Origin of the sequence: Pseudomonas sp. 5C2 (assembly GCF_034314155.1) — a bacterium.
GTDB lineage: Bacteria > Pseudomonadota > Gammaproteobacteria > Pseudomonadales > Pseudomonadaceae > Aquipseudomonas.
The window spans coordinates 2,128,290-2,185,960 of sequence record NZ_JAVIWH010000002.1 but is presented as its reverse complement, the minus strand read 5'-3'; the positions used below and the strand labels follow the sequence as shown (position 1 = coordinate 2,185,960).

Sequence of the window (57,671 nt, the reverse complement as noted above, 5' to 3'; positions counted from 1 at the left end):
GTCATACCGTGGACGCGGGATAGAGGCGCGCAACAGAATGAAGAGCATGATGAAGAACGCGGTCTTCAGGGCGAACCAGAAGAACGACAGCGAAGGCAGGATGTCGAACGGGCCATGCCAGCCGCCGAAGAACAAGGTCACCAGCAGCGCCGAGATCAGCACGATACCGATGTACTCGCCGACGAAGAACATGCCCCACTTCATGCCGGCATATTCGATGTGGTAACCATCGGCCAACTCTTGTTCTGCTTCCGGTTGGTCGAATGGGTGACGGTGAGTCACCGCAACGCCTGCGATAAAGAACGTACAAAAGCCGAAGAACTGCGGAATGATGAACCACAGATTCTGTGCCTGGTACTCGACGATATCGCGCATGTTGAACGAGCCAACCTGCACCACGATGCCCATCAGCGCCAGGCCCATGAACACTTCATAGGACACGGTCTGAGCTGAAGCCCGCAGACTGCCGAGCAGGGCGAACTTGTTGTTGCTCGACCAGCCGGCGAACAGCACCGCATAGACCGACAAGCCGGCCATGGCGAAGAAGAACAGCAAGCCGATGTTCAGATCCGCCACGCCCCAGGTCGGGGTGATCGGGATGATTGCGAACGCAATCAGCAAGGCGCTCATGGCCACGACCGGTGCCAGGGTGAAAATCACCTTGTCGGCGAACGGTGGTGTCCAGTCTTCCTTGAAGAACATCTTGATCATGTCGGCAGCGATCTGGAAAGCACCGAAAGGGCCAACCCGGTTCGGACCATAACGGTCCTGCCAAAGGGCGAGCAAACGACGCTCGACCCAGCTCAGCAGCGCGCCGCAGACCACGACGGCCAGCAGAATCACAATGGCTTTGACGACCGAGATGATCGAGTCGATCACTTCAGGGGTAAACCAGGTCATAGCGCTGCCTCCTGCAGACCATCAACGGTTTTGCCGAACACCGCAGGCGGGATTCCAGTCAGACCGGCAGGCAGGGCCACGAGACCGGCGCCCAACTCTTCATTGATCCGCAGCGGCAGACGCAGGGTATGACCGGCAACACTCAGATTGAGCATGGCGCCATCATTGACACCCAGACGATCCGCTTCGGATTTGGCCAGCGCCACGTAGGCTTCTGGAATGCGTTCCTGAACCGGTGCGGCTTTGGACGATGTTTCGTCGCTGCCGAACAGGTGATAGAACGGCACTACTTGCCATGTACCGCGAGCCGGGGAAAATGCGCCCGGTATGCTGGCGAACCAGGACAGACCATCACCCTTGCTTTCGATCAAGCGAGTTCCCGGATCACCTGCACGCAGGTGACCGCCGACTTCGTCTTGGAACTTGTTCCAGGCTTGTGGCGAGTTCCAGCCCGGCGACCAGGCGAAAGGCACCTGCTGACGAGGTTCTGCCGAACCCGAATAACCTTCCATGGAGAAGGAGAACGCGGTGTCGTTGTCTTGTGAAGTACGCGGTTCATGCACGCTGATGTTGGCGCGCATGGCCGTGCGGCCGCTGTAACGCAATGGTTCACGCGCCAGTTTCAAACCTTTGATCCGGAACGCCGCAGACGGTGCCGCGTTGACGATCCCGGCCAATTGCGCGGTGCTGGCTGCGCAGGCTTCGGTGACGTGATCGAGCAACGTCCAGTCCACTGCCTTGTTCAGCAGGGTGCTGCGCAGGGCGTGCAACCAGCGCCAGCCTTCGTGGACCAGAATGCTGGCGTCCAGATAAGTCGGGTCATACACCTGGAAGAAGCGCTGGGCGCGACCTTCCTGACTGACCAGGGTACCGTCGCCTTCAGCAAAGCTGGCGGCCGGCAGTACCAGATCAGCGCGATCGCTGGTCGGGGTTTTCTGATGGTCAGCGACGATCACGACTTTCGCAGCGTTGAACGCAGCATCGACCGTGGCAGCGTCGACGCGGTGGTACAGATCGTTTTCCAACACCACGATGGCGTCAGCTTTGCCGGAAATCACAGCCTGCAACGCGTCGTCGAGGGAATCACCGCCGAACATTGCCAGGCCCATGCTGTTGGCTTCCGGGACGATCAGGCTGATTGAGCCTTGCTTGTCGCGCAGCTTCAATGCCTTGGCGATGTTGGCTGCGGCCTCGATCAGTGCGGTCGAGCCCAGGGAGCTGCCAGAGATGATCAGCGGACGTTTGGCTGCGAGCAGGGCAGCGGCGATGCGCTGGGCCAGTTCGAGGGCTTGGGTGTCCAGGCCTTCGACTGCGGGCGCGCTGGCGTCCAGGGCGTGGGCGACGGCAAAGCCGATTCGCGCCAGGTCGTCGGGGGCTGCGTGAACGCACTCTTCGGCGATGTCATCGAGACGGGTCTCGGCGAGGCTCGCGATGAACAGCGGGTTCAATTCATGCTGACCGATGTTCTTCACTGCGGCATCGAGCCACGGCTGGACTTTCATCGCCGCAGCCATGTCTTCGGCCTTGCCCTTGACGGCTTGACGCAGGCCCAGGGCCATACGTGCTGCAGTTTGGGTCAGGTCTTCGCCGAGGACGAAAATCGCATCGTGATCTTCAATGTCACGCATTGTCGGGGTCGGCAGCGGGCTCTCATTGAGCACCTTGACGATCAGACGCAGGCGTTCCAGCTCACCGGCTTCGATACCCGAGTAGAAGTGCTCGGCACCGACTAGTTCGCGCAGGGCGAAGTTGCTTTCCAGGCTGGCGCGGGGTGAGCCGATACCGACGATGTTACGGCCGCGGAGCAAATCTGCAGCCTTGTCCAACGCAGTGTCGAGGCTCAGTTTGACGTGGCCATCAGCCAACAGTGGCTGGCGTGGACGGTCTTCACGGTTGACGTAGCCATAACCGAAACGACCACGGTCACACAGGAAGTACTGGTTGACCGAACCGTTGTAGCGGTTTTCGATACGACGGATCTCACCGTAGCGCTCGCCAGGGCTGATGTTGCAGCCGCTGGAGCAACCATGGCAGATGCTTGGCGAAAACTGCATGTCCCACTTGCGGTTGTAGCGCTCGGAGTGAGTCTTGTCGGTGAACACACCGGTCGGGCAGACTTCGGTGAGGTTACCGGAGAACTCGCTTTCCAGTGCGCCATCTTCGACCCGGCCGAAGTACACGTTGTCGTGGGCGCCGAATACACCCAGGTCAGTGCCGCCAGCGTAGTCTTTATAGAAGCGCACGCAACGGTAGCAGGCGATGCAGCGGTTCATCTCGTGAGCGATGAACGGGCCGAGTTCCTGGTTCTGGTGAGTCCGTTTGGTGAAGCGATAACGACGCTCGTTGTGACCGGTCATTACGGTCATGTCTTGCAGGTGGCAATGACCGCCTTCTTCGCAGACCGGGCAGTCGTGCGGGTGGTTGGTCATCAGCCATTCGACGACGCTGGCGCGGAAGACCTTGGCCTCCTCGTCGTCGATGGAAATCCAGCTGCCGTCAGTGGCGGGGGTCATGCAGGACATGACGATACGACCACGTTTGTCGTTCTCGTCACTGTACTGCTTGACTGCGCATTGGCGACAAGCGCCAACACTGCCAAGGGCGGGGTGCCAGCAGAAATAAGGAATATCGAGGCCCAGCGACAGACATGCCTGTAACAGGTTGTCTGCGCCATCGACCTCGAGCGCTTTGCCGTCTACGTGGATAGTGGCCATGGTTCAAAGTTCTTCGTTGGCCCGTTGTCAGCGGGCGTGGCTAATGGAATCTCGGTGCTACCCGTATCAAACAGCCTGTAAGGCGTCATCGGGTATGAGGTCGGCGGCTTTATGGGCTACCGACCTTTTCTGTCTTGTTATGCGCCAACCACAATCGGGCGTTGGGCCAGGGTCGCGTTGGCATCACGCTGTGGCGCGATACCCGCCTCGAATTCCGGCCGGAAGTATTTGATTGCGCTGCCCAGAGGTTCCACTGCGCCCGGTGCGTGGGCACAGAAGGTCTTGCCAGGGCCCAGGAAGTTGACCAACCCCAACAGCGTTTCGATATCGCCCGGTTGGCCTTCGCCGTGTTCGATAGCGCGCAGGATCTTCACGCTCCACGGCAGGCCGTCGCGGCAGGGGGTGCAGAATCCACAGGACTCCTGGGCGAAGAATTCTTCCATGTTGCGCAGCAGGGAAACCATGTTGACGCTGTCGTCGACGGCCATGGCCAGACCCGTACCCATCCGCGTGCCGACCTTGGCAATGCCACCGGCGTACATTTGGGCGTCGAGGTGCTCAGGGAGCAGGAAGCCAGTACCGGCGCCACCTGGCTGCCAGCACTTGAGCTTGAAGCCATCGCGCATGCCGCCTGCGTAGTCTTCGAACAACTCGCGTGCGGGCAGGCCGAAAGGCAGTTCCCACAGGCCAGGGTTCTTAACCTTGCCGGAGAAGCCCATCAGCTTGGTGCCTTGGTCTTCGCTGCCCGCACGGGCCAGGGATTTGTACCAGTCGTTGCCGTTGCCGACGATGGCTGGCACGTTGCACAAAGTCTCGACGTTATTGACACACGTCGGCTTGCCCCAGACGCCGACAGCGGCCGGGAAGGGCGGTTTGGAGCGTGGGTTGGCGCGGCGGCCTTCCAGGGAATTGATCAGTGCGGTTTCTTCGCCGCAGATATAACGCCCGGCGCCGGTGTGGACGATCAGTTCGAAATCAAAACCGGTGCCCAGAATGTTCTTGCCCAACAAACCGGCCGCTTCTGCTTCTTTCACGGCGCGTCTGAGGTTCTTGGCCGCAGTGGTGTACTCGCCGCGCAGGAAGATGTAGCCACGATAGGCTTTCAACGCCCGGGCGCTGATCAGCATGCCCTCGACCAGCAAATGGGGCAGTTGCTCCATCAGCATCCGGTCTTTCCAGGTGTTGGGCTCCATTTCATCCGCGTTGCACAGCAGGTAGCGGATGTTCATGGACTCATCTTTGGGCATCAGGCCCCACTTCACCCCCGTGGGAAAGCCTGCGCCGCCCCGACCCTTGAGGCCGGAGTCCTTGACTGCCTGAACGATTTCGTCAGGCGACTGCTCGGCGAAAGCCTTGCGTGCGGCGGCGTAACCGTTTTTGGTTTGATATTCATCAAGCCAGACCGGTTCGCCGTCATCGCGCAAGCGCCAGGTCAGCGGGTGAGTTTCTGCCGTACGCGCGATGCGGTTGGCGGGGCCGAAAGACGTGATGGTCATAGGTAACCCTCCAGCATTTTGGCTACGCCAGCAGGCTGCACGTCGCCGAAAGTATCGTCATCGATCATCACGGCCGGAGCCTTGTCACAGTTGCCCAAACAGCAGACGGGCAGCAAGGTGAAGCGGTTGTCAGCGGTGGTCTGACCCAAGCCGATACCCAGTGAAGTCTGGATTTCGCTGAGCACTGACTCGTGGCCACCGATGAAGCAAACCATGCTGTTGCAGACGCGAATGATGTGACGGCCGACAGGCTGACGGAAGATCTGGCTATAGAACGTCGCCACCCCTTCAACGTCGCTGGCCGGAATGCCAAGGATTTCGCCAATAGCATAAACAGCGCCATCAGGCACCCAGCCGCGTTCCTTCTGGACGATCTTCAGTGCTTCGATAGACGCCGCGCGCGGGTCTTCGTAGTGATGCATCTCGTGCTCGATGGCCGAGCGCTCTGTTTCGCTCAATGCGAAACGGTCTGTCTGGATAAGCGTGCTGTTCATGCTTAGCGGTCCACGTCGGCCATAACGAAATCGATACTACCCAGGTACGCAATCAAGTCCGCGACCATGCTGCCTTTGATCACCGAAGGGATCTGTTGCAGATGCGGGAAGCTTGGGGTGCGAATCCGGGTACGGTAGCTCATGGTGCCGCCGTCGCTCGTCAGGTAATAGCTGTTGATACCCTTGGTCGCTTCGATCATCTGGAAGGATTCGTTGGCCGGCATGACCGGGCCCCACGAAACTTGCAGGAAGTGCGTGATCAGGGTTTCGATGTGCTGCAAGGTGCGTTCTTTCGGCGGCGGCGTGGTCAGCGGGTGATCCGCCTTGTACGGCCCTTCCGGCATGTTGCGCATGCACTGGTCGATGATCCGGATACTCTGGCGCATCTCTTCGACACGCACGATGCAGCGGTCATAGGCATCGCCATTGACGGCCAGCGGTATTTCGAACTCGAAGTTTTCGTAGCCCGAGTAAGGGCGTGCCTTGCGCAGGTCGAAGTCCAGACCGGTGGAACGCAAGCCGGCGCCAGTGACGCCCCATTCCAGCGCTTCCTTGGTGTTGTATGCCGCAACGCCGATGGTCCGGCCGCGCAGGATGCTGTTGTCCAAAGCGGCTTTCTGGTATTCGTCCAGGCGCTTGGGCAGCCATTCAACGAAGTCTTTGACCAGTTTTTCCCAGCCGCGTGGCAGGTCGTGAGCGACACCACCAATGCGGTACCAGGCCGGGTGCAGACGGAAGCCGGTGATGGCTTCGATCACGGTATAAGCGCGCTGGCGGTCGGTGAAGGTGAAGAACACCGGGGTCATTGCGCCCACATCCTGAATGTATGTCCCCAGGAATAGCAGGTGGCTGGTGATACGGAAGAACTCGGCCATCATGATGCGGATGGTGTCGACTTTTTCCGGCACCTTGATACCGGCCAGCTTCTCGACCGCAAGGACATACGGCAGGTTGTTCATCACGCCGCCGAGGTAGTCGATACGGTCGGTGTACGGAATGAAACTGTGCCATGACTGACGCTCGGCCATCTTCTCGGCGCCACGGTGGTGGTAACCGACGTCCGGAACGCAGTCGACGATCTCTTCACCGTCGAGTTGCAGGATGATGCGGAATGCGCCGTGAGCCGAAGGGTGGTTCGGGCCGAGGTTGAGGAACATATAGTCCTCATTCGCGCCCGAACGCTTCATGCCCCAGTCTTCAGGGCGGAAACGTGCGGCTTCCTCTTCGAGCTGTTGTTTGGCCAGAGTCAGGCTGAACGGATCGAATTCGGTAGCGCGAGCCGGGAAGTCCTTGCGCAGCGGATGACCTTCCCAAGTCGGCGGCATCATGATCCGGGTCAGGTGCGGGTGGCCGGCAAAGTCGATGCCGAACATGTCCCACACTTCACGCTCGTACCAGTTGGCGTTAGGCCAGATGCCGGTGATGGTCGGCAAGCTGAGGTCGCCCTCAGACAAGGCCACCTTGATCATTACGTCACTATTACGCTCGATCGACAGCAGGTGGTAGAACACGCTGAAGTCGGCACCCGGCAAGCCGTGGCGATGAGTGCGCAGGCGTTCGTCGACACCGTGCAGGTCATACAGCATGACGTAGGGTTTTGGCAGCTGGCGCAGAAAGGTCAGCACTTCGACCAGTTTGGCACGCGCAACCCATAGCACCGGCATGCCGGTACGGGTTGACTGGACGGTGAACGTCTCAGGGCCAAAACGGGTATTCAATTCAACGACGACGTCTTGGTCGTCAGCCTTGTAAGGCGGGATGTACAGAGCGGTGCCTGCAGTCATGGTCTCGATCGCTTTCGGTCAACGTAAAGAATGAACCCAGAGTCTTGTCTCTTTTGTAAAAAGAAAGAGTGGGATCAGACTTCGTCGGGGCTGCGCAGGTTAGTAACCTGGATACGCTGTTCGCGGCGCTGTTCCTTTTGCGACGGCATCTCGGCGCGATAGACGCCTTGATCACCGACGACCCAGGAAAGGGGGCGACGCTCCTGGCCGATAGACTCCTGCAACAGCATCAATCCTTGCAGGAAAGCCTCGGGGCGTGGCGGGCAGCCAGGCACGTAGACATCCACGGGAAGGAACTTGTCGACCCCCTGGACCACTGAATAGATGTCGTACATGCCACCGGAGTTAGCACACGAACCCATGGAGATGACCCACTTGGGCTCGAGCATTTGCTCGTAGAGGCGCTGGATGATCGGCGCCATCTTGATGAAGCAGGTCCCGGCAATAACCATGAAATCCGCCTGGCGCGGTGATGCCCGGATAACCTCGGCACCGAAGCGGGCGATGTCATGGGGCGCCGTGAAGGCGGTGGTCATTTCCACATAGCAGCACGACAAGCCGAAGTTGTACGGCCACAGGGAGTTTTTACGCCCCCAGTTGACCGCACCGTTCAGCACGTCTTCAAGCTTGCCCATGTAGATGTTTTTGTGGACTTGATCTTCTAACGGATCGGAAACGGTTTCCCGTTCACCGATTGGATACTCCTCATTAGGCGCATCCGGGTCGATCCTGGTGAGAGTGTATTGCATCGACAAAGCCTCATTGTTTTAGCTTCGCTTGCCGCTTACGACGACCTTCAGGAGCCCAATCGAGCGCCCCAACCCGCCATAGGTAGACAAGACCTGCCAACAGAATTGCTATGAAAACGAGTGCTTCGACGAATCCGGTCCAGCCGCTTTCGCGGACGGACACAGACCAGGCAAAGAGAAAGAGGGCTTCAATGTCGAAGATCACGAAAAGCATCGCGACCAGATAGAATTTTGCCGAAAGCCGCAGACGGGCGCCGCCCGTGGGCAGCATGCCGGATTCAAACGGTTCGTTTTTGCTGCGCCCCCAGGCTTTGCTGCCCAGGAGGCTGGATACGCCGAGCATGAAGGCGCAGAGGCCGACAACACCCAAAAGGAAAATGGCGAAGCCCCAGTTATGGGCGATCAGACCTGTCGATTCGGGCATTCTGGTAATCCTTGGCAGAGAGCAAAGGTCTCTGAGCTTGATAAAGAAATAAAGCAGTGACGATATGTCGCATCGAAATCTATCGCGATGATTTTATGGGTAAACAGGTAGCAAGTAAATTTTCTATAGCGAAATTATTCTAATACTTTAGGACATTGAGACCTTAAAAACAGGCGCAGGCCATACGCTGCGGGCATTAGCCGGAGTTTTGTTGAATGTGTTTTGTCAGGGGTGTAATGAAGGTCGACACGCACAAATGATAATTGATGTCATCTGCGGGGGTTTTTAAACTGTTGCTCATGGTTAAAGCGGAGAAGTTGTCTTTATATGCCGTGTATCGCAGTTGCGAGATTCGCTGTTTTACTCTTTTTTAGGCGTTAAATACCGCTCTGGATCAATGTTTAAGGACTCACGTGATGCCTCGTGCGAGTGCTGCACCTCCTGGGGAGGTCAGGACCTGCTTCAACGATTGGGCCGGTATCACGCTCGGCTGAGGCTGCCACAAAAGCTTCAGCAAAAAAAAACGCCCCGAACCAGTCGGGGCGTTAGTCATGTGGCATTCCAGTTGCTCTTTAAACGGTCTGGAATGGCCGCTTGCTTAGGTGGCTAAGCGGTATCAGTGGAACTGTTCTTCTTCAGTCGAGCCGGTCAGCGCGGTCACGGAGGACGCGCCACCCTGAATCACGGTGGTGACGTCGTCAAAGTAGCCAGTGCCGACTTCTTGCTGGTGAGCCACGAAGGTGTAACCCTTGGCGGCGTCAGCGAACTCTTGCTCTTGCAGTTTCACGTAGGCAGTCATGTCGTTGCGGGCGTAGTCGTGCGCCAGGTTGAACATGCTGTGCCACATGTTGTGGATGCCAGCCAGAGTAATGAACTGGTGCTTGTAGCCCATGGCCGACAGTTCGCGCTGGAACTTGGCGATGGTCGCGTCGTCCAGGTTTTTCTTCCAGTTGAAGGAAGGCGAGCAGTTGTAGGACAGCAGTTGGTCCGGGTATTCCTTTTTGATCGCTTCGGCAAAGCGACGTGCTTCGGCCAAATCCGGCTTGGCGGTTTCGCACCAGATCAGGTCGGCGTACGGTGCGTAAGCCAGGCCGCGGGAGATAGCCTGGTCCAGACCGGCGCGAACCTTGTAGAAGCCTTCTGGAGTACGTTCGCCAAGCACGAATTCCTTATCGTAAGGGTCGCAATCGGAGGTCAGCAGGTCAGCAGCGTTAGCGTCGGTACGGGCCAGGATGATGGTCGGTACGCCAGCAACGTCCGCAGCCAGACGGGCAGCGGTCAGCTTCTGTACGGCTTCCTGGGTTGGCACAAGAACCTTGCCGCCCATGTGGCCGCATTTCTTCACGGATGCCAGTTGGTCTTCGAAGTGAACGCCAGCAGCGCCAGCTTCGATCATGCTTTTCATCAGCTCGTAAGCGTTCAGTACGCCGCCGAAACCGGCTTCAGCGTCTGCAACGATTGGTGCGAAGTAGTCGATGTAGCCTTCGTCACCTGGGTTCTTGCCGGCTTTCCACTGGATCTGGTCAGCACGACGGAACGAATTGTTGATGCGCTTGACCACGGTTGGAACCGAATCCACTGGGTACAGCGATTGGTCAGGGTACATCGATTCGGCGGAGTTGTTGTCCGCAGCTACTTGCCAGCCAGACAGGTAGATCGCCTGGATGCCAGCCTTGACTTGTTGCACTGCTTGGCCGCCAGTCAGGGCGCCCATGCAGTTGACGAAATCTTTGTCGGGACGGAAGGAAGGCTTGGCACCTTGGGTGACCAGATTCCATAGCTTTTCAGCGCCCAGCTTGGCGAGCGTGTGTTCAGGCTGAACCGAGCCACGCAGGCGGACAACGTCAGCGGCCGAGTAATTGCGGGTCACGTGTTTCCAGCGTGGATTTTCAGCCCAGTCTTTTTCAAGAGCTGCAATTTGCTGTTCGCGTGTCAGTGCCATGGAGATAAACCTCGTCGCATAGGTTTTGGGTGGAAAATTCTTGCTCCGCCAAAACGCCCTGGTTTTCAGAGGGCGCGTTGCTGGCTGCTCGCTTGTCAGAAACTTAAGCGGTCGAGCTGGGGTTTGGCAGGGCGCGACAGAAGGTCGAGAAGCTCGAGAGGGGAAGAGTGTGAGGCTGAGGGCATGTCTGATGTTCGCAGTTTGGCTCGTGGATGCCTTGATGCGATCATGCAGAGGTATTGCCGATCTACCGTATTACGCTTCCGTCCCTCGGGACAACTTCGATCCAGTCGCAACCTCGTCAAACTGCCTTGTGGGCGGTCCAGACACGAATCGGCTCAGGTGTGTAAGTTAGAGCGGCGATTCGAAAGCTCTTTGCAGAGCCTCTGATAAGCGGGAGCGGGGCAATCATGCCTCGTGAATTTTGACCCGTCAAATGTTTTGTAGTGCTTTTTGTAGAGCACTACATCTTTGGTCTAATACGACCAGGCAGTCAGTTTGGGGTGCTTTGGTCTCGGTGTTCAGTCTAGAGTATCAGTCCAGTGTCTCGACTTTCACGCGCAACGTCATATCGCTCCGGCCTTGTGTGATATAGCGCTGCACCTGTCCCTGTTGATCTGCCCGGGATTGCTCGCTGACGCTGGCAAGGGTAATCCACTCGCCCAACCGACCGCTGACCTGGGTGTCGGTGCTTTGCACGTTAACGACATCAGGCTGTTCCTGGTTCATGCGATCGTGGTTGGTGCTAATGCTCAGGTGCACAGTCTCGCCCGTCAGACTGGCAGTGACGTAGAAGCCTTGGGTGACATTGCGGTATTGGGTTTGGCTTTGCGTGTACCCATAGGCGTCGGTCTGGGTCGTCGTCAGGGGGACGGACTGGCCTACCTGAATAAGCGCAGGCGTGCCTTCGCTGGCTTGAACCTGTTGCACGCCGCCGTCACGGCTGTCAGTGCCGCTATGGATGATACGGGTCTGGCTGCGGACGCTGACATCGCCGTTTTGCGTCTGCACGGTGCCATTGGTGGCGTAGCCCTGGTCGTTTTGGGCGTTGCTGTCGCTGGTGTCGACGCTGATCAGCAGCCGTCTGGGCGCCTTGTCCAATTGCGAGAGCAGGCTGCGCAACGCCTGAATTTTTTCTGGCTCGGCATTAACGATCAGTTGGTTGTTGTAAGCGTTGACCGTGCCTTCATTGCCCAGAAAAGACCTGACCACCGGCAGCAGGTCGTCACTGGTGCGATAGTTCAGGGGGACGACTTCCGTCGCGGCAATGGCGTTAAAGCTGCAGGCCAGCAGCAGTGACGTGAACAGGGTGCGTAGGAACATGTCCGTTATCTCCGCAATTGAGCGCGTAAAGGCGTGAGTTTGACAGTTATCGGCCCGGGTTGGGCCAGGTTGAATCGCAGGCAAAAAAACGCCCCGACATCTTCGACCTCAGCATAGTTAGCCTAGGGTGAAGCGGGCGGGGCGTCAGGGATGCATCTTCGCTAAGTCTAGCGATTACGCTGCGCCGCGCACCATGTCGACGTGAGGGATCCCGGCTTCGAGAAACTCTCCGCTGACAATGACAAAGCCCAGGCGCTCATAGAAGCGTGTGGCCTGGACCTGTGCGCTGAGCATCTGTTGCTTCAGGCCGCGGCGCTCGGCTTCGCCAATCACTGCTTCCATCAGTGCATCACCGACTTTCAGGCCGCGCCAGTCTTTGAGCACCGATAGGCGCCCGATTTCACCGTCAGGCAGCAAGCGGGCAGTGCCAATGGGAAAGTCACCCTCAAATGCCAGAAAGTGCACTGCACTGGCGTCTTCGGCATCCCATTCCAGTTCAGGTGGTACGCATTGTTCTGCGATAAAAACGGCTTCCCGGATACGCCGAATGTCGGCGTTATCTTTCTGCCAATCGGCGACACGTACGGAGATCTTATTCATCGGCAAACCCCAGACTTCCTTGTTTGACCAGCTCGCAGAGCAGGTTGCGTCCATATTCATCGGCCAGCCATGGGTCGAGGTTTTCGCTGTGCAATGCGTCGGCAGCGCAGATCAGTTTGAGCAGTTCGCGCAGATTACCCGGCAACAGCCGACTCTGACCGCTGGCAAATAACAGAAGGTCGTCATCGACTTCAGACCAGGCGAGGCGCGCGCTCGGGTTACGGATCAGTATCGCCCCTTGCTCCAGGCTGAGGAACAGGTCTTCTTCTTCCAGTTCGGGGCCGACGACCAGCTCGGGATAGCGTGGCTCGGTCATGAATTGGCCAAACCAGGTCAACAGCAACCGCTCGTCGCTCATGTGCTCGGCCAACAAGCTTTTCAGACGGTCGAGGGCGTCACGCTGGATCTGGTGCGGATCGCTGACCGGCTGTACGTCAGCGTCGGTGTAGCGTTCTTCGTCCGGCAGGAACTGGCTGAGGAAGTCGGTGAAGTGCGTTAGCACCTCAGCTGCGCTTGGCGCGCGGAAACCGACCGAATAGGTCATGCAGTCATCCACGGCGACGCCACAATGGGCCAGGCGCGGCGGCAAATACAGCATGTCGCCCGGTTCCAGGGTCCACTCATCAGTGACTTCGAAGCCCGAGAGGATGCGCAGGTCTGCGTGTTTCAGCAGTGGGGTCTCGGAATCGCACATTTGGCCTATCTGCCAGTGGCGTTTGCCCTGGCCCTGCAGCAGAAACACATCGTAGTTATCAAAGTGCGGGCCAACGCTTCCGCCTGGCACGGCGAAGCTGATCATGACGTCGTCAATGCGCCAGCTGGGCAGGAATCGGAAGTTCTCCAGCAGCTCACTGACTTCGGGTACGAACTGATCAACCGCTTGCACCAGCAGGGTCCAGTCGCGTTCTGGCAGCTTGCTGAACTCGTCTTCGGTAAACGGACCGCGACGCAGTTCCCAAGGGCGCTCGCCATTCTCGAGAACTATACGGGACTCAACCTCTTCTTCCAGGGCGAGGCCGGCCAGTTCGTCGGCGTCGATCGGGCTCTGGAAGTCCGGCAGCGCCTGACGGATCAGGAGCGGTTTTTTCTGCCAGTAGTCACGCAGGAATTCACGCGCGCTGATGCCGCCCAGAAGTTGAAGAGGAATATCAGGATTCATTTGTAAGCCCTTGAAATGAAAACGCCCGGCACAGCCGGGCGTGTGCAAAAGTTGTTGCGGGTCAAATGCGCTTGGCTTGAGCCACGGCATTGCCGATGTAATTGGCCGGGGTGAGCTTTTTCAGCTCAGCCTTGGCTTGCGCAGGCATTTCCAGGTCGTCGATGAAAGTTTGCAGTGCTTCAGCGCTGATGCCCTTGCCCCGCGTCAGCTCTTTCAGCTTTTCGTACGGGTTCTCGATGTTGTAGCGACGCATGACCGTTTGAATCGGTTCGGCCAGCACTTCCCAGCACGCATCCAGTTCGGCGGCGATTTTTTGCGCGTTGAGTTCCAGTTTGCTGATGCCTTTAAGGCTGGCTTCATACGCGATGATGCTATGGGCGAAGCCCACGCCCAGGTTACGCAAAACGGTGGAGTCGGTCAGGTCGCGCTGCCAGCGGGAAATCGGCAACTTGCTGGCCAGGTGCTGAAACAGAGCGTTGGCGATACCCAGATTGCCTTCGGAGTTTTCGAAGTCGATAGGGTTGACCTTGTGCGGCATGGTCGATGAGCCGATTTCGCCAGCGATGGTGCGCTGCTTGAAATACCCCAGGGAGATATAGCCCCATATGTCGCGGTCGAAGTCGATCAGGATGGTATTGAAACGAGCGATCGCGTCAAACAGCTCGGCGATGTAGTCGTGCGGTTCGATCTGCGTGGTGTAGGGGTTGAAGCCCAGACCCAGCTCGTCTTCGATGAACGCGCGTGCGTTCTCTTCCCAGTCGATGTCCGGGTAAGCCGAGATGTGCGCGTTGTAGTTGCCGACTGCGCCGTTGATCTTGCCCAGCAGCGGAACAGCAGCCACCTGAGCGATCTGGCGCTCCAGGCGATAGACCACGTTTGCCAGCTCTTTGCCCAGAGTGGTCGGAGATGCTGGTTGGCCGTGGGTGCGCGACAACATCGGTACGTCAGCGAAGCGTACGGCCAGCTCGCGAATGGATTCGGCGATCTGGCGCATCAGTGGCAGCAACACACCGTCGCGACCTTCGCGCAGCATCAGCGCGTGGGACAGGTTGTTGATGTCTTCACTGGTACAGGCAAAGTGGATGAACTCACTGACATTGGCCAGCTCAGGCAGCTTGGCGGCCTGTTCCTTGAGCAGGTACTCAATGGCCTTGACGTCGTGATTGGTGGTGCGCTCGATCTCTTTGACGCGTTCGGCGTGGACGGTGGAGAAGTCCTCGGCCAGCGTATTGAGGATCGCGTTGGCTTCAGCCGAAAAGGCCGGAACTTCAGTGATTTGCGGGTGAGCAGCCAGGCGCTGAAGCCAGCGTACTTCAACCATGACGCGAAAACGGATCAAGCCGTATTCACTGAAAATCGGGCGCAGGGCCTGGGTTCTGCCGGCGTAGCGGCCGTCAACAGGGGAAACCGCAGTGAGCGAAGAAAGCTGCATGGGGTGCTCTCGGACAGTCGGACAACGAAAAGGGGCGCATATCATACATGAAATGCTGGTCAGTTCTGTTCGGACTGACCAGCGTAGAGCGCGCAATAATTAATAGAGTCGGTGTTCAAGGGGTAGCCGTACAGCGTTGCGAATCAGCCGCGCAACATTGGGTAAAGCTCTTTAAGTAGCTTGCGGCGGCTGATGACCAATTGCCAGCGATGACCGCCCAGCTGTCGCCATAATCGCGCGGAGCGAATACCGGCCAGCAGCAGGGCGCGAATTTTCGACGCATTGTTGGGTTGTTGCAGATTGCGCATGTCGCCATGAACCTGAATTCGTTGGCGCAATGTGCTCAGTGTGTCCTGATAAAGCGCGCCGCTCGCGGCAATTACGTTGTCGTGAACCAGGCCGAAATGCTCGACCTGGGACTTGATCTGCGGCAAGCGTTTGCCGATTACTTCTAGCAGGTCGTCACGCTTGGCCAATTGCCGCTCCAGGCCCAGCATCGACAGGGCATAACGCAGTGGTTCGCGTTGCAGGCTGGTCGGGTCCCTTTCCAGTGCGCTGACCAACGAACGATAACCCTCGCGCAGGTTCAGGTCGTCACCGCCGTAGACTTCCAGTGTGTCTTTGGGGTCCATGACCAGCAGGCTACCCAGCATGCAGCCGAGCGCCGCTTCACTGACCTGGCCAGTCTTGGCAATCTTGTCGACCAGCACGGCCGCCTGGAATACACCGCCCAAGGCGACCAGTTGCTCTTGCATCGGAGTCATCAGCGCTTGTCCTTGCTGTGCCAAGGCTCGGCCACTTCGATGACGCCGCCTCCCAGGCAGATTTCGCCCTCGTAAAACACCACGGACTGGCCTGGTGTGACTGCGCGCTGGGGTTCTTCGAACGTGACGCGGTAGCCGGTGGCTGTCTGTTCAAGCGTGCATTTCTGGTCGCTTTGGCGATAACGCACTTTAGCGGTCAGTTGACGTGGGGTGCTCAGATCGATCGGGTTGACCCAATAAATTTCCGACGCCGTCAGTGCCTGGGAGAACAGCCACGGATGATCATTGCCCTGACCGACGATCAGCTCGTTGTTTTCTAGGTCCTTGGCCAGTACGTACCACGGGTCGTCGCTCGCGTCTTTCAAACCGCCGATGCCGAGCCCTTGGCGCTGGCCGATGGTGTGATACATCAGTCCATGATGGTGGCCGATGACTTCGCCTTCGGTCGTCTTGATCTCGCCGGGCTGGGCGGGCAGGTACTGCTTGAGAAAGTCGCTGAAGCGACGCTCACCGATGAAGCAGATGCCGGTGGAGTCTTTTTTCTTTGCTGTGGCCAGTTCGTGTTTTTCCGCGATGGCGCGCACGGCAGGTTTTTCCAGCTCGCCGACCGGGAACAGGGTCTTGGCGATCTGCTCGCCGCCCACAGCATGCAGGAAGTAACTCTGGTCCTTGTTCGGGTCCAGGCCTTTGAGCAGTTCGGTGCGGCCGTCGATGTCGCGACGACGGACGTAATGGCCTGTAGCGATCAGGTCTGCGCCGAGCATCATGGCGTAATCGAGAAATGCCTTGAACTTGATCTCGCGGTTGCAAAGGATGTCCGGGTTGGGCGTACGTCCGGCTTTGTATTCAGCCAGGAAATGCTCGAACACGTTGTCCCAGTACTCGGCGGCAAAGTTGGCGGTGTGCAGTTTGATGCCGATTTTGTCGCACACGGCCTGCGCATCGGCCAGGTCTTCGCGGGCGGTGCAATAGTCGGTTCCGTCGTCTTCCTCCCAGTTCTTCATGAACAGGCCTTCCACCTGATAGCCCTGCTCAATCAGCAGGAGGGCAGAGACGGAAGAGTCCACGCCGCCGGACATACCGACAATGACGCGGGTCCTTTCTGGATCATGAGGAGCTGGATCGTGGGGGGCTGGATCACGCATAGGAATTCAATGGGTGGCTTCAAAAAGGACGCAATTCTAACAGGCCGTGATCAAGCAGTCTCACGCAGTAAGCCTAAACCGAAGCGTTCGCCGGTCAAATAATCGTCGATGCAGCGCATCACCAGTTCGCTGCGCCAGCGGTCGCGCTGCTCCATAAGCGCTTCTCGAGTGAGCCAGCGTGGTCCAATGATGCCCTCGTCGAGCGTGTAATCGGGTCGTTGGTGCAATGGCTTGCCGGCGAAGCAGACGCGTTGGTAAGTCACGCCGTTGCTGGGGGCGGTGTACAGGTAGATGCCGATCACGCCGGTCAGCTCCACATCCCAGCCGGTTTCTTCCAGTGTTTCGCGTAGAGCGGCCTGGATCAGACTTTCGTCGGCTTCCAAATGCCCGGCAGGCTGATTAAATACGGCTCGGCCCTCAGCGACTTCCTCGACCATCAGGAAACGGCCCTCGTCTTCGATGACGGTTGCCACGGTCACGTGCGGAATAAAACGCATGAAAGGTGGATCTCCTTTAATTAAGCGGCGTCGCTTGGCCGCGAGAGGAGCCATAATAGCTGTTCGCCCTGTTTTTCAGCGAACCGACGTTTGGTTCTGGAGTGATGTCAGCTCATCCAAAGCAGCGATGTAGTCGCTTTGTAGTGTGGCTACATGCCCTGCATTCAGGGGGTTGTAGCAGGTGAGGGTGACATCGGACGATGGAAAAGTGCGTGACTTTCTGTAGAAAAGCTACAAGAATGATGCGCCTTTTCGCGACCCAAATATCCATCCGTTGCGCTATCCGCGCAGCAGATGTCAGACCACGAAAGAAACGGAGTCCAGCATGGGATACCAGAAGATTCAGGTTCCAGCAGTCGGCGACAAAATCACCGTCAACGCAGACCATTCTCTTAATGTGCCGAACAACCCGATCATCCCTTTCATTGAAGGTGATGGTATCGGCGTCGACATCAGCCCGGTCATGATGAAAGTTGTTGATGCTGCAGTTAAAAAGGCTTACGGCGGCGAGCGCAAAATCTCCTGGATGGAAGTCTACGCTGGCGAGAAGGCCACTCAAGTCTACGATCAGGATACCTGGCTGCCTCAGGAAACCCTGGACGCTGTTAAAGACTACGTCGTTTCTATCAAGGGCCCGCTGACCACTCCAGTCGGCGGCGGCATTCGTTCCCTGAACGTTGCCATGCGTCAGCAGTTGGACCTGTACGTCTGCCTGCGCCCAGTGCGTTGGTTCGAAGGCGTGCCTAGCCCGGTCAAGAAGCCAGGCGACGTCGACATGACTATCTTCCGTGAAAACTCCGAAGATATTTATGCTGGCATCGAGTGGAAAGCCGGTTCGCCGGAAGCGATCAAGATCATCAAGTTCCTCAAAGAGGAAATGGGTGTTACCAAGATCCGCTTTGATCAAAACTGCGGTATCGGCATCAAGCCGGTTTCTCTGGAAGGCACCAAGCGTCTGGTACGCAAGGCTCTGCAGTACATCGTCGACAACGACCGTGACTCGCTGACCATTGTGCACAAAGGCAACATCATGAAGTTCACCGAAGGTGCCTTCAAAGAATGGGCCTACGAAGTGGCTGCTGAAGAATTCGGCGCTACCTTGCTTGACGGCGGTCCTTGGATGCAGTTCAAGAACCCTAAAACCGGCAAGAACGTTATCGTTAAAGACGCCATCGCCGACGCCATGCTTCAGCAGATCCTGCTGCGCCCGGCCGAATACGACGTGATCGCGACCCTGAACCTCAACGGTGACTACCTGTCCGACGCACTGGCTGCTGAAGTTGGCGGTATCGGCATCGCTCCGGGCGCTAACCTGTCCGACACCATTGCGATGTTCGAAGCGACCCACGGTACTGCACCGAAGTACGCTGGCAAAGATCAGGTGAACCCAGGTTCGTTGATCCTGTCTGCTGAAATGATGCTGCGCCACATGGGTTGGGTCGAAGCTGCTGACCTGATCATCAAAGGCACCAACGGCGCAATCTCGGCCAAGACAGTGACCTATGACTTCGAACGTCTGATGGATGGCGCTAAACTGCTGTCTTCTTCTGCGTTCGGCGATGCCCTGATCTCTCACATGTGAGCTGATCGGCGCTAAGCAAAACCGGCCAGTTCAATTAACTTGAACTGGCCGGTTTTTTTTCGGCTGGTTTTTGGTTTAGCGGCCTGATTGCTGACGAATCAGGCAGTTACATCCAGCGGTTGATGGGTCAGATTTGGAACGTCGACAGGGGAGGAGGTTTGGGTCTCGCTCGCAGCTGCAATCTCTACAGCGTGCAAACCTTTGGGCCCCTGAATGATGTCAAAATTAACGGCCTGACCTGCTTTCAAGGTCTTGTAGCCGTCCATCTTTATCGCCGAGTAATGGGCGAACAAATCCTCGCTCTGGCCGTCTTCAATAATGAATCCGTAGCCTTTTGCGTTGTTGAACCACTTAACCTTGCCGCGCTTGGGGTTACTGCTTGCCATGCTCACATCCCTCTGCAAAGGACTCCGTCTGGAGTATGATCCACCTCATCCGCCGGACCGAAAAAAATTTGGTTGACTGCACGGACCCTTTTTACCCAATGTGGGTTCTATTCTTTGTAACACCGTTTTGCCGATAGTCAAGGTCATGCGGCGGTCCACTTGAAAACCGGTCAGACTGCGACTAATTACTGAACCCGCCCACCTACGAACCTTTCTTTCCATGCATGCATTCAGCCAGATTCGACTAACATTCAATCAGGACCGTCCGACACACGAGGATGGTGCTGCTGGAGTGGTGCTACAGGAGGCCAAGCCAGCACTGCAGGCGCCACCGATGTACAAGGTGGTTATATTTAATGATGATTACACACCGATGGATTTCGTCGTCGAAGTGCTCGAGGTGTTTTTTAACCTGAATCGCGAGCTGGCGACCAAGGTCATGCTGGCCGTCCATACAGAGGGACGGGCAGTATGTGGATTGTTTACCCGCGATATCGCCGAGACCAAGGCAATGCAGGTCAACCAATACGCCAGGGAAAGCCAGCATCCGCTACTCTGTGAGATCGAGAAGGACGGTTAACGCCGACCACTTGGGTATGAGGTGAAGCTATGTTGAACCGTGAGCTCGAAGTCACCCTCAATCTTGCCTTCAAGGAGGCACGTTCCAAGCGTCATGAATTCATGACGGTTGAACATCTCTTGCTGGCTCTTTTGGATAATGAGGCTGCCGCGACCGTCTTGCGCGCTTGTGGCGCAAACCTCGACAAACTCAAGCATGATCTGCAGGAGTTCATCGACTCCACGACACCGTTGATTCCTGTCCATGACGAGGATCGCGAAACCCAGCCGACCCTGGGCTTTCAGCGGGTACTGCAACGTGCTGTCTTTCACGTCCAAAGCTCGGGCAAGCGTGAAGTCACTGGCGCTAACGTTCTGGTTGCCATTTTCAGCGAGCAGGAAAGCCAGGCAGTGTTTCTGCTCAAACAGCAGAGCGTTGCACGGATTGATGTCGTCAATTACATCGCTCATGGTATTTCCAAAGTGCCAGGGCATGGCGATCACTCGGAAGGTGAGCAAGATATGCAGGATGACGAGGGCGGCGAGTCTTCTTCTTCAGGCAATCCTCTGGATGCCTACGCCAGCAACCTGAATGAATTGGCGCGTCAGGGCCGGATTGATCCATTGGTCGGACGTGAGATGGAAGTCGAGCGTGTGGCGCAGATTCTGGCGCGTCGTCGCAAAAACAACCCGCTGCTTGTCGGTGAGGCCGGGGTGGGTAAAACCGCCATCGCCGAAGGTCTGGCTAAGCGTATCGTCGACAATCAAGTGCCTGACCTGCTCGCCAATAGCGTGGTGTATTCCCTCGACCTGGGTGCGCTCTTGGCCGGGACCAAATACCGTGGCGACTTCGAGAAGCGCTTCAAAGCGTTGCTCAATGAGCTGAAAAAGCGTCCGCAGGCGATTTTGTTCATTGACGAAATTCATACCATCATCGGCGCAGGTGCTGCTTCTGGTGGTGTGATGGATGCATCGAATCTGCTCAAGCCGCTGCTGTCTTCGGGGGATATCCGCTGCATCGGCTCGACAACGTTCCAGGAATTTCGCGGGATCTTCGAAAAAGATCGGGCTTTGGCGCGGCGTTTCCAGAAGGTTGATGTGTCCGAACCGTCCGTGGAAGACACCATTGGCATCCTGAGAGGGCTCAAGGGGCGTTTCGAGCAGCATCATGGTATCGAGTATAGCGACGAGGCATTGCGCGCCGCTGCCGAGCTAGCATCGCGCTACATCAATGATCGGCACATGCCGGACAAGGCCATTGATGTTATCGACGAAGCCGGGGCTTATCAGCGCTTGCAGCCCATCGAGAAGCGCGTGAAGCGTATCGAAGTGGCTCAGGTTGAAGATATCGTTGCCAAGATTGCGCGTATTCCGCCTAAGCATGTCAACAGCTCCGACAAGGAACTGCTGCGTAATCTTGAGCGCGACCTCAAAATGACCGTGTTTGGTCAGGATGCAGCGATTGATTCGCTGTCGACCGCGATCAAGTTGTCGCGCGCCGGTCTGAAATCGCCGGATAAACCGGTCGGTTCGTTCCTGTTTGCAGGTCCTACGGGGGTCGGCAAGACCGAAGCGGCTAGGCAGTTGGCCAAAGCCTTGGGCATTGAACTTGTGCGTTTCGATATGTCCGAGTACATGGAGCGTCATACCGTTTCGCGCTTGATCGGTGCACCGCCGGGTTATGTTGGCTTCGATCAGGGTGGTTTGCTGACCGAGGCGATTACCAAGCAGCCGCATTGCGTACTGCTGCTCGATGAAATCGAGAAGGCGCATCCGGAAGTCTTCAACCTGCTGCTGCAGGTCATGGACCACGGTACGCTGACTGATAACAACGGGCGCAAGGCGGACTTCCGCAACGTGATCGTGATCATGACCACCAACGCTGGCGCAGAAACTGCTGCGCGTGCCTCGATTGGCTTCACGCATCAGGATCACTCTTCCGATGCAATGGAAGTGATCAAGAAAAGTTTCACGCCGGAATTCCGTAACCGTTTGGACACCATTATCCAGTTTGGTCGCCTCAATCATGAGGTCATCAAAAGTGTGGTGGACAAGTTCCTTACCGAACTGCAGGCGCAGCTGGAAGACAAGCGTGTGCTGCTTGAAGTGACTGACGCCGCCAGAACCTGGTTGGCTGAAAGTGGCTACGATGCGCAGATGGGTGCAAGACCCATGGCTCGTTTGATCCAAGACAAGATCAAGCGTCCGCTGGCTGAAGAGATTCTCTTCGGTGAGTTGGCCGAGCACGGTGGCGTGGTGCATATCGACGTCAAGGACGGAGAAATGACCTTCGACTTCGAAACAACGGCAGAAATGGCTTAAGCCAAAACCAAAAAGCCCTGTATCTCACCTTTGATCGGGTGGTACGGGGCTTTTCATGGGCGAAATCTGTGTTGCGCGACAGTGCGGGAAGCCAAATCCCGCTCACACAAAAACGCCCGGCACAGGCCGGGCGTTTTTGTTAAGACCTGTTAGCGGGCGCGGTAAGTGATACGCCCTTTGCTCAAGTCGTAGGGCGTCAACTCGACGCGGACCTTGTCGCCGGTAAGAATACGGATGTAATTCTTACGCATTTTGCCGGAAATATGCGCGGTGACAATGTGCCCATTTTCCAACTCCACACGGAACATGGTGTTGGGCAGGGTGTCGACGACCGTGCCTTCCAGTTCAAAAGCTTCTTCTTTCGCCATGTAGTAAAAGGCCTCGGTATCCGATGAGTGGCCTGGTGCAACTGCTCCAGGCAAAAGCGGCGTGCATTGTGCCCGAAAAATAGGGGTTAAGCCAAGTGCTTCAATAAAGAGTGACCCATCTCTGGTTCGTAAGCAGCTCAATGGGCCGATATTGGGTTTTGTAATTCATCTTTTTACAGTTCTTTATCCAGTAGCCCAGGTAGACCGCATGGAGCTGCAATCTGGTCGCCTCGGCGATCTGCCAGAGAATCGCGTAGCGGCCCAGACTGCGGCGCTCTTCGCCTGGTTCATAGAATGTATAAACCGCCGAAAGGCCGGTGGGTAAAAGGTCAGTAACGGCGACTGCCAAGAGGCGTTCGTCGAGGCGAAATTCGTAGAATGTCGAGAAAGGCAGGTCGCGTACCAGAAATGTTGAAAACTGGTCACGACTAGGGGGGTACATGTCGCCATCAGCATGCCGCTGCTCGATATAGCGCTGATACAGGTCGAAGTACTCTTCGCTGAATCGTGGCTGAGTCGGGGTCACCTGCAGATCGGCATTGCGCTTGAAAATGCGCTTTTGCTGACGATCTGGAACAAACAGTCCCACAGGAATGCGAGCAGGAACGCACGCGCTGCAATTCTGGCAGTGAGGCCGGTAAAGATGGTCTCCGCTGCGGCGAAAACCCATGTCGGAAAGATCGGCGTACACCTGAACATCCATCGGCTGGCTAGGGTCCAGAAACAGCGTCGTCGCTTGTTCCTCAGGCAAATAGCTGCAGGAATGGGGTTGAGTGGCATAAAACTTAAGCCGCGCCAGCTCTGTCATGATCAACCCTCGGATAAAATCTCTAGTTAAGAGTGTATGTCAGGCTATGAAACTCGCCTAGGCAGCCAGTCGGCGATATTAGGTTGATCCAGGTGCTGGCGAAGGTAGTCGGCAAATGTGGTGCGGGTAATCGCTCTGGCGCCGAAGCTGTGCAGATGTTCGGTTGGCATCTGGCAGTCGATCAGTACGAAACCCCACGCCTTCAGGCGCTCGACCAGCGTGGCAAAGCCGACTTTCGAGGCGTTGTCCGCCCGACTGAACATGGACTCGCCAAAAAACAACTGGCCTATTGCCAAGCCATAAAGGCCTCCGACCAAGGCATCCTGCTCCCAAACCTCCACGCTGTGGGCATAGCCGCGTCGATGCAGTTCAAGGTAGGCCGATTGCATCGAGTCGGTGATCCAGGTGCCATCGGCGTAATCGCGCGGCGCGGCGCACGCTTGAATGACGGCTGTGAAATCCTGATCAAAGGTCACCTGGTAGCGCCCCTGGCGCAACACTTTGCCCAAGCTGCGAGAAATGTGCAGTTCCTCGGGAAATAATACCGTGCGCGGATCTGGTGACCACCACAGGATCGGCTGTCCCTCCTGAAACCAGGGAAAGCAGCCATGACGATAAGCCTGAATCAAGCGGTCGGCGGATAGATCACCGCCTGCGGCCAGCAAGCCGTTCGGCTCACGCATGGCTTTTTCCAGTGGAGGAAAGGTCAGGTCGTTACGTTGTAACCAAGTCAGCATGGTATCAAGACTTATCGAAGGGGGAGGGCGGTACACTCGACGGCTGCAACTCTATGGCGTCGGTGTGGTCGTAGACGGTCCCGTTGACGAAACCTGAGGCCGATGTGTGTAGCCAAACGATGCAATCAATGGCTTGAGTGTGCGACACGGCACGATCCGGATGTTTGATGTCGTTCATAAAAACACTCCATAAGCCTTTGTCACGAAAGACAATGCATGCTCAAATTGAGTCGTTCGTCCGGCGCTTGAAGATATGCTACACGCAAGCCAGACTAGCGTGGCAACGGCGGTGCAAACCCGTACAATGCCGCCCTTATTGGTGTTTTTTCAAGTGATTAGCCGAGTTGTAGATAAGCGTATCCATTTGTTTCATTTTTACCGAACGCTAGACAGCAGTATTTCGTAGTCAATCATCAGATGTTCGCGCTAAGGCGCAGGAAAAGAAGCGTTTTGAAGAAATCCACCGTAGCATCCAGTTCCATTCCGCTCTGGCGTCAACAGTTGCACTACCGGCTCAAGGAAGGTGCGCTGATCGCTATCGGCGCCCTGTGCCTGTATCTGATGATGGCGTTATTGACCTACGATCAGGCCGACCCCGGTTGGAGCCATACCAGTAGTGCCCGGCAGGTGCAGAATGCTGCGGGGCGCGCTGGCGCATTCTCGGCTGACATATTGTTCATGGTGTTGGGTTATTTTGCGTACATCTTCCCGCTGTTGTTGGCGGTCAAGACGTATCAAATCTTTCGTCAGCGTCATGAGCCGTGGCAGTGGAGCGGTTGGTTGTTCTCCTGGCGCCTGATCGGCCTGGTCTTCCTGGTATTGTCTGGTGCGGCCTTGGCCCATATTCACTTTCACTTCACTGCGGGCCTGCCAGCATCGGCCGGTGGTGCGCTGGGCGAAAGTCTGGGCGATCTGGCAAAAAACGCGTTGAATATCCAGGGCAGCACCCTGATGTTCATTGCGCTGTTTCTGTTTGGCCTGACGGTTTTTACCGATCTTTCGTGGTTCAAGGTGATGGATGTCACCGGCAAGATCACGCTTGACCTGTTCGAGTTGTTTCAGGGCGCGGCCAATCGCTGGTGGACGGCCCGTGGCGAGCGCAAGCAGATGGTTGCGCAACTGCGTGAGGTTGATACCCGTGTCAGTGAAGTGGTGGCGCCTGTCGCCCCTGATCGCCGGGAGCAGGCCAAGGCCAAAGAGCGTTTGATCGAGCGCGAACAAGCCCTCAGCAAACACATGACCGAGCGCGCAAATCACGTACCCGCGGTGATTGCTCCGGCGCCGGCCAAAGTGGTGGAGCCGAGCAAGCGCGTGCAGAAAGAGAAACAGGCGCCATTGTTCATCGACAGCGCGGTGGAAGGTACCTTGCCGCCGATTTCGATCCTTGATCCGGCAGAGAAGAAAAAGCTCAACTACTCCCCCGAATCGCTGGCTGCCGTCGGTCATCTTCTGGAAATCAAACTCAAAGAGTTTGGTGTGGAAGTCACCGTTGACTCCATTCATCCGGGACCGGTGATCACGCGCTACGAAATTCAGCCCGCCGCCGGGGTCAAGGTCAGTCGAATCTCCAACCTGGCCAAGGATCTGGCGCGTTCGCTGGCCGTGACCAGTGTGCGTGTGGTTGAAGTCATCCCGGGCAAGACCACCGTCGGCATCGAGATTCCTAACGAAGACCGGCAGATCGTGCGCTTCTCCGAGGTGTTGTCCACTCCGGAATTCGATGACGCCAAGTCCCCGGTCACTCTGGCCCTGGGGCATGACATTGGCGGCAGGCCGGTGATTACCGACTTGGCGAAGATGCCGCACCTGCTGGTGGCCGGTACTACCGGTTCCGGTAAGTCGGTGGGGGTCAACGCGATGATCCTGTCGATCCTGTTCAAGTCGGGGCCGGAAGACGCCAAACTGATCATGATCGACCCGAAAATGCTTGAGCTGTCGATCTACGAAGGCATTCCGCATCTGCTGTGCCCTGTCGTCACCGACATGAAGGACGCGGCCAACGCCCTGCGCTGGAGCGTCGCCGAGATGGAGCGGCGTTACAAACTGATGGCGAAGATGGGGGTGCGTAACCTGTCGGGTTTCAATCACAAGGTCAAAGAAGCTCAAGACGCCGGCACGCCGCTCGAAGATCCGTTGTACAAACGCGAAAGCATGCACGACATAGCGCCGCTGCTGACCAAATTGCCGACCATCGTGGTAGTGGTCGACGAATTCGCCGACATGATGATGATCGTCGGCAAAAAGGTCGAAGAGCTGATCGCCCGAATCGCCCAGAAAGCCCGGGCAGCTGGTATTCACTTGATTCTCGCGACCCAGCGGCCATCGGTGGACGTGATCACTGGTTTGATCAAGGCCAACATTCCTACTCGCATGGCGTTTCAGGTATCGAGCAAGATCGATTCGCGGACCATCATCGATCAGGGCGGCGCCGAACAACTGCTCGGTCACGGTGACATGCTGTACATGCCGCCGGGTACCAGTCTGCCCATTCGTGTCCATGGTGCTTTTGTGTCTGACGAAGAGGTCCACCGCGTCGTGGAGGCCTGGAAGTTGCGTGGCTCACCTGACTACAACGAAGACATCCTTGCGGGCGTTGAAGAGCCCGGTAGTGGCTTTGATGGCGGCAGCGAAGGCTCGGATGACAGCGAAAGCGATGCTCTGTATGACGAAGCGGTACGTTTCGTCCTGGAAAGCCGCCGCGCTTCCATTTCTGCGGTGCAGCGCAAGCTGAAGATCGGTTACAACCGCGCCGCCCGAATGATCGAAGCAATGGAAATGGCGGGCGTTGTGACGTCCATGAACACCAACGGCTCGCGTGAGGTCATCGCACCGAGCCCAATGCGCGACTAACCCAGACAGCGCGACAGTGCGCTGTCTGGGCTCCACTGAATTCAATGAGGACTCCCATGCGTCTTATCCGCATGCTGTTGGTATCTGCACTGGCTTTTTCCGCTATCCCGGCCTATGCCGATAGCAAAGATGTCGCGCGACTCACTCAGTTGCTTGAAAAATCACAAACCCTGACCGCCCGGTTTTCTCAATTGACACTGGACGGCGGCGGTACCCAATTGCAGGAAACAGCCGGTGACATGGCGTTGCAGCGTCCAGGCCTGTTCTATTGGCATACAGACGCGCCTCAGGAACAGTTGATGGTATCCGACGGGAAAAAAGTCTCGTTGTGGGACCCGGATCTGGAACAGGTGACAATCAAGACCCTCGACCAGCGGCTGACCCAGACCCCTGCATTGCTGTTGTCCGGTGATGTGTCCAAGATCAGCGAAAGCTTTGACATCAGCGCGAAGGAAGCCGGCGGCGTGATCGACTTTGTGCTCAAACCCAAGACCAAGGACACACTGTTCGACAGCCTGCGGCTGTCTTTTCGCAATGGCGTCATCAATGACATGCAGTTGATTGACAGCGTCGGCCAGCGCACCAATATCCTGTTCACGGGCGTGAAAGCCAACGAGCCGATTGTTGCCGGCAAATTCAAATTCAATATCCCGAAAGGCGCTGATGTCATTCAGGAATAAGAGGTTTTAACCGCGGCCCATGGACTTGTTTCGTAGCGATCCGATAGCTCAGCCCTTGGCCGCGCGCTTGCGTGCGGCCAATCTGGATGAATACGTCGGTCAGGAACACCTGCTCGCTCATGGCAAGCCTCTGCGTGAGGCGCTTGAGCAGGGCGCTTTGCATTCGATGATCTTCTGGGGGCCGCCGGGCGTGGGTAAAACCACGCTGGCACGGCTGTTGGCGAAAGTCTCGGATGCGCATTTCGAAACGGTCTCGGCAGTGTTGGCCGGGGTCAAGGAAATCCGTCAAGCCGTCGAGATTGCCAAGCAGCAGGCGGGGCAATACGGTCGCCGAACCATTCTGTTCGTCGACGAAGTGCATCGTTTCAACAAGTCGCAGCAGGACGCCTTCCTGCCTTACGTAGAAGACGGCACTCTGATTTTTATCGGCGCGACCACTGAGAATCCGTCTTTTGAACTGAACAACGCCTTGCTTTCCCGTGCGCGGGTTTATGTCCTGAAAAGCCTCGACGAAGCGGCGTTGTACAAACTGGTGCAGCGTGCACTGACGGAAGAGCGTGGTCTGGGCAAACATCAACTGAGCCTGAGCGACGAAGGCTTCAAGATGCTCCTGGCTGCGGCTGATGGTGACGGCCGGCGTTTGCTCAACCTGCTGGAGAACGCTTCCGACCTCGCCGAAGATGGCACCGAGATCAGTGTCGAGCTGCTGCAAAGCCTGCTTGGCGACAGTCGTCGTCGGTTCGATAAGGGCGGCGAAGCGTTTTACGATCAGATTTCAGCGCTGCATAAGTCGATTCGCGGTTCCAACCCTGACGCGGCGTTGTACTGGTTCGCGCGGATGATCGATGGCGGTTGCGATCCGTTGTACCTGGCGCGCCGTGTTGTGCGCATGGCCAGTGAAGACATCGGCAATGCTGACCCTCGGGCGCTTACGTTATGCCTGTCGGCGTGGGATGTGCAGGAGCGTCTGGGCAGCCCCGAGGGTGAGCTGGCGGTGGCACAGGCCATCGTTTATCTGGCCTGCGCGCCAAAAAGTAACGCCGTGTACATGGGCTTCAAGGCAGCGATGCGCGAAGCGACCGAACATGGTTCGCTGGAGGTTCCGCTGCACCTGCGTAATGCGCCGACCAAGCTGATGAAGCAGCTGGGCTATGGCGAAGAATACCGTTACGCCCACGATGAGCCCGACGCTTATGCCGCTGGCGAAGACTACTTTCCGGACGATCTTGAGCCGCGCCAGTACTACCAGCCGGTACCGCGTGGCCTTGAGCTGAAGATCGGAGAAAAGCTTAATCACCTGGCGGCACTGGACAAAGCAAGCCCACGTAAGCGGAGAAAGTAGTGATTCGATTGATTCTTGCAGTATCCGCCGGGGGTATCGCTGGTACATTATTGCGCTTCGCCACCGCCAGCTGGATCTCGGCGAACTGGCCGCGACACTTCTACACCGCAACATTGGCCGTTAACATCGTCGGCTGCTTGCTGATTGGTTATCTGTACGGACTGTTCCTGTTGCGTCCCGAAGTACCGATCGAGCTTCGTGCAGGCCTGATGGTAGGTTTTTTGGGTGGCCTGACGACATTTTCATCTTTTTCACTGGATACGCTGCGCTTGCTGGAAAGCGGGCAGGTGCCGCTGGCACTGGGCTACGCGGCAATCACCGTATTCGGCGGGCTGCTCGCGACGTGGGCTGGCCTGTCCTTGACCAAACTTTGATAGACGAGAGAACGATATGCTCGATTCCAAACTGTTACGTACCCAACTTCAGGACGTAGCGGATCGCCTGGCGTCCCGTGGTTTTACCCTGGACGTGGCCCGCATCGAAGCGCTGGAAAACCAGCGCAAGACCGTCCAGACCCGCACAGAACAGTTGCAGGCCGAGCGTAATGCCCGCTCCAAATCCATCGGTCAGGCCAAGCAGCGCGGCGAAGACATCGCGCCGTTGATGGCCGACGTCGAGCGTATGGCTGACGAACTGAGCACCGGTAAAGTCGAACTGGATAATATTCAGGCCGAGCTGGACGGGATGCTGCTGAGCATGCCGAACCTGCCACACGAATCGGTTCCAGTCGGCGCGGATGAAGACGACAACGTTGAAGTTCGTCGTTGGGGCACACCTACCGTGTTTGACTTCGAGGTCAAGGACCACGTCGAGCTTGGCGAAAAGTACGGCTGGCTGGATTTCGAAACCGCCGCCAAGTTGTCTGGCGCCCGCTTCGCGTTGTTGCGGGGCCCTATTGCTCGCATGCATCGTGCATTGGCGCAGTTCATGATCAACCTGCACGTCACCGATCACGGCTACGAAGAGGCTTACACCCCGTACCTGGTACAGGCACCCGCGTTGCAGGGCACAGGCCAGTTGCCGAAGTTCGAGGAAGACCTGTTCAAGATCACTCGCGAAGGCGAGGCGGATCTGTACTTGATCCCGACTGCGGAAGTGTCGCTGACCAATATCGTTGCTGGCGAAATTCTCGATCCAAAGCAATTACCGCTGAAGTTTGTTGCGCATACCCCATGCTTTCGCAGCGAGGCCGGTGCATCGGGTCGCGATACACGCGGGATGATTCGTCAGCATCAGTTCGATAAAGTCGAAATGGTTCAGATCGTAGAGCCTGGCCAGTCGCAAGCGGCACTGGAAACACTCACCGGCAACGCTGAGCGCGTTCTGCAACTGCTGGAACTGCCTTACCGCGTACTGGCCTTGTGCACCGGTGATATGGGCTTCAGTGCGGTGAAGACGTACGACCTTGAAGTCTGGATCCCGAGCCAGGACAAATACCGCGAAATTTCCTCGTGCTCCAACTGTGGCGATTTCCAGGCGCGACGTATGCAAGCGCGCTGGCGTAATCCGGAAACCGGTAAGCCAGAATTGGTTCACACCCTGAACGGTTCCGGTCTGGCTGTAGGTCGGGCGCTGGTCGCCGTATTGGAAAACTATCAGCAGGCCGACGGTTCTATCCGTGTTCCTGAAGTACTCAAACCCTACATGGGTGGGCTTGAGGTTATAGGCTAAATGGAATTCCTGCCGCTGTTCCATAACCTGCGTGGCAGTCGCGTGCTGGTGGTCGGCGGGGGTGAAATTGCCTTGCGCAAATCACGCTTGCTCGCTGATGCCGGTGCGTTATTGCGGGTGGTTGCGCCCGAGATAGAAGCGCAATTGTGCGAGTTGGTGGAGCGCAGCGGCGGCGAACTAATTTTACGTGGCTATGCCCAAGGCGACCTTGTGGGGTGCGTGCTGATCATCGCCGCCACCGATGACGAGCCGCTTAACGCTCAGGTGTCGCAAGATGCCCGGCAGCGTTGTGTGCCGGTCAACGTGGTGGATTCGCCTGCGTTGTGCAGCGTTATATTCCCTGCAATCGTTGACCGTTCACCGTTGGTGATTGCGGTGTCCAGTGGCGGTGATGCGCCGGTGCTGGCGCGGTTGATTCGCGCCAAGCTTGAAACCTGGATTCCCTCGACGTATGGCCAATTGGCCGGCTTGGCGGCGCGATTCCGCAGTCAGGTGAAAAACCTGTTCCCCGATGTTCAGCAGCGCCGGGCATTTTGGGAAGAGGTGTTTCAGGGACCTGTCGCTGATCGCCAGTTGGCCGGGCAGGGCGCTGAAGCCGAGCGTCTGCTGATTGCTAAAATCAATGGTGAGGCGCCCAGCGCACCCGGCGAGGTGTATCTGGTGGGCGCAGGGCCGGGCGATCCGGATTTGCTGACCTTCCGCGCTTTACGTCTGATGCAGCAAGCCGATGTGGTGCTTTACGACCGCCTGGTGGCGCCGGCGATTCTGGAACTTTGCCGGCGCGATGCCGAGCGAGTCTATGTCGGTAAACAGCGTGCCGATCACGCTTTGCCGCAGGATCAGATCAATCAGCAGTTGGTTGTTCTGGCCAAGCAAGGCAAGCGTGTACTGCGTCTCAAAGGCGGCGATCCGTTCATCTTCGGGCGTGGTGGCGAAGAGATCGAAGAGCTGGCGGCCCACGGTATTCCGTTTCAGGTGGTGCCAGGCATTACTGCTGCCAGCGGTTGCGCAGCCTATGCCGGTATTCCGCTGACCCACCGTGATTACGCGCAATCAGTGCGCTTTGTTACCGGGCATTTGAAAGACGGCACCACGGACCTTCCCTGGAGCGATCTGGTCTCACCGGCGCAGACATTGGTGTTTTACATGGGCCTGGTCGGCTTGCCGATTATTTGTGAACAGTTGATCCAGCATGGCCGTTCCCCGGACACGCCTGCAGCGCTGATTCAGCAGGGCACCACCTCGAATCAACGGGTATTCACTGGCACATTGGCCAACTTGTCACAACTGGTCGCTGAGCATGAAGTGCATGCGCCAACGCTGGTGATCGTCGGCGAAGTGGTCCAGTTGCGAGAAAAACTGGCTTGGTTCGAAGGCGCTCAAGGACAGCTCTAGCGCATCTGCTTTAAGTGCATGCCTTGATGATCCGGGTTTACGGGTGATCAAGGCAGCACCTCATGCCTTATCCTCAAACTCCAGTTTTGTGCCAGATTCCACGGCCTGTAAGCCGTTCGCGGTCATGGCTGGCGTGGAGGTGCAGCGCTGGTCCTTTAGGTACGATCCCGGTCGGGTTGATGGTCCGGTGGCTCGCATAGTAGTGACCCTTGATGTGCTCAAAGTCCACCGTCTCAGCGATGCCCGGCCACTGATACAACTCGCGTAACCAGTTACTCAGGTTCGGATAATCGGCAATGCGGCGCAGGTTGCATTTGAAGTGGCTGTAATACACCGCGTCGAAGCGAGCGAGGGTGGTGAACAGGCGTACATCGGCCTCGGTCAGGTACTCACCGGCCAGGTAACGTTTCTCGCCAAGCAGCACCTCCAGCCAATCCAGTTCTGCAAACAATCCATCGAATGCTTGCTCGTAAGCGCCTTGCGAAGTGGCGAAGCCTGCGCGGTAAACGCCATTATTGACTGCTGGGTAGATCCGATCATTCAATCGATCAATCTGCTGTTGCAGCGGTTCAGGGTAGAAATCCAGGCGATCACCGGTCAGGCCATCGAACGCCGAGTTGAACATGCGGATGATCTCGGACGACTCATTGCTGACGATACGTTGTTGCTGTTTATCCCACAGCAATGGCACGGTCACGCGGCCAGTGTAGGCGGCGTCATCGGCGGTGTAGCGCTGATAAAGAAAGTCCAGGCCATCAAGCTTGTCACCGCTGGAGCCCTTTTGTTTATCGAAGGTCCAGCCATTTTCCAGCATCAGCCAACTGACCACGGACACGTCGATCAAGCTTTCCAGACCTTTGAGTTTGCGCAGAATCAGTGTGCGATGGGCCCATGGGCAGGCGAGGGAAACGTAGAGGTGATAGCGGCCAGCGTGTGCTGCAAAGCCACCTTCACCGCTGGGGCCGGGTTGGCCGTCAGCGGTGATCCAGTGACGGCGTTGCGCGTTTTCACGCTGGAAGGCGCCGTCTTTGCTGCTTTCGTACCACTGATCATGCCAGCGTCCGTCGACCAGAAGGCCCATGTCTGACTCCTAAGCTCTTTTGCATTGGAGGCCAGTCTAATTGCATTGGTTCGAACGAGTAGTGCAAAGCATGGGCGACTATGATCGATTAAATAGATCTGTCGCGATTATCCCAGTACTGCTGAGCCAATTCGAAGGCGGCATCGCGTGGGGTTCCAAGGCCGCGCAAGGCCAGAGCAATGGTCGAAATCAAGGCCAGCTGCGGGTAGCTGTCTTCGACTTCACCTCTCCAGAGTGCCGTTAACTGTGTCGGGTCGAGCGTCGCCGGTTTGACATGGCGTCTTGGTGACAGCGCAGGCCACTCCTCATCCCAGCTTTGCCCGGCTGTAGTGCCGTAAAGGTGACTGATGGTGTCCGGGTTTATTTCGACTTCACCGCCATCGCCCTTGATCACGATGGCGTTGTCACCCAGCAAACCACTGGCTTCGCGGTGCATGCCCTGATAACCGGGATGGAAGATACTTTGCAGGCCGCAACGAGCGCCCAGAGGATTGAGGGCTCGTGCCAGTGAGTGGATAGGGGAGCGCAGGCCGAGGATGTTGCGTAGGTCGATCATTCGCTGCAACTGCGGCGCCCAATCCCCTAGCGGGATGAACGCCAGGTTGTGTTGCTCGAGCGCCGTACCGACCTCCTGCCAGTTGCGGCACAGCGGGATGCCCAGCAGGTCTAGCAGTTGTTCGCTGTACAGGCGCCCTGCGGTATGCGCGCCGCCACCATGCATCAACACGCGCACACCGTTTTGCGCCAGGCACTTGGCCGCAAGCAAGTACCACGGCAGATGGCGCTTCTTGCCGGCGTAAGTCGGCCAGTCGATATCGACGTGCAATGCCGGGGTCTGCAAGCGTTCACGTACCGCCTCGGTGAAGCCTGCCAGTTCCTCCGCGCTTTCTTCCTTGTGCCGCAACAGCATCAGAAAGGCGCCAAGCTGGGTGTCTTCGACTTTCTCATCGAGCAGCATGCCCATGGCTTCACGCGCTTCTACGCGAGTAAGGTCGCGGGCGCCCCGTTTGCCCTTGCCCAGGATGCGCACGAACTGGGCGAACGGATGTTCGGCAGGTGTTTCTGTGATCAGCGGGGCAAATTCGGTCATATGCAATTCGTCGGTTTGGGCAGGCCCGCCAGCTTAGCGGCGAGTTTGGCGGGGGTGCCATTGAACAGGCGATTGAGGTGCATGCTGTTGCCCTTTTCAGGGCCTAGCTTCAACGCCGTGTATTTGATCAGCGGGCGAGTCGCGGGCGACAGCTGGAACTCGGTATAAAAAGCCCGCAGCAGTTGCAGAATCTCCCAGTGTTCCGGGCTGAGGGTGATTTCTTCCCGCAAGGCCAAGGCTGTTGCAACCTCTTCTGACCAGTCGTTCAGGTCTACCAGGAAACCATCCTTGTCCAGTGCAATGCTGTGTTCGGCAATCGTCAGCTGTTTCATAGCCAAGTGTTGACCTTGTCGAAGCAGATCGATAATGCGACGAACCCTGGGTAATCGACGCTTTCGACCCCGTGCGGAATCTCAAGGTTACGCGCCAGGATGTCCTCTTCAAGCACGAACAGCTTTAGCGACTCTATTTGTCTCTCCAATGCGTGGCGCGGCGCGGAATCAGGGCGCAAGGCATACGTCGCGTCACCGCAGAGCAGGATGGCGTCGTCCGGGCCGAGCACGCGCAGACAGCTGGTCAGGCGGCTGTCTGCAAAAGGGGAGTGAGACAAAACATGCAAGGTCGACATCAGAGCGTTATCACCTGGTCGTAACGGTCAATAATCGCGGAAATTTCTGACGCCTGAAGTAGCTGCAGCGTATCCAAATTTAACTCCTTAGGGGGAATTCCGCGTTCTACCAGGCTGTCGTTGCAGGCAAAAATGTCCTCTACACCGAACAGTGACAATGCCTTCAAATTGGCCGTCAAGTCCTTCTGTTGCACTTGAGCAGCCTGTTGCTCGGGCAAAAGCTGCAGCACGCCATCATCGAGAAACAGTAATCCGATGGGCAAATCGAACGCGCCGCCCGCTAATACGATATCCAGCGCTTCCCGCGCGCCCGGGCCGGACCAAGGCGCCTGACGGCTGATAATTAATAGTGATGCTGGCATCTCAAGGTCCTCCGAAGCAGATCAGTCGGTCGGCTGCCTGCACCGCATCATGCAGTTGGCCTAGCCCCGACAACTCCCACGGCGCTGAGACATTGGCTGCTGGTCGCTGATAGCGTTGAGCTTCTTCTTTATTAAGCACGCCACGTCGCAAGGCGGCGGCGATGCACACGACACCGTCGAGCTGATGGTGGGTGACGAACTCGCGCCATTGGCGTGGCAGATCCTGCTCATCCTGAGGCGTGACGATATTGCCCGACGCGATGTGCACGCCTTCCTGATAGAAAAACAGTCGGACAATCTCATGGCCGCCAGCCAGCACCGCCTGCGCAAACAGGAGGGCGCGGCGGGAGGAGGGCTCATGGGCCGCAGAAAAAAGGGCAATGGAGAACTTCATGGTCGGCTCAGTCAACGAATCTTGTGCAATGATAATAGAGTCAGACAGCAAAAAGCCCGCTAAGCGGGCTTTTTGTTGAAGCTCAACAGAGAATCAGTTTCTGCTGCCACCCATCAGGCCAAACAGCTGCAACAGGCTGACGAACAGGTTGTAGATCGATACATACAGGCTGATGGTCGCCATGATGTAGTTACGTTCGCCGCCCTGGATGATGGCGCTGGTCTGGAACAGGATGCAAACGGAGGAGAACAGCACGAAACCTGCGCTGATCGCCAATTGCAGCCCGCTGATCTGGAAGAACATGCTGGCCAGCACCGCGCCCAGCAGGACGAAGAAGCCAGCAGTGATGAAACCACCGAGGAAGCTCATGTCCTTGCGGGTGATCAGCACGTAGGCGGACAAGCCACCGAATACCAGCGCGGTCATCGCAAACGCCGAACTGACAACCTCAGCACCGCCCTGCATACCCAGGTAACGGTTGAGAATCGGGCCCAGCAGGTAACCCATGAAACCGGTCAGAGCGAAGGTCGATACCAGGCCCCACGCCGAGTCGCGTAATTTATTGGTAAGAAAGAAAAGGCCATAAAAACCGATCAGGACGACGAATACGTTCGGGTAGGGAACGTGATTCTGCTGAGCGATAAAAGCCATCAAGCCGCTGAAAGCAAGGGTGATAGCCAGAAGACCATATGTATTGCGCAGGACGCGGCTAACCTCTAGCTGCTCGGCCTGCACGCCGTTGTTCACTGCGTAATCCTGTTCGCGCATGGCGCAACTCCTGGTGATTGAAATGTTAAGACGCAAAGATCATAACAGACGCTTTGCCGCTAGTTATGAAGAGAGTTTGACAGTGTGTTTCATTCGGGTATTATGGCGCCCGCAACGCAACGGAGGTGTGGCCGAGTGGTTTAAGGCAGCAGTCTTGAAAACTGCCGACTGTAACAGGTCCATGAGTTCGAATCCCATCGCCTCCGCCATATTTGTACCTAAAGGCCCCGTATTCCGGGGCCTTTTTGCATTCTGCGTTTTGTGTTTTTCCCGCGCGCTGCGTGAGTGCTAGCTCATCCGTGGTCTCTGATCCGTAGTGCAGTCTCCGATGAGATCGCTCGGAGCGCGCTCAACGTGCGTGAGATTTCCGAGCAGGCGTCTGCGGTCAGTGAGGTGCCCCGTCCTCTTTGTCGATGTATTAACTCGTGAATTAGCTTGCCCTCAAGCAGGCTGCAGACTGCCTGCCCAAACCGGCCCAGGTCCGGTAAGACATTACAAGGATTCGCGTTATGGAGTTGTCACTGGAAACGGTTGCCCTTTTCTCCCTCAAGCTGGCTTACGAGAAGGAAGGGGATAGTCCGATTTTGCGTCAAGACACGATAATGAGTGGGTATCAGAGGGACGAGTTCGGCTTGCTTGTGTGCAAAGGTGATATCGAAGCTATCCGGCTTAAAATCGATGAGTGTCTGGGGTTGGCATTGAAAGCTTTAGGCGGCACCGCCACGCCGCTAGGGCGCGAGCTTCAAAAGCTGACAGCTTGCTTTAGTTGCGCCGAGACGATGGGCGCGCTTGATGCCCCGTTGGCTGCGCTCAAGGACTACTTGAAAGACGTTCAGTAACGGGGCGTCCTCTAGTCATTCGTGTGGTGCGAGGAGCGGGGAGGACGCTCAGGCCTGTCATCTGTAGCGAGAGTCACTGGTACTCTTTATATGTACACGTTCTGGAGGCCGCCCCCGGTAATCGTTGAAAGGCCTTGTCATGCAGTTCTGCCGCATCGTCCGCCAGTTCAATCACCGCAGGATGTTGTCTGCGGCATGCAGACTGCCTTGATGCAGGTATGCGCTTCGTAATGATGCTTGTCAGGGAGGTACTGCTGGGTGTGCTTGATAGCGTGGGGAAGGGCTTCTGATAGCGTCATCCTAATATGTTGTATCTGTGTAGAAAAAAATGGGAAAGGTGGTTGACCGCTGATTTTAATCCTGTAGAATTCGCCTCCCGCTAACGAGAGACGTGAAGTTGATCGAAGCGCAAGTGGTTGAAGTTGCAAAGGAAACTTTGAAACTTGTTAAAATAACCGCTTGACAGCAACAGGGGCTGCTGTAGAATGCGCGCCTCGGCTGAGACGAAAGATCTCAACCACCCGCTCTTTAACAATTGAATCAAGCAATTCGTGTGGGTGCTTGTGTTGTAAGACTGAAGTCAACTGATTATCAGCATCACAAGTTACTCCGCGAGAAATCAAAGATGTAACCAACGATTGCTGAGCTAAGTTTAGGGTTTTGTCAAAACCCAAAGATGTTTGAACTGAAGAGTTTGATCATGGCTCAGATTGAACGCTGGCGGCAGGCCTAACACATGCAAGTCGAGCGGCAGCACGGGTACTTGTACCTGGTGGCGAGCGGCGGACGGGTGAGTAATACCTAGGAATCTGCCTGGTAGTGGGGGATAACGTTCGGAAACGGACGCTAATACCGCATACGTCCTACGGGAGAAAGCAGGGGACCTTCGGGCCTTGCGCTATCAGATGAGCCTAGGTCGGATTAGCTAGTTGGTGAGGTAATGGCTCACCAAGGCTACGATCCGTAACTGGTCTGAGAGGATGATCAGTCACACTGGAACTGAGACACGGTCCAGACTCCTACGGGAGGCAGCAGTGGGGAATATTGGACAATGGGCGAAAGCCTGATCCAGCCATGCCGCGTGTGTGAAGAAGGTCTTCGGATTGTAAAGCACTTTAAGTTGGGAGGAAGGGCATTAACCTAATACGTTAGTGTTTTGACGTTACCGACAGAATAAGCACCGGCTAACTCTGTGCCAGCAGCCGCGGTAATACAGAGGGTGCAAGCGTTAATCGGAATTACTGGGCGTAAAGCGCGCGTAGGTGGTTCGTTAAGTTGGATGTGAAATCCCCGGGCTCAACCTGGGAACTGCATTCAAAACTGTCGAGCTAGAGTATGGTAGAGGGTGGTGGAATTTCCTGTGTAGCGGTGAAATGCGTAGATATAGGAAGGAACACCAGTGGCGAAGGCGACCACCTGGACTGATACTGACACTGAGGTGCGAAAGCGTGGGGAGCAAACAGGATTAGATACCCTGGTAGTCCACGCCGTAAACGATGTCAACTAGCCGTTGGGAGCCTTGAGCTCTTAGTGGCGCAGCTAACGCATTAAGTTGACCGCCTGGGGAGTACGGCCGCAAGGTTAAAACTCAAATGAATTGACGGGGGCCCGCACAAGCGGTGGAGCATGTGGTTTAATTCGAAGCAACGCGAAGAACCTTACCAGGCCTTGACATCCAATGAATCTGCTAGAGATAGCGGAGTGCCTTCGGGAGCATTGAGACAGGTGCTGCATGGCTGTCGTCAGCTCGTGTCGTGAGATGTTGGGTTAAGTCCCGTAACGAGCGCAACCCTTGTCCTTAGTTACCAGCGCGTAATGGCGGGCACTCTAAGGAGACTGCCGGTGACAAACCGGAGGAAGGTGGGGATGACGTCAAGTCATCATGGCCCTTACGGCCTGGGCTACACACGTGCTACAATGGTCGGTACAGAGGGTCGCCAAGCCGCGAGGTGGAGCTAATCCCAGAAAACCGATCGTAGTCCGGATCGCAGTCTGCAACTCGACTGCGTGAAGTCGGAATCGCTAGTAATCGCGAATCAGAATGTCGCGGTGAATACGTTCCCGGGCCTTGTACACACCGCCCGTCACACCATGGGAGTGGGTTGCACCAGAAGTAGCTAGTCTAACCTTCGGGAGGACGGTTACCACGGTGTGATTCATGACTGGGGTGAAGTCGTAACAAGGTAGCCGTAGGGGAACCTGCGGCTGGATCACCTCCTTAATCGAAGACATCAGCTTCTTCATAAGTTCCCACACGAATTGCTTGATTCATTGAAAAAGACGATTTAGAAGCAGCCCGAAATTGGGTCTGTAGCTCAGTTGGTTAGAGCGCACCCCTGATAAGGGTGAGGTCGGCAGTTCGAATCTGCCCAGACCCACCAATTTTGTGTGGGAAACGCCTGTAGAGATACGGGGCCATAGCTCAGCTGGGAGAGCGCCTGCCTTGCACGCAGGAGGTCAACGGTTCGATCCCGTTTGGCTCCACCACTTACTGCTTCTGTATTGTAGAGTTTAGAAATGAGCATTCCATCGATTGGATGGTGAATGTTGATTTCTAGTCTTTGATTAGATCGTTCTTTAAAAATTTGGGTATGTGATAGAAAGTTAGACCGGGCAGCACTTTCACTGGTGGTGTTACGGGCTAAGGTAAAATTTGTGAGTTAAATTGCGAATTTTCGGCGAATGTCGTCTTCATAGTATAACCAGATTGCTTGGGGTTATATGGTCAAGTGAAGAAGCGCATACGGTGGATGCCTTGGCAGTCAGAGGCGATGAAAGACGTGGTAGCCTGCGAAAAGCTTCGGGGAGTCGGCAAACAGACTTTGATCCGGAGATGTCTGAATGGGGGAACCCAGCGGTCATAAGACCGTTACCTTACACTGAATACATAGGTGTATGGAGCGAACCAGGGGAACTGAAACATCTAAGTACCCTGAGGAAAAGAAATCAACCGAGATTCCCTTAGTAGTGGCGAGCGAACGGGGACCAGCCCTTAAGCTGTATTGAGATTAGCGGAACGTTCTGGAAAGGACGGCCATAGTGGGTGATAGCCCTGTACGCGAAAATCTCTTTGCAGTGAAATCGAGTAGGACGGAGCACGAGAAACTTTGTCTGAATATGGGGGGACCATCCTCCAAGGCTAAATACTACTGACTGACCGATAGTGAACTAGTACCGTGAGGGAAAGGCGAAAAGAACCCCGGAGAGGGGAGTGAAATAGATCCTGAAACCGTATGCGTACAAGCAGTGGGAGCCCACTTTGTTGGGTGACTGCGTACCTTTTGTATAATGGGTCAGCGACTTATTTTCAGTGGCGAGCTTAACCGAATAGGGGAGGCGTAGCGAAAGCGAGTCTTAATAGGGCGTCTAGTCGCTGGGAATAGACCCGAAACCGGGCGATCTATCCATGGGCAGGTTGAAGGTTGGGTAACACTAACTGGAGGACCGAACCGACTACCGTTGAAAAGTTAGCGGATGACCTGTGGATCGGAGTGAAAGGCTAATCAAGCTCGGAGATAGCTGGTTCTCCTCGAAAGCTATTTAGGTAGCGCCTCATGTATCACTGTAGGGGGTAGAGCACTGTTTCGGCTAGGGGATCATCCCGATTTACCAACCCGATGCAAACTCCGAATACCTACAAGTGCCGAGCATGGGAGACACACGGCGGGTGCTAACGTCCGTCGTGAAAAGGGAAACAACCCAGACCGTCAGCTAAGGTCCCAAAGTTATGGTTAAGTGGGAAACGATGTGGGAAGGCTTAGACAGCTAGGAGGTTGGCTTAGAAGCAGCCACCCTTTAAAGAAAGCGTAATAGCTCACTAGTCGAGTCGGCCTGCGCGGAAGATGTAACGGGGCTCAAACCATACACCGAAGCTACGGGTATCACTTAGGTGATGCGGTAGAGGAGCGTTCTGTAAGCCTGTGAAGGTGAGTTGAGAAGCTTGCTGGAGGTATCAGAAGTGCGAATGCTGACATGAGTAACGATAATGGGTGTGAAAAACACCCACGCCGAAAGACCAAGGTTTCCTGCGCAACGTTAATCGACGCAGGGTTAGTCGGTCCCTAAGGCGAGGCTGAAAAGCGTAGTCGATGGAAAACAGGTTAATATTCCTGTACTTCTGGTTATTGCGATGGAGGGACGGAGAAGGCTAGGCCAGCTTGGCGTTGGTTGTCCAAGTTTAAGGTGGTAGGCTGAGATCTTAGGTAAATCCGGGATCTTAAGGCCGAGAGCTGATGACGAGTGTGCTTAGGCACACGAAGTGGTTGATGCCATGCTTCCAAGAAAAGCTTCTAAGCTTCAGGTAACCAGGAACCGTACCCCAAACCGACACAGGTGGTTGGGTAGAGAATACCAAGGCGCTTGAGAGAACTCGGGTGAAGGAACTAGGCAAAATGGCACCGTAACTTCGGGAGAAGGTGCGCCGGTGAGGGTGAAGCATTTACTGCGTAAGCCCATGCCGGTCGAAGATACCAGGCCGCTGCGACTGTTTATTAAAAACACAGCACTCTGCAAACACGAAAGTGGACGTATAGGGTGTGACGCCTGCCCGGTGCCGGAAGGTTAATTGATGGGGTTAGCTAACGCGAAGCTCTTGATCGAAGCCCCGGTAAACGGCGGCCGTAACTATAACGGTCCTAAGGTAGCGAAATTCCTTGTCGGGTAAGTTCCGACCTGCACGAATGGCGTAACGATGGCGGCGCTGTCTCCACCCGAGACTCAGTGAAATTGAAATCGCTGTGAAGATGCAGTGTATCCGCGGCTAGACGGAAAGACCCCGTGAACCTTTACTATAGCTTTGCACTGGACTTTGAATTTGCTTGTGTAGGATAGGTGGGAGGCTTTGAAGCGTGGACGCCAGTCTGCGTGGAGCCAACCTTGAAATACCACCCTGGCAACTTTGAGGTTCTAACTCAGGTCCGTTATCCGGATCGAGGACAGTGTATGGTGGGTAGTTTGACTGGGGCGGTCTCCTCCTAAAGAGTAACGGAGGAGTACGAAGGTGCGCTCAGACCGGTCGGAAATCGGTCGTAGAGTATAAAGGCAAAAGCGCGCTTGACTGCGAGACAGACACGTCGAGCAGGTACGAAAGTAGGTCTTAGTGATCCGGTGGTTCTGTATGGAAGGGCCATCGCTCAACGGATAAAAGGTACTCCGGGGATAACAGGCTGATACCGCCCAAGAGTTCATATCGACGGCGGTGTTTGGCACCTCGATGTCGGCTCATCACATCCTGGGGCTGAAGCCGGTCCCAAGGGTATGGCTGTTCGCCATTTAAAGTGGTACGCGAGCTGGGTTTAGAACGTCGTGAGACAGTTCGGTCCCTATCTGCCGTGGACGTTTGAGATTTGAGAGGGGCTGCTCCTAGTACGAGAGGACCGGAGTGGACGAACCTCTGGTGTTCCGGTTGTCACGCCAGTGGCATTGCCGGGTAGCTACGTTCGGAATAGATAACCGCTGAAAGCATCTAAGCGGGAAACTAGCCTCAAGATGAGATCTCACTGGGACCTTGAGTCCCCTGAAGGGCCGTCGAAGACTACGACGTTGATAGGTTGGGTGTGTAAGCGCTGTGAGGCGTTGAGCTAACCAATACTAATTGCCCGTGAGGCTTGACCATATAACACCCAAGCAATTTGCGTCGAAAGAGCAGATTGCGGTGTGTGAAGACGACACAAACCGAAAATTGGCAACAACCCACAGATCTATCACATCCCCATTAGTTGGCCCGTTGCGCGCAAGCACGACGATCCGGCAGCCGAATTTCTTGACGACCATAGAGCATTGGAACCACCTGATCCCATCCCGAACTCAGCAGTGAAACGATGCATCGCCGATGGTAGTGTGGGGTTTCCCCATGTGAGAGTAGGTCATCGTCAAGATTAAATTCCGAAACCCCTGTTTGCTTACGCAAACAGGGGTTTTGTTTGTGTGCGAGGAAAATAGGGCTCAAGAGTTGCGTGCGACGACTATAGCGCTCTGTTGCCAAGTTGAGCGGAGAGCCGCCTTAGTCCAGATCTCGGCGGATGGCGTCCAGGCGTTCGTCGAGTAATGGGGTGAGCAGGGCGTAGCACTCCGCAGGGGCGATGGACACGATTCGAGTATCAATAAGGCAGTGCTGCAACTGATCGAGAGCGCTATGCAGCGAGCGGGGGGCATGCCTGAGTAAGCGTTCGTGCAGGTATTGCAACTGGATAAGCATTTCCAAAGGGCAGGTTCGATGGGCGGCTGCGCGTACTGACAGACCCCGCAGCCGGCCAAGATCTTCCAGTTCCCAGCAGCGTTCGGCGATACTTGGGGGCTGCAGATTGAGCGCGCAACGGTGTAGCTCAAGGTGCTGGATAGTGGCCAGCAGGTCTTGCAGCAAACGGCAATGGCCATCGAAATCTGCGGGGGCACGGCGTAACGCTTGCCAGTTCTGCCGCTGTTCAGCATAGGGCCATTCCTTCCAGCGGTGGTCGAGCGAGGCGCCCAGCGTTTGGCAACGCTGCCGTGCTTCGCTGGTAGTTTGTCCGCCGAGACCGCGATGCTGCTGCAGGCCTTGCAGCAGGTCAATGCCCTGCAATAATGCCCGCCGCAGTGCTGGGTCGCCCTGCGGCGGCTGGATAGAATCGAATGCCACGGCGGCTTGTGGGTTCATGTTCGGTTTCCGGCGGTGAGCTGGTTGAGATAGCGGGTCAGGTCGTGCAGCGCATGAGTCTGTGTGCTCTGCACCTGCACGGCCCCATTGACCTGTTGCAGCTGTTCGCTGAGAGCATGATTGGCTTGTTGGTGTTCGCTGAGCGCCTGTTGCATGGCGCCGAGTTGTTGCAGATTGGTCTGGCTTCGTTGAGCGAGGTCTTCGAGGTTGGTGGCGAGGTGCTCACTCTGCCGGTTGCCGGCTTCCAACAAATGGCGGTGTTCTTTGACCTCGCCATCTACCTGGCGCACAGCCATGGCGATCGCTGTCGCGACCTTGGTGATTTCGTGGGTCGCTTGGTCGGTAGCCTGGGCCAGACTGCGGACTTCATCGGCTACTACGGCGAAACCACGGCCATGCTCGCCTGCGCGGGCGGCCTCTATGGATGCATTGAGTGCCAGCAACTGGGTCTGTTTGGCCAGCGCCTGGATGCTATTCACCGTTTTTTCGACTGCGGCCGTTCGCTGCAGCAAAGCTTCCACAGCCTGCGCGGTATTGCCCAGGCTGTGCTGGATGGCGAGCATGCTTCCGCCTACGGCGCGAGCCTCCAGACAGCCGGCGTCACTTCGGGCGTGGGCGTCGGCGAAGGCCGCCAATGCATCCTGGGCCAAGGCGTCGATGCTGTGCAGGGTCTGGTCGATCTGCTCGCTGGCAGCGGCGATCATGGCGATCCGTTGGCTCTGCTCCTCACCTTGGTCGCTGGTCTGCTGGGCCATCTGTTCCAAGGCGCGGCTGGCGAACTGCACTTCGCTACGCATGCGTTCGCTGTTGCGTAGCGAAGTGCTTGTGGTCACCAGCAGCGTCGCGAGGTCGGCATTCCGGGAGCTGCGCAGTAGTCGTGCCAGTTCGGTGTTCCAGAATGTCTGTAGATGGCGTTGATCGCGCTCGCGCAATTGCCAGGCACAGCCTAGGTAGAGAACTCCAGGGATGAGGGTCAGTGCGCTGGCAGGCTGTTCGGCTAGTGCGAGACCACAGGCGCCGAGGGCCAATCCGAGCGGTAACCAGAGGTTGATCCCGCTGCGTTCCAGTAGGGCTATGCCCGGTTTGAACAATGCTTTGCCGAATGACGTGCCAGTAGGACGGCACTTGCCTGCGCCCCTGTGCAGCGTTGCGGTGGCATGGCCCATTGGGAGGACTCCTTGAGCAGGCATGAGGATTTCCTTTTGAACCAGTGTGAACGCAAAAACGGCGCACGCTCACTTTCCGCAATGCGGAGGTGAGCGGACGCCGTTGCCCGTAATAGTTGTGAAACCATCGTCGTTGATGGCTCAAGTGTGATCAGATCAAGCAAGTTGCTTGCCAGTCTTTGCCGTCGGCCGCAAGGAAACGTGTCAACCACGCAGTGAGAAGGGTGACTCTGTTCGATTGATATCGATGAACGATTGGCCTAGCACGGAACACGCTTGTTGGAAAACGCTGGTTAAGGATAGGAACTGGCTGACCTGTTTTCTCCTCAGGCTTTATTTCGATGTTTACGGCGAAGGCGGAAGAGGCGATCAACGCACCAGTCGTGGGAATTGCTGAGCCACAATGCTCTGTGATGGTTCGAATGACACATGATCGGGTTTTGGTGAGCTGCTTTCCGGTTTAAACGCAGAGGGGGGTCTTGCCCTCATTGATCTCGCGAATAGACTGTTTCCGACCAACGGCGAAAGTTGGGCGTGGTATTAAAGACTAAGGCATATAGCCATCTATATACTCAAAATCTCGCTTTTTTTGGCCTTGTCGATGAAGCACTTCTACCCATTTCTGCTCGTCCTTCTCTCCATCCTGGTCCCGACCCTGGCACAGGCTGGCGTTCAAACGCTACGTCTGCTTGCTTGGCCCGGCTATGCCGACAGCGACCTGGTCGCGGAGTTTGAGGCGCGTTACAAAGTGAAGGTCGAAGTCACTCTGGTTGGCAGCGACGAAGTGCTGCGTAGCAAGCTGGCGGAAAATCAGGGTGGCAACTACGACTTGATCGCTGCCAACACTGCGGAAGTCGAGTACTACATAGGTCAGCAACTGCTACAGCCATTGCAACCTGCGCGTATAACTAACACCTCGCGCCAACTCTTGCGCTTTCGCGACTACTCGAAGATCCCCGGGATCATGGCCGGCGGCAGCGTCTACGCGATCCCCTACACCTATTCGGACATGGGGCTGATCTATGACCGACAGCAGTTCAGTCAGCCGCCGCAGTCGATCACCAGTATGTGGGACCCCAAATTCCAAGGCCGTGTATTGGCGTTCAACACCAGCAGCCATAACTTCTCTCTGGCTAACCTGGCGCGCGGTGGCGACCCGTTCCACATCGCCGCCGCTGACTTCCCTTTGGTCACTGATCAGTTGATCGCTCTGCGCCGCAACGTGCTGACCTTCTATTCTCTACCGGAGGAAGCTGCCGAACTGTTCCGTGAGCACTCGGTGGCTCTACTATTTGCCAACTATGGCCGGCAGCAGCTCAAGCAGTTGCAGGACGCTGGCGCCGATGTCGGTTACGTGATTCCGCGAGAAGGTGCTTTGGCTTGGCTCGACTGTTGGGCGATCAGTCGCAACGCGCGCGATCCAGTGTTGGCCGAAGCCTGGATCAACTTCACCCTCGAGCCCCATGTCAGTCGCGCCTTGAGCGAGCGTCAGGGCTTGTCCAATACCTTGGTGGAGCCGGTTGGTATGGACCCGTCGGCACAACTGATCTGGCTGCGTCCTGTCGAGGATGATGCACATCGTACTGCGCTATGGCAGCGCATCATGTCCGGCGACCGGCCGCCCCTGCAGGAGGCGCGATGAGGTTCAGTATCGCCCTCAAACTCGGGTGCCTGATGGCTCTGTTCGGCATCCTGCCCACCGGTCTGGCCGGATATTATTCCTACATCAGTAGTCGCGACATTCTGCTCAAGGCCGCAGAACGTGACCTGCTCACTTCCGCCTAGGTGCTCGGACGCAACTTGCACGGCAACCTAGACGACATCGGTCTCGATGCGCAACTGCTGGCCAACGGCCCCGAGGTACGCGAGCTTTCGGACGCCGGTAGCCAGAGTACGCGTTTACATGCGCAAGATAACCTTGCCGAGTTGTTCCGCGCGATGTTGCAAGTGCACCCAGACTATATGCAGGTTCGCCTGATCAGCGCTGTCGACCATGGCCTCGAACTGGTGCGGGTGGATCGCGACGGTGAGCGCTTGTTACGCGTCAGCGGTGCCGATCTGCAGGAGAAGGCCCATTACGCTTACGTGTTCGACACCTTGCGCTTGGCGCCCGGTGAAACACGCTTGTCCCCGATAGTGATCAATCATGAGCAGGGCGCTCACTCCGGGTTGGGCAAGCCGACCCTGCACGTGTCCACACCCGTGGCTGACGCCAGCGGTAAAGTATTCGCCCTGATGGTGATCAACGTCGACCTCGACCAGCTCTTTAGCCAATTGCAGGGAGATTTGCCCGCGCAATACCAAGTGTATCTGAGCAATCGCTGGGGCGACCTGCTGGTCCACCCAGACCACCAACGCACTTTCGGATTTGACCAGGGACGTCGTCTGTTCATCCAGGACGAGTTCCCGGAAGTCGCCAGACTGCTGGGTGAGAGGCATAAGGACCACGTAATCAGTCGTAGCGTCGCGCAGGAGCAGCAAGATGGGCTGGTTGCAGCGTTTGTACGAATCTCAAACAATGCGCAGACCTCAGAACCTTTCATCGTCCTCGGCCTCGGCCAGTCACAAAGCCTCGTACTCGCCGAGGCCTCGCGTGTAGGCCAGAAGATCGTCCAGATTGTTCTGCTGTTCAGTCTGCTGGCCCTGCTCACGGCGATCATCACCTCGCGTGCGGTCATCCGGCCGCTGAAAAGCATGACCCGAGCCGTGCAGCTATTTTCCCGTGAACGCAAGATCAGCGAGCTGCCCTCGCGTCAGGACGAATTGGGCCAGTTGGCCCAGAGTTTTCGCGAAATGGAGGAAGAAATCCTCAGCCAACTGGACGACCTCACGCACAGCCGCACGGCCTTCGAACACCTGTCTCGACATGATCCGCTGACCGGTCTGCCGAACCGTCGGGTGTTCTTTGATCGCCTTGAGTGTGCCTTGATCAATTCACAGAGTAGCGGCAAGCACTTGGCGGTGCTGTTTGTCGATCTCGATCACTTCAAGAGCATCAACGACCGGTACGGCCACAGCCTCGGTGACCATGTGCTCAAGGCGGTGGCCAACCTGCTACGTTCTGCCACCTGCGAAAACGATTCGGTGGCACGTTTGGGGGGGGATGAATTCGTCATCTTCTTCGAGGCGGTTGAGGATACCCAGCATATTGTCACCATCCTGGAGAAGCTGCATAACCGCTTCCAGCTTCCCCTGTTCATTGATGGTCATGAAGTGAGAATCAATGCAAGCATGGGTGTCAGCATGTTCCCACGTGATGGCAACGATATCGAAGCCTTGGTCCAGCACGCGGACCATGCGATGTACGCAGCCAAGAAGTCGGGTCGCAACACCTACTCATTCGACCTCTCGGACGCGGGGGAAAACCGCTGCGAGTCGCCCTCCTGATTAAGCATCGCTGATCACTGCGGCAGGAACAATTTTGCCATTATCAATGTCCTTGGGCGATCAAACAAATGCCTCGGCCATTGACCGTGGATACTATTTAATCCAACTCTTTAAGCACTCTCCAGAGGGGCGGGTCAGAGAAAACTTCTCACGGTAAAGAGTGTTCGTTGCGTTTAGTGTATTAAGACAAAAAATTCCTATAAGTCACTCACTGTAATCAGGTGACAAACATGCATAATTTTTTCTGCCCTATTTGTCGTCTGATTACGGTCCTTGTCCACGCATGACTCCGAGTTCTGCTTGACTGTCTTGCACAGAAAGAGCGACATGGCTCTTGGGCAATTTATGGCGTTATGGGTATCGTGTTCATAGTCTTCTTCTTGCCGATTTCTACCAGTATTGATTTCCTGTTTTGGGTCGATAGGAGACTATCTTTCTGCTGTCCGAATTGACCAAAAATCCGGTTGCCGCTGAAGCTCTTATAGCGTTCGCCCGAGCGTCTGGAAACGCTTGGATCAAGGCCATTGCGATGCGGCAAGCAAGAAGGATAGCATTGCTATGTAAAGTCGCTTGATGACCTATTACGCTTAGCTATTATGTGCGCGCCGAAATGGGCAGCGAAGCTCAATCCGTCCTTGCATTGGTATTTGCTTTTGGGCTCCTACTCTTTACTTCCCATGACAGGAATCTCGATGCTGGCGTACAACCAAAAAAAGTTTCTTATCGTCGATGATTTCTCCGATTTTCGCAGTTCGGTCAGGTCCATGTTGCGCGAACTGGGCGTTGTGGAAGTAGACACCGCCGATACGGGTGAGCAGGCGCTACTCATGTGCGCGCAGAAACGCTACGACTTTATCCTGCATGATTTCAATTTCGGTGACGGTAAGAAAAATGGTCAGCAGGTGCTTGAAGACCTGATGACCGATAAGCTGATAAGCCATGAAGGTGTTTTCGTCATGGTCACCGCCGAGAACAGCCAGGCCATGGTGATGAGCGCCCTGGAATGGGAGCCGGATGCTTATCTGACCAAGCCGTTCAACCGAGCGGGCCTGGCCCAGCGCCTTGAAAAGCTTGACCAGCGCAAGACGTTGCTCAAACCGATTCTCCAGGCGCTTGATCGCGGCAAGCCTGCCGATGTGTTGGCCGCCTGCACCAGCCTCACCGAGAAGGACCAGCGCTTTGCCCCCCTCTGCCAGCGCTACAAGGCTGATGCCCTGCGCGATCTGAATCAGCATGATGCGCTGGAAAGCTTTCTCAAGATGATCCTGGCCGACCGCGCTACGCCTTGGGCTTACGCGGCGCTTGGCAAATTATTGTTCAAGCGCGGCAAGGCCAGCGAGGCTCAGGCTATTTACGAGCGGGCAATGATTGCCTTTCCGATGATCCCGACGCTCTACGATGGCCTGGCTGATGTGTTAGTTGCCCGTGGTGACGCGCGACGCGCCCAAAGCGTACTCGAGGATGCGGTACGTTTGTCGCCATTGGCGGTGCGTCGGCAAAGGTTGCTGGGCAAGCTGGCGATGGGTAACGAAGATTTTGAAAGCGCCTCCAAGGCTTATCGTCATGCCGTGTCCCAAGGGCAGTACTCGCGCTTCAAGGATCCAGAGAGCAACCTCGGCCTGGCACAAGCACTGATCAGCAAGAATGGTGATAAGGGCCTGGATGCCCGGGCCCGGGTGGAGATCAACCAGACGCTGGGCGAGGTCGCTAAGGAGTACGGCAACGATCAGGGGCTGCAATTGCGCACTCGTCTGATGAAGGCGACCAGTCTGCAACAGTCGGACCCTGAGACCGCCGCGAAGCTGACCGCGCAGGCGTTGGCAGTTCTTCAGGGCATGGAGAGCTTTCTCGGCGCCGACGCGGCACTGGCGGTTGCCGCCCAGCTTCAGCGCTTGGGTCAAGAGGAAGCTGGAGCAGGGGTATTGAAAAACTGCGCAGAAATCTACGGCGATGACCCCGCAGTCATGCAGGGCATCTCTCGCCTGACCGATGATCCTGCGATCCTTGGTGCGGGCAAGGCCGCCGCTGACCTCAACCTTCAAGGCGTACGCAGTTACAAGGCTGGCAATCTCGCCGAAGCGCAGGATTTTTTCCGCCGCGCGTTGGCGTTGCAATCGAAGAACATCAGTATCGCCCTGAACATGGTGCAATCGTTGTTGCCTGCGAAGGGCGTGACTCCAGATGCTGCACGGCTTGAAGAATGTCGGGTGTGCCTGAACATGATCGGCATGATGCCTGACACGGATCCCCGTTATGAGCGTTATCAGAAGTTGCAGAGTCGGGCGTTTGGCGCATGAATACTAACGATGAGGGCCTCGACTTCTCGATGGTGATCGCCTCCATCGTGCATGACATGAAGAACTCCCTGGCGACATTGATGCACGCTCATAGCCAGTGGCTGATGCGGCTGCCCGACGTGCAGCAAGGCACCCCCGAGCATGGGGCCATCGAATACGAATTCGCCCATCTCAACGGGATGTTGGTGCAGTTGCTCGGTTTGTATAAGTTGGGCGTCAACCAGTTGCCGCTGCGGCCTGACTATCATGAGCTCGATGATTTCATCGAAGCACAACTGGCGTGCCATCAGGATGTCTTGAACAGTCACGGGATCGTCGCGAGTTACGAACTCCAGGGCATTAATGTGCTCGGCTTTTTTGACCGTGAACTGATAGGTTCGGTGGTGGCGAACATTATTATCAATGCCATCCGTTATGCGCGCCATGCTGTGTTGATCAGCGCCCATGAGGAGGGAGACCAACTTGTGTTGACGATCAATGACGACGGACCCGGGTATCCAGCGCAGATGATCGAGCGTCAGTCAGACTATGTGCAGGGCATCAATCAAAGCAGCGGCAGTACCGGTCTAGGCCTCTATTTCGCAGCGCACATCGCCAAACGGCACGAGCGCAATGGCGTGCATGGACATATCGAACTGGCCAACGGCGGCAAGTTGGGGGGCGGTCAATTCATTATTTATCTTCCTTGAGTGCCGTCGCGATAAAAATGCCCCGACCCTTGTGGCGTTATTCAGTCGCCTTCCCGTCGTCGCTCGGCGCTTGCTCATCACTTTTGTTGTCCTGGAGAGGTTGCTCACCGGGCGGAGGAAGGTCTTGAGGTATCGGTTCTAATTCGACCGACGGGGTAAAGGTTTTGATGAGGCTTCCCTCGATGTGTCCTGACAAGTGATAGACCCCTGCCATTACCCCGGTGGTGGGATTGTCCATCAGGTTACGCCGCTCATCGTCCAGGGCGGCGCTCAGGATTACCCGAAGCTGCTCCACCATTTCTGACCGTTCTTTCTCGTGCGCAATGGCGCCGAAACCCGACACAGCAAGGGAAATCATCGTGCCTGCTACTCGGCCAACCGCCGCGGCGACAGCGCCTGCGACACCTCGGGTGGGGAGCGTGGCCTCCAGTTTTTCGCTGGTCCGTTGTGCCACTGACGATATGCTTGCGTCCGATGGACCGGCGCCCGCACCACTTGGCGTATTGCGGATCTGATTGACCAGAGCCACATACGCCGGCAGCTTGACGACAGGATCGATGTGGATGATCTGGTAGAGCGAAGCGTTACGATTGGGTGGTGGCGCCAGCTCGATTGCTGGAATGTCTTTGAATCGTCGGTCTAATTGGTCTAGAGGCACACCGTAGCGTGGCGCAATGCCCTGAAGTTGCGTGCCGAGAAGCTGGATGTACAGTTTCGTCGTCTGCTCCATGACCGCGCCGGGATCAATCTGCTTGGCAACAGGGTCCAGCACGCGATTGTGGTATTGCTCCTGCAGATAGTTAGCCATTCGTTTGGCCGGATCGGTCTCTTTCCCTGTGCTCACCTTGTACCAGGCCACCTTGAGCGTCAGCCATTGCTGAGTCCAGTAGCCGGTAAACCACGGAATGAAGTCTGCCTCGGTGCGCTGGTAGGCGAGGTCCCTCCAGTTTGCCATGGAGCTGCGCGCATAGTCCTTGGCCGATCCTTTCGCGGTCAGCGACGCGGTGACAATATCCCAGTCGACCTGTCGCCAGGTATCCTCCGAAACCAGAACCGGCGGAGTCTGATCGGGGGCGTGATTTTTGGAGGCGCACCCTACCAACGCCATCATCAAGGCGACGATAAGGGCGAGGATCAGGGAACGCAGATTCAAGATCGCAGTCCTCTAAATAGACTCGACCGCGTTAACCCATCCGGCATTGGATGAGCTTCAAACAAACACTCCACGCCTTTTTTGATTCGCAAGCCTCAGTGCGCGGCTATCCTTCTGATACCCGGCATGGAGTGCTTTTGCCGCTTTGCGCCTTCCCCATTGGAAGGGGCGTTCAGCGTCTCGGGTCATGGCCTTTTGAGTATAGGTGGTGAAAGGGGGGGCAAGAAAACCCAGCGATCTTATGAGTTAGCGCCGTTCCATGCGTGGCCGGGTAAGATGACGAAACTGCTCATTGGCCTTTAGCTGCCGCTTTCTCTGCTGTGGTGAAGGCGCTCGACCCCGGAGGATCTCACCGCAACGTTTGCTTTTCAGCCCGGTCGCCGGAGAAAATACCCGTCACGCGCGACTGCATTTGGCACTCACCCTCCTGATGCAACTGACCCTACCGGGCTCGGTGGCATCGATCTCAGGAACCTAGAATGGCCCCAAGACATGTAATTAACGCTTCGGTAAGCCCAAGGGGCAGCCTGGAGACTCTGTCCCAACGTGAAGTTCAGCAACTGAGCGAAGCCGGGGCTGGCAGCATCTACAAGCTGTTCCGCCAATGCGCCTTGGCAATCCTCAACACAGGCGCCCACATAGATAACGCCAAGACTATTCTTGAGGCCTACGAGAGCTTCGAGGTTCGCATCCACCAGCAGGATCGTGGCGTGCGCCTCGAACTGCTCAACGCGCCTGCGGACGCCTTCGTCGACGGTGAGATGATCGCCAGTACCCGCGAGATGCTGTTCAGCGCGCTACGTGACATCGTCTATACCGAGAGTGAGCTGGACAGCCAGCGCATCGACCTGAGCAGCTCGCAGGGGATCACTGACTACGTCTTCCACCTGCTGCGCAATGCCCGCACCCTGCGTCCCGGTCTGGAGCCGAAGATGGTGGTGTGTTGGGGCGGCCATTCGATCAACACCGAGGAATACAAGTACACCAAAAAGGTCGGCCACGAACTGGGCCTGCGCAGCCTGGACATCTGCACCGGTTGTGGGCCTGGCGTAATGAAAGGGCCGATGAAGGGTGCCACCATTGCTCACGCCAAGCAGCGAATCATCGGCGGCCGCTACTTGGGCCTGACCGAACCGGGAATCATCGCTGCCGAGGCGCCTAACCCGATCGTCAATGAGCTGGTGATCCTTCCTGACATAGAAAAACGCCTCGAGGCCTTCGTGCGCGTCGGCCACGGTGTAATCATTTTTCCAGGCGGCGCGGGCACAGCCGAGGAGTTCCTCTACCTGCTCGGGATCCTGATGCACCCTGACAACAAGGACCTGCCGCTCCCTGTCATCCTGACCGGGCCAAAGAGTGCCGCGCCCTACTTGCATCAGTTGCACGCGTTCGTCGGCGCTACGCTGGGGGAGGCCGCACAGACTCGTTACGAAATTATCATCGATGATCCTGTTCAAGTAGCAAGGCAAATGACCGTGGGACTAAAAGCGGTCAAGCAGTTCCGTCGAGACCGAAATGACGCTTTCCATTTCAACTGGATGCTAAGGATCGAGGAAGGCTTTCAGCGCCCGTTCGACCCCACCCACGCCAACATGGCCAGTCTCCAACTGAGCCTGGACCTGCCTCCTCACGAATTGGCGGCCAATCTGCGGCGTGCCTTTTCCGGCATCGTTGCCGGTAATGTGAAAGACAAGGGCATTCGCCTGATCGAGCAGCATGGCCCTTACCAGATCCGTGGCGACGCGGCGGTGATGCAGCCTCTGGACCGCTTATTGAAATCGTTCGTCGAGCAGCACCGCATGAAGCTGCCAGGCGGCGCGGCCTATGTGCCTTGTTATCAGGTGGTCACGTAAAAACCGGATGTGACCTGTCCGTAGTGATTGTCTGGGCGTCAAAAACAGCCTGAAAGGCTCGGGCGGTCATCGTTCCGGGCCTGGCCCCAACGCTCAGGTATCAACGTGTCGTTGGGGCGATACTGTATCGCGAGGGTGTTACTTCGCCTTCGCCGCACTGGCTTTCTTTGCCGCCGCAAGCCAGGCGGGATCCAGTCGATGCTGGTCGGTATCAATGCCGAGAGCTTCCATGCGCGCCTTGTGCAGGTCGGCCTCTCGCACTGTCTGGCTTGCTGCGCCGGAGTTGCCATCCAACTGGTGCATCTGCGTGAGCCCCAAGTGATAAAAGCGCAGCAGTTTCATGGCCGTCGGGTCACTGGCCTGCACGCCCTCGGTGACGTAATGCATGACGTTGGTAATGCTCATTAGGCTGCGTTTCAGCTGCCAGCCGTAGACGGCCGGTGCCATCCATGCCTGCGACCAGAACTGGAACCGCACCACGGTCACGGTCACTGCCAACGCGGCAATGACGCCCGCCGCATTCAAGCGGAAATTATCGCCACCGGGTTCGCCAAACAGCTTCACGGCAACGCTGGACAGCACCATGGCCAGCAGCGCGAAGATCACGATAATGATCAGCGTACTGCGTCGCGTTTGCCGTCGATAGGTTTCAGGATTGAATTGCTTGATCTCAAACATCACTGCTGCAGCGCCCCTTTGTTGAGTGGATAACACTATTGCGGGGCATTATCGCCTGTAAGAGGTGGGCACAGGCACGCTTAATGAGTCGGCTCACGTGTGTAGGTGCTTTTCGGTCGAAATCCAGCCCTGAGCAGGTGCCTTTCTCACCGGGCGTGAGGACCCGTTCGGCCCTGATCTTTTGCCGTATTAAAAACCACAACCGTTTGAACTCGGCCTTGGCTCCAGTCGACGTCGAGTACCAATTCATGGCGACCGGCAGCAGGGGAGAGCCATACTTCGCGCCCCCGTCCTACAACCTTGTCGTCGAGCATCCAGGTGAGTCGCTCCGCTGACAGTGGATACCCTGCGGAGTCAGTTGCATTGCCTGACGCCTGTATCGGTTGATCGGCTCGCAGCGTCTGCCCGTTCTGCGGGTAAAGAATCGCCACCTCAGGCGCACGTTCGGGCAAGTCGACGACCAACGCTGGCGATTCGGCGGTGAAAAATCCGTCATGTCCGAGTAAGCGCAACTGGACCTGTCCTGCGGGTAAACCGGTCAGCGGCAACTCCGCTTCGCCACCCCGCAGGCCAACGGCCAAGCCGTGCCATCGCTCGCCTTTATCGACAGTCCATTGCACCCAGACGTCGACATCGCTCTCGGCGTCGACCTGCCACCTCAGCGCCAGTTGTTGTGTCGACGTCACGTCGGCTGTGGCGCTGACGAACTGCGCAGGACGTGCAGGCGCCTGGCGTGTCCAGACTTGCTCTGCCGGACCTGCGATGCGCAGCGATGAGCCGGGCGCTCTGTCAGGCAGGTAGACTTTGAACATGAACGGTGGGCGGTCGGGGTCTTGGTTCGGGTGTCCGTGGCCCTGGCAACAGCCGCATCCACCCTGGAAGTCGGAGCGCACCAGCGATCCACTTGCAATCACGTGGCCCTGCTCGTTCATGAGTTGCGCAACCCAGTGTGTCTGCACGCCCGTGGGCAATGCTGTCACAGGGACACGTGCGACAGATTGAACCTGAATCTCCCCGTTTTCCTCGACATGACCCACGATGGAAATGACCGGATTCATCGTTCGCCCCTGCAGTTCGTCCTGTAGCCATGGTGGATCGGGCCACCAGAGGTGTTCGATGTCAAAAGCCCTTTCCAGAGGGTAATCATCGAAAATCGAACGCTCTCTCAACCACCGGGGCTCAAGTCGCGGGTGCTGAAGCAAGCGGTCGTGTTGATACAGAGACATCCAGCGTGGATTGCAATAGGACATGTAGTCCCGCGCCGTCGTCGGGTCGTACACCGCGCCGTTGCGAATATCGAGCCCGAATTCACCAATGGACGCGGAGGCATAGGGTTCGTAAGTCGGGTAGTTTGGATCGGTCGCCCCTGCGGCACCGCATGGGGTGTGCTGGAAGCCATAGCCATGGCCGATTTCATGCAGGAACGTCAGTTGATTACCCACGGCTCCAGCGCCCAGGCCATCCTGTCCACAGCCTGGCACGTTGAGCGGGATGCCAGCGGGGAGCAAACCGTAATACACAACGTCCGTGCGGTTGCCGTCGTTGTCCCGGAGTAGTGCAAGCCAGTTGAGCAGGGTGCCCCAATTGGTTGAACAGGCTCCTGGTCCAGAGCGTACGTCGTCCAGTGGGGTTGCCCAGTTCAAGGTGCCGCAACTGGCGAACGATCCGGTGGCCTGCACGGGCATGGCAGCGAACGCCATCGATGCATTGGTTTGCAAATCCGCGAGTGTCGGCGCGGGAAGCGTGAGTTGGGTAATGGCCGGTTGACCGGGTGCGGGTGTATTGGCGGAACTGGGACCGTTGTATGCGACGAGAATGGCACGCACGCGCAGGGTCTGAACCAGGTTCGTATTGATGATAATGCTGCTGTCTGAACTTTCAATGCCTTGCAGGCGCGCCGTCAGCCGTAACGTGCCATGACACTCCTGGGCAGGAATCAAAAAGTTCAAGGTACGGTTTATGTTGTTGCGCTCGGTTGCGTAATCAACGGTTTGCTCAGCCGTAACAGTCGCCGCACCTTGAGCGGCGTAAGTCGCGACGGCGTCATAGTTCAAGGCGTGGTTACGGCGCGCGAGGTCCAGCGAACCAGTGACATTGGCAACGGAGCTTAATAACCCGGAACGTACATAAACCCGAACCCAGGCCGCTTTGTACGCCACCAACTGGACCGAGTTATCCGGTCCACGGTCGGCGCTATCGGTTAAGTGTTCGGCAGCTCGGTAATACTGGATCGACTGTGTCACTTCAATGCCGTTAACGCGGGCGCGCCAAAGGCGATAGCGATCAATAAAGGACTCTTGCCACCAGCGCAAGGCCCCTGCGCGGATCTGATCAAGGAGAGTGGGTCGCACAGTCTGCTCCCTTCGTTATTCAATAGATGAAAAACAAGGCATGCATGGTGTTGCTGTTAGACGGCGTGCGCAGTGGAGTATAGGAGGGCCCCTGAAAAATACGGTTCATTCTGTCGGATTAGTGCGGGCACCTTTTTTGTGACGCAGGTGTATTGAATCATCGTGGAGGGCGTTTTCGC

Annotated in this window: 48 protein-coding genes, 3 tRNA genes and 3 rRNA genes (1 of these 54 only partly in view); 22 read left to right on the top strand and 32 right to left on the bottom strand. The window is 56.7% G+C overall.

From position 1 onward, the window contains the following. From nuoH to RGU44_RS10685, 15 genes are all read right to left on the bottom strand, one after another. Positions 1-900, bottom strand: partial view of an NADH-quinone oxidoreductase subunit NuoH gene (nuoH, locus tag RGU44_RS10755; protein ID WP_219064408.1) — the 5' portion only. Its footprint begins 108 nt before the window's first position; 900 of the gene's 1,008 nt are visible here — the first part of the coding sequence; its start codon is at positions 898-900; its stop codon lies beyond the left edge, outside the window. Further along, positions 897-3,614 carry an NADH-quinone oxidoreductase subunit NuoG gene (gene nuoG, locus RGU44_RS10750; protein WP_322217078.1) on the bottom strand — a complete coding sequence of 906 codons (2,718 nt, stop codon included), beginning with the start codon at positions 3,612-3,614 and terminating at the stop codon, positions 897-899. The genes nuoH and nuoG overlap by 4 nt, the downstream gene beginning before the upstream one ends. A 137-nt stretch (positions 3,615-3,751) precedes the next feature. Next, positions 3,752-5,110: an NADH-quinone oxidoreductase subunit NuoF gene (gene nuoF / locus RGU44_RS10745; protein WP_322178405.1), complete on the bottom strand. Its 1,359-nt coding sequence runs from the start codon at positions 5,108-5,110 to the stop codon at positions 3,752-3,754. Beyond that, positions 5,107-5,604, bottom strand: a complete 498-nt coding sequence (gene nuoE / locus RGU44_RS10740; RefSeq protein WP_322178406.1) for an NADH-quinone oxidoreductase subunit NuoE — start codon at positions 5,602-5,604, stop codon at positions 5,107-5,109. Before nuoE ends, nuoF begins: the two co-directional genes overlap by 4 nt. Before the next feature lie 2 nt (positions 5,605-5,606). Further along, complete coding sequence (gene nuoC, locus RGU44_RS10735) at positions 5,607-7,388, bottom strand: NADH-quinone oxidoreductase subunit C/D (protein ID WP_322178407.1); 1,782 nt, start codon at positions 7,386-7,388, stop codon at positions 5,607-5,609. 74 nt (positions 7,389-7,462) lie between these two features. Beyond that, positions 7,463-8,137, bottom strand: a complete 675-nt coding sequence (locus RGU44_RS10730; RefSeq protein WP_219064413.1) for a NuoB/complex I 20 kDa subunit family protein — start codon at positions 8,135-8,137, stop codon at positions 7,463-7,465. 10 nt (positions 8,138-8,147) lie between these two features. After that, positions 8,148-8,561, bottom strand: a complete 414-nt coding sequence (locus RGU44_RS10725) for an NADH-quinone oxidoreductase subunit A (RefSeq protein ID WP_219064414.1) — start codon at positions 8,559-8,561, stop codon at positions 8,148-8,150. 616 nt (positions 8,562-9,177) lie between these two features. Continuing rightward, positions 9,178-10,503, bottom strand: a complete 1,326-nt coding sequence (aceA, locus tag RGU44_RS10720) for an isocitrate lyase (protein WP_219064415.1) — start codon at positions 10,501-10,503, stop codon at positions 9,178-9,180. Positions 10,504-11,037: 534 nt separating this feature from the next. Then, positions 11,038-11,826: a secretin N-terminal domain-containing protein gene (locus tag RGU44_RS10715; RefSeq protein ID WP_322178409.1), complete on the bottom strand. Its 789-nt coding sequence runs from the start codon at positions 11,824-11,826 to the stop codon at positions 11,038-11,040. 174 nt (positions 11,827-12,000) lie between these two features. Continuing rightward, entirely contained in the window at positions 12,001-12,426 is a 426-nt protein-coding gene (locus RGU44_RS10710) for a GNAT family N-acetyltransferase (protein ID WP_322178410.1), read from the bottom strand. Further along, complete coding sequence (locus RGU44_RS10705) at positions 12,419-13,585, bottom strand: cupin domain-containing protein (protein ID WP_322178411.1); 1,167 nt, start codon at positions 13,583-13,585, stop codon at positions 12,419-12,421. Before RGU44_RS10705 ends, RGU44_RS10710 begins: the two co-directional genes overlap by 8 nt. Before the next feature lie 61 nt (positions 13,586-13,646). Then, entirely contained in the window at positions 13,647-15,017 is a 1,371-nt protein-coding gene (purB, locus tag RGU44_RS10700; RefSeq protein ID WP_322178412.1) for an adenylosuccinate lyase, read from the bottom strand. 143 nt (positions 15,018-15,160) lie between these two features. Beyond that, positions 15,161-15,781 (bottom strand): high frequency lysogenization protein HflD, encoded by a 621-nt coding sequence (gene hflD, locus RGU44_RS10695; RefSeq protein ID WP_322178413.1) that lies wholly within the window; start codon positions 15,779-15,781, stop codon positions 15,161-15,163. Beyond that, positions 15,781-16,926, bottom strand: coding sequence for a tRNA 2-thiouridine(34) synthase MnmA (mnmA, locus tag RGU44_RS10690; RefSeq protein ID WP_322178414.1), 1,146 nt, complete (start codon positions 16,924-16,926; stop codon positions 15,781-15,783). Before mnmA ends, hflD begins: the two co-directional genes overlap by 1 nt. 50 nt (positions 16,927-16,976) lie before the next feature. Further along, entirely contained in the window at positions 16,977-17,423 is a 447-nt protein-coding gene (locus RGU44_RS10685; RefSeq protein WP_322178415.1) for an NUDIX hydrolase, read from the bottom strand. Between the two features lie 325 nt (positions 17,424-17,748). Between RGU44_RS10685 and icd the strand changes: the two genes are divergently transcribed. Continuing rightward, positions 17,749-19,005 (top strand): NADP-dependent isocitrate dehydrogenase, encoded by a 1,257-nt coding sequence (gene icd / locus RGU44_RS10680; protein WP_322178416.1) that lies wholly within the window; start codon positions 17,749-17,751, stop codon positions 19,003-19,005. Between the two features lie 98 nt (positions 19,006-19,103). Here icd and cspD read toward each other — a convergent pair whose 3' ends face one another. Continuing rightward, entirely contained in the window at positions 19,104-19,391 is a 288-nt protein-coding gene (cspD, locus tag RGU44_RS10675; protein ID WP_322178417.1) for a cold shock domain-containing protein CspD, read from the bottom strand. A gap of 220 nt (positions 19,392-19,611) precedes the next feature. On the opposite strand from cspD, the gene clpS reads away from it, so the two are divergent. Together clpS and clpA are read left to right on the top strand one after the other, a co-directional pair. Beyond that, positions 19,612-19,971, top strand: a complete 360-nt coding sequence (gene clpS / locus RGU44_RS10670; RefSeq protein ID WP_219064425.1) for an ATP-dependent Clp protease adapter ClpS — start codon at positions 19,612-19,614, stop codon at positions 19,969-19,971. Positions 19,972-20,000: 29 nt separating this feature from the next. Then, positions 20,001-22,271: an ATP-dependent Clp protease ATP-binding subunit ClpA gene (gene clpA / locus RGU44_RS10665; RefSeq protein ID WP_219064426.1), complete on the top strand. Its 2,271-nt coding sequence runs from the start codon at positions 20,001-20,003 to the stop codon at positions 22,269-22,271. A 149-nt stretch (positions 22,272-22,420) separates the two neighbouring features. Here the strand turns inward: clpA and infA are convergent, their stop codons facing one another. The 4 genes from infA to RGU44_RS10645 form a co-directional block, all read right to left on the bottom strand. Further along, complete coding sequence (infA, locus tag RGU44_RS10660; RefSeq protein WP_322178418.1) at positions 22,421-22,639, bottom strand: translation initiation factor IF-1; 219 nt, start codon at positions 22,637-22,639, stop codon at positions 22,421-22,423. A 100-nt stretch (positions 22,640-22,739) separates the two neighbouring features. Then, complete coding sequence (locus RGU44_RS10655; protein ID WP_322217075.1) at positions 22,740-23,447, bottom strand: arginyltransferase; 708 nt, start codon at positions 23,445-23,447, stop codon at positions 22,740-22,742. 44 nt (positions 23,448-23,491) lie between these two features. After that, a complete protein-coding gene (gene aat, locus RGU44_RS10650) occupies positions 23,492-24,184 on the bottom strand; it encodes a leucyl/phenylalanyl-tRNA--protein transferase (RefSeq protein WP_322178420.1) in 693 nt (230 codons plus the stop codon). 4 nt (positions 24,185-24,188) lie between these two features. After that, positions 24,189-24,362, bottom strand: coding sequence for a hypothetical protein (locus RGU44_RS10645; RefSeq protein WP_322178421.1), 174 nt, complete (start codon positions 24,360-24,362; stop codon positions 24,189-24,191). Positions 24,363-24,601: 239 nt separating this feature from the next. Between RGU44_RS10645 and ftsK the strand changes: the two genes are divergently transcribed. From ftsK to cysG, 6 genes are read left to right on the top strand one after another with little or no spacing between them, the layout of a single operon-like run. Then, positions 24,602-27,034 carry a DNA translocase FtsK gene (ftsK, locus tag RGU44_RS10640; protein ID WP_322178422.1) on the top strand — a complete coding sequence of 811 codons (2,433 nt, stop codon included), beginning with the start codon at positions 24,602-24,604 and terminating at the stop codon, positions 27,032-27,034. Positions 27,035-27,090: 56 nt separating this feature from the next. Continuing rightward, positions 27,091-27,714, top strand: a complete 624-nt coding sequence (gene lolA / locus RGU44_RS10635) for an outer membrane lipoprotein chaperone LolA (protein WP_322178423.1) — start codon at positions 27,091-27,093, stop codon at positions 27,712-27,714. Between the two features lie 19 nt (positions 27,715-27,733). Then, positions 27,734-29,056, top strand: a complete 1,323-nt coding sequence (locus RGU44_RS10630) for a replication-associated recombination protein A (protein ID WP_322178424.1) — start codon at positions 27,734-27,736, stop codon at positions 29,054-29,056. Continuing rightward, the gene (gene crcB, locus RGU44_RS10625) at positions 29,056-29,430 is read left to right on the top strand and encodes a fluoride efflux transporter CrcB (RefSeq protein WP_219064433.1); all 375 of its coding nucleotides are present in this window, start codon (positions 29,056-29,058) and stop codon (positions 29,428-29,430) included. The genes RGU44_RS10630 and crcB overlap by 1 nt, the downstream gene beginning before the upstream one ends. Before the next feature lie 16 nt (positions 29,431-29,446). Beyond that, positions 29,447-30,727, top strand: a complete 1,281-nt coding sequence (gene serS / locus RGU44_RS10620; protein WP_322178425.1) for a serine--tRNA ligase — start codon at positions 29,447-29,449, stop codon at positions 30,725-30,727. Next, entirely contained in the window at positions 30,728-32,122 is a 1,395-nt protein-coding gene (gene cysG, locus RGU44_RS10615; protein WP_322178426.1) for a siroheme synthase CysG, read from the top strand. 73 nt (positions 32,123-32,195) lie between these two features. Here cysG and RGU44_RS10610 read toward each other — a convergent pair whose 3' ends face one another. From RGU44_RS10610 to RGU44_RS10580, 7 genes are all read right to left on the bottom strand, one after another. Further along, positions 32,196-33,203, bottom strand: coding sequence for a glutathione S-transferase family protein (locus RGU44_RS10610; RefSeq protein WP_322178427.1), 1,008 nt, complete (start codon positions 33,201-33,203; stop codon positions 32,196-32,198). Between the two features lie 88 nt (positions 33,204-33,291). Next, positions 33,292-34,293 (bottom strand): glycosyl transferase family protein, encoded by a 1,002-nt coding sequence (locus RGU44_RS10605; RefSeq protein ID WP_322178428.1) that lies wholly within the window; start codon positions 34,291-34,293, stop codon positions 33,292-33,294. Beyond that, the gene (locus RGU44_RS10600; RefSeq protein WP_322178429.1) at positions 34,290-34,625 is read right to left on the bottom strand and encodes a TusE/DsrC/DsvC family sulfur relay protein; all 336 of its coding nucleotides are present in this window, start codon (positions 34,623-34,625) and stop codon (positions 34,290-34,292) included. The genes RGU44_RS10605 and RGU44_RS10600 overlap by 4 nt, the downstream gene beginning before the upstream one ends. Then, positions 34,622-34,921, bottom strand: coding sequence for a sulfurtransferase complex subunit TusB (gene tusB, locus RGU44_RS10595; protein ID WP_322217071.1), 300 nt, complete (start codon positions 34,919-34,921; stop codon positions 34,622-34,624). Before tusB ends, RGU44_RS10600 begins: the two co-directional genes overlap by 4 nt. Further along, a complete protein-coding gene (tusC, locus tag RGU44_RS10590) occupies positions 34,921-35,283 on the bottom strand; it encodes a sulfurtransferase complex subunit TusC (protein WP_322178431.1) in 363 nt (120 codons plus the stop codon). Before tusC ends, tusB begins: the two co-directional genes overlap by 1 nt. Position 35,284: 1 nt before the next feature. Continuing rightward, positions 35,285-35,677, bottom strand: a complete 393-nt coding sequence (tusD, locus tag RGU44_RS10585) for a sulfurtransferase complex subunit TusD (RefSeq protein ID WP_322178432.1) — start codon at positions 35,675-35,677, stop codon at positions 35,285-35,287. Positions 35,678-35,770: 93 nt separating this feature from the next. Continuing rightward, entirely contained in the window at positions 35,771-36,445 is a 675-nt protein-coding gene (locus RGU44_RS10580; protein WP_322217069.1) for a Bax inhibitor-1/YccA family protein, read from the bottom strand. A gap of 121 nt (positions 36,446-36,566) precedes the next feature. Between RGU44_RS10580 and RGU44_RS10575 the strand changes: the two genes are divergently transcribed. The 7 genes from RGU44_RS10575 (at position 36,567) to rrf (ending at position 43,160) form a co-directional block, all read left to right on the top strand. Beyond that, a tRNA-Ser gene (locus RGU44_RS10575) sits at positions 36,567-36,654 on the top strand. Between the two features lie 300 nt (positions 36,655-36,954). After that, positions 36,955-37,284: a hypothetical protein gene (locus RGU44_RS10570; RefSeq protein ID WP_322178524.1), complete on the top strand. Its 330-nt coding sequence runs from the start codon at positions 36,955-36,957 to the stop codon at positions 37,282-37,284. 682 nt (positions 37,285-37,966) lie between these two features. Next, positions 37,967-39,505: ribosomal RNA gene (locus RGU44_RS10565) — 16S ribosomal RNA — on the top strand. Between the two features lie 83 nt (positions 39,506-39,588). Continuing rightward, positions 39,589-39,665, top strand: a tRNA-Ile gene (locus RGU44_RS10560). A gap of 30 nt (positions 39,666-39,695) precedes the next feature. Beyond that, positions 39,696-39,771 (top strand) — tRNA-Ala (locus tag RGU44_RS10555). A 236-nt stretch (positions 39,772-40,007) separates the two neighbouring features. Then, a 23S ribosomal RNA gene (locus RGU44_RS10550) occupies positions 40,008-42,898 on the top strand. A 146-nt stretch (positions 42,899-43,044) separates the two neighbouring features. After that, positions 43,045-43,160 (top strand): 5S ribosomal RNA (gene rrf / locus RGU44_RS10545). Together the 16S, 23S and 5S rRNA genes with 2 tRNA genes alongside form the textbook arrangement of a ribosomal RNA operon. 125 nt (positions 43,161-43,285) lie before the next feature. On the opposite strand, the gene RGU44_RS10540 is transcribed toward rrf, so the two are convergent. After that, entirely contained in the window at positions 43,286-43,918 is a 633-nt protein-coding gene (locus tag RGU44_RS10540) for a hypothetical protein (RefSeq protein WP_322178525.1), read from the bottom strand. After that, complete coding sequence (locus RGU44_RS25025; protein ID WP_416194640.1) at positions 43,915-44,481, bottom strand: methyl-accepting chemotaxis protein; 567 nt, start codon at positions 44,479-44,481, stop codon at positions 43,915-43,917. Before RGU44_RS25025 ends, RGU44_RS10540 begins: the two co-directional genes overlap by 4 nt. Before the next feature lie 1,204 nt (positions 44,482-45,685). Here RGU44_RS25025 and RGU44_RS10530 point away from each other — a divergent pair. The 5 genes from RGU44_RS10530 (at position 45,686) to RGU44_RS10510 (ending at position 51,457) form a co-directional block, all read left to right on the top strand. Continuing rightward, positions 45,686-46,726: an ABC transporter substrate-binding protein gene (locus RGU44_RS10530; protein WP_322217066.1), complete on the top strand. Its 1,041-nt coding sequence runs from the start codon at positions 45,686-45,688 to the stop codon at positions 46,724-46,726. Next, complete coding sequence (locus tag RGU44_RS10525) at positions 46,723-46,869, top strand: hypothetical protein (RefSeq protein WP_322217064.1); 147 nt, start codon at positions 46,723-46,725, stop codon at positions 46,867-46,869. The genes RGU44_RS10530 and RGU44_RS10525 overlap by 4 nt, the downstream gene beginning before the upstream one ends. Positions 46,870-46,884: 15 nt before the next feature. Beyond that, on the top strand, positions 46,885-48,471 hold the full coding sequence (locus tag RGU44_RS10520) for a diguanylate cyclase domain-containing protein (protein ID WP_322217062.1): 1,587 nt from the start codon (positions 46,885-46,887) through the stop codon (positions 48,469-48,471). 692 nt (positions 48,472-49,163) lie between these two features. Next, the gene (locus RGU44_RS10515; RefSeq protein ID WP_322178529.1) at positions 49,164-50,768 is read left to right on the top strand and encodes a response regulator; all 1,605 of its coding nucleotides are present in this window, start codon (positions 49,164-49,166) and stop codon (positions 50,766-50,768) included. Beyond that, positions 50,765-51,457, top strand: a complete 693-nt coding sequence (locus RGU44_RS10510) for a HAMP domain-containing sensor histidine kinase (protein ID WP_322178530.1) — start codon at positions 50,765-50,767, stop codon at positions 51,455-51,457. The genes RGU44_RS10515 and RGU44_RS10510 overlap by 4 nt, the downstream gene beginning before the upstream one ends. Positions 51,458-51,494: 37 nt before the next feature. Here the strand turns inward: RGU44_RS10510 and RGU44_RS10505 are convergent, their stop codons facing one another. After that, entirely contained in the window at positions 51,495-52,610 is a 1,116-nt protein-coding gene (locus tag RGU44_RS10505) for a hypothetical protein (RefSeq protein ID WP_322217060.1), read from the bottom strand. Positions 52,611-53,089: 479 nt separating this feature from the next. Here RGU44_RS10505 and ppnN point away from each other — a divergent pair, with 479 nt between their 5' ends. Then, on the top strand, positions 53,090-54,463 hold the full coding sequence (gene ppnN, locus RGU44_RS10500; RefSeq protein ID WP_322178532.1) for a nucleotide 5'-monophosphate nucleosidase PpnN: 1,374 nt from the start codon (positions 53,090-53,092) through the stop codon (positions 54,461-54,463). Positions 54,464-54,601: 138 nt separating this feature from the next. Here ppnN and RGU44_RS10495 read toward each other — a convergent pair whose 3' ends face one another. Both RGU44_RS10495 and RGU44_RS10490 read right to left on the bottom strand, forming a co-directional pair. Further along, a complete protein-coding gene (locus tag RGU44_RS10495) occupies positions 54,602-55,141 on the bottom strand; it encodes a DUF3087 domain-containing protein (protein WP_322178533.1) in 540 nt (179 codons plus the stop codon). Between the two features lie 146 nt (positions 55,142-55,287). Next, positions 55,288-57,492, bottom strand: coding sequence for a M66 family metalloprotease (locus RGU44_RS10490; RefSeq protein WP_322178534.1), 2,205 nt, complete (start codon positions 57,490-57,492; stop codon positions 55,288-55,290). Between the last annotated feature and the right edge of the window lie 179 nt (positions 57,493-57,671).

Bases quoted from the DNA above. Each gene is read 5' to 3' on its own strand.
- mnmA (WP_322178414.1), bottom strand. From the start codon at position 16,926: ATGCGTGATCCAGCCCCCCACGATCCAGCTCCTCATGATCCAGAAAGG.
- RGU44_RS25025 (WP_416194640.1), bottom strand. From the start codon at position 44,481: ATGCTCGCCATCCAGCACAGCCTGGGCAATACCGCGCAGGCTGTGGAA.
- clpS (WP_219064425.1), top strand. From the start codon at position 19,612: ATGCATGCATTCAGCCAGATTCGACTAACATTCAATCAGGACCGTCCG.
- icd (WP_322178416.1), top strand. From the start codon at position 17,749: ATGGGATACCAGAAGATTCAGGTTCCAGCAGTCGGCGACAAAATCACC.
- aceA (WP_219064415.1), bottom strand. From the start codon at position 10,503: ATGGCACTGACACGCGAACAGCAAATTGCAGCTCTTGAAAAAGACTGG.
- nuoG (WP_322217078.1), bottom strand. From the start codon at position 3,614: ATGGCCACTATCCACGTAGACGGCAAAGCGCTCGAGGTCGATGGCGCA.
- RGU44_RS10710 (WP_322178410.1), bottom strand. From the start codon at position 12,426: ATGAATAAGATCTCCGTACGTGTCGCCGATTGGCAGAAAGATAACGCC.
- RGU44_RS10540 (WP_322178525.1), bottom strand. From the start codon at position 43,918: ATGAACCCACAAGCCGCCGTGGCATTCGATTCTATCCAGCCGCCGCAG.
- RGU44_RS10530 (WP_322217066.1), top strand. From the start codon at position 45,686: ATGAAGCACTTCTACCCATTTCTGCTCGTCCTTCTCTCCATCCTGGTC.
- nuoE (WP_322178406.1), bottom strand. From the start codon at position 5,604: ATGAACAGCACGCTTATCCAGACAGACCGTTTCGCATTGAGCGAAACA.
- RGU44_RS10570 (WP_322178524.1), top strand. From the start codon at position 36,955: ATGGAGTTGTCACTGGAAACGGTTGCCCTTTTCTCCCTCAAGCTGGCT.
- RGU44_RS10600 (WP_322178429.1), bottom strand. From the start codon at position 34,625: ATGAAACAGCTGACGATTGCCGAACACAGCATTGCACTGGACAAGGAT.
- tusD (WP_322178432.1), bottom strand. From the start codon at position 35,677: ATGAAGTTCTCCATTGCCCTTTTTTCTGCGGCCCATGAGCCCTCCTCC.
- serS (WP_322178425.1), top strand. From the start codon at position 29,447: ATGCTCGATTCCAAACTGTTACGTACCCAACTTCAGGACGTAGCGGAT.
- tusC (WP_322178431.1), bottom strand. From the start codon at position 35,283: ATGCCAGCATCACTATTAATTATCAGCCGTCAGGCGCCTTGGTCCGGC.
- RGU44_RS10685 (WP_322178415.1), bottom strand. From the start codon at position 17,423: ATGCGTTTTATTCCGCACGTGACCGTGGCAACCGTCATCGAAGACGAG.
- nuoC (WP_322178407.1), bottom strand. From the start codon at position 7,388: ATGACTGCAGGCACCGCTCTGTACATCCCGCCTTACAAGGCTGACGAC.
- RGU44_RS10630 (WP_322178424.1), top strand. From the start codon at position 27,734: ATGGACTTGTTTCGTAGCGATCCGATAGCTCAGCCCTTGGCCGCGCGC.
- hflD (WP_322178413.1), bottom strand. From the start codon at position 15,781: ATGACTCCGATGCAAGAGCAACTGGTCGCCTTGGGCGGTGTATTCCAG.
- aat (WP_322178420.1), bottom strand. From the start codon at position 24,184: ATGCTGACTTGGTTACAACGTAACGACCTGACCTTTCCTCCACTGGAA.
- RGU44_RS10610 (WP_322178427.1), bottom strand. From the start codon at position 33,203: ATGGGCCTTCTGGTCGACGGACGCTGGCATGATCAGTGGTACGAAAGC.
- tusB (WP_322217071.1), bottom strand. From the start codon at position 34,921: ATGTCGACCTTGCATGTTTTGTCTCACTCCCCTTTTGCAGACAGCCGC.
- purB (WP_322178412.1), bottom strand. From the start codon at position 15,017: ATGCAGCTTTCTTCGCTCACTGCGGTTTCCCCTGTTGACGGCCGCTAC.
- RGU44_RS10605 (WP_322178428.1), bottom strand. From the start codon at position 34,293: ATGACCGAATTTGCCCCGCTGATCACAGAAACACCTGCCGAACATCCG.
- cysG (WP_322178426.1), top strand. From the start codon at position 30,728: ATGGAATTCCTGCCGCTGTTCCATAACCTGCGTGGCAGTCGCGTGCTG.
- ppnN (WP_322178532.1), top strand. From the start codon at position 53,090: ATGGCCCCAAGACATGTAATTAACGCTTCGGTAAGCCCAAGGGGCAGC.
- RGU44_RS10655 (WP_322217075.1), bottom strand. From the start codon at position 23,447: ATGACAGAGCTGGCGCGGCTTAAGTTTTATGCCACTCAACCCCATTCC.
- ftsK (WP_322178422.1), top strand. From the start codon at position 24,602: ATGTTCGCGCTAAGGCGCAGGAAAAGAAGCGTTTTGAAGAAATCCACC.
- RGU44_RS10515 (WP_322178529.1), top strand. From the start codon at position 49,164: ATGCTGGCGTACAACCAAAAAAAGTTTCTTATCGTCGATGATTTCTCC.
- RGU44_RS10725 (WP_219064414.1), bottom strand. From the start codon at position 8,561: ATGCCCGAATCGACAGGTCTGATCGCCCATAACTGGGGCTTCGCCATT.
- RGU44_RS10730 (WP_219064413.1), bottom strand. From the start codon at position 8,137: ATGCAATACACTCTCACCAGGATCGACCCGGATGCGCCTAATGAGGAG.
- RGU44_RS10645 (WP_322178421.1), bottom strand. From the start codon at position 24,362: ATGAACGACATCAAACATCCGGATCGTGCCGTGTCGCACACTCAAGCC.
- RGU44_RS10705 (WP_322178411.1), bottom strand. From the start codon at position 13,585: ATGAATCCTGATATTCCTCTTCAACTTCTGGGCGGCATCAGCGCGCGT.
- lolA (WP_322178423.1), top strand. From the start codon at position 27,091: ATGCGTCTTATCCGCATGCTGTTGGTATCTGCACTGGCTTTTTCCGCT.
- nuoF (WP_322178405.1), bottom strand. From the start codon at position 5,110: ATGACCATCACGTCTTTCGGCCCCGCCAACCGCATCGCGCGTACGGCA.
- clpA (WP_219064426.1), top strand. From the start codon at position 20,001: ATGTTGAACCGTGAGCTCGAAGTCACCCTCAATCTTGCCTTCAAGGAG.
- cspD (WP_322178417.1), bottom strand. From the start codon at position 19,391: ATGGCAAGCAGTAACCCCAAGCGCGGCAAGGTTAAGTGGTTCAACAAC.
- RGU44_RS10580 (WP_322217069.1), bottom strand. From the start codon at position 36,445: ATGCGCGAACAGGATTACGCAGTGAACAACGGCGTGCAGGCCGAGCAG.
- RGU44_RS10525 (WP_322217064.1), top strand. From the start codon at position 46,723: ATGAGGTTCAGTATCGCCCTCAAACTCGGGTGCCTGATGGCTCTGTTC.
- infA (WP_322178418.1), bottom strand. From the start codon at position 22,639: ATGGCGAAAGAAGAAGCTTTTGAACTGGAAGGCACGGTCGTCGACACC.
- RGU44_RS10715 (WP_322178409.1), bottom strand. From the start codon at position 11,826: ATGTTCCTACGCACCCTGTTCACGTCACTGCTGCTGGCCTGCAGCTTT.
- RGU44_RS10510 (WP_322178530.1), top strand. From the start codon at position 50,765: ATGAATACTAACGATGAGGGCCTCGACTTCTCGATGGTGATCGCCTCC.
- RGU44_RS10495 (WP_322178533.1), bottom strand. From the start codon at position 55,141: ATGTTTGAGATCAAGCAATTCAATCCTGAAACCTATCGACGGCAAACG.